The sequence below is a fragment of the Microbacterium sp. NPDC055521 genome (assembly GCF_053619695.1).
In genome coordinates this window covers 1-52363 of record NZ_JBSHJX010000015.1, presented here as the reverse complement: position 1 = coordinate 52363, position 52363 = coordinate 1, and the positions used below count along the sequence as shown (strand labels likewise).

Sequence of the window (52363 nt, the reverse complement as noted above, 5' to 3'; positions counted from 1 at the left end):
GGCGGATGCCATCGGCATCCGCCCGCTCTTTCGCGTACTGCGGTGTCAGCGGGGATCGTTCCACGACCAGATGTCATCGCCGCGCAGCATGGCATCCGCCCCGCCGTCGTCGTAGATGACCTGACCGGCCAGGTGGGTGTTCTCGACCCCGGTCAGCCAGATCAGCAGGTACGCGATCGACTCGGGCGACTGGTGGCTGTTCAGCGGCATCGGCACGGCGGCGTCGACCATCGCGCGCCCCTCATCGGTGGCGAGCAGCTGCTCGGTCATCGGGGTCAGCACGGTGCCGGGGGCGACCGCGTTGAGCGGGATGCCCGCACCCGCCCACTCGGGCGAGATGGAGCGGCGGCGCACCCAGCGCGACAGTGCGCGCTTCGACGCCGGGTACACCTGGTACGCCTCGGCCGGTCCCTTCGCGGTCAGCTGCTCGGCGATTGCGAGCGTCGCCGCTTCGTCGCCCGACAGCGCCGCCTCGACCAGCTCGGGCGGGCTCGGCTGCAGCGACGCCATCGACGAGACCACGACGGCGCGCGGTGCGTCGGAGCGTTCGAGAGCCGGACGCAACGCCTCGAGCAGCTCGGTCACGCCGAAGTAGTTGACCGAGAGCGTCTTCGCGATCGGCGCCGAGATGCCGGCGCACGCGATCACGGCGTCGACGGTTCCGCCGGCGAGGTCGATCGCCGCAGCGGCAGCCGACTGGCGGCCCTCCGCCGTGCTGAGGTCGGCCTCGATGTCGGCGTCGCGCAGATCGATGCCGATCACCCGCGCGCCGCGGTCGCGCAGCAGCCGCGCGGTGGTCTCGCCGATGCCGGACGCCGATCCGGTGACGACATAGGTGCGGGTCATGACTGATCCTCCTCAGATCTGCGCTCCGGGTGGGAGCGCGGCGGGTCCCCGGCGGAACCGCCGGGGGAGTCGGTGACGCCCAGTCGCGCGACGAGGTCGGCGACCTGAGTGGCCAGGGCGGTGGCGTCGGCGCGCGAGCGGTCGCGCAGCGCGTGTCGCATCATCCGGATGCCCTGCGCGAGCAGTCGCTGATGGGCGGCCGCGCCCTCGGCGGAGAGGGCGACGATGCTCGCCCGGCCGTCGCGCGGATCCGGCTCGCGGGTGATCATCCCGGCGCGCTCGAGGCGGGTCAGCTGCTTGCTCACGGTCGGCCGGCTGCTGTGCATCGCCTCGGCGAGATCGCCGGCGCGCAGCGGCCCGTGCAGGCCCAGGATGTACAGCGCCGAGACGTCGGCGGCGTCGACGGTGACGCCGGCGCTCTGCGCGACGGAGCGCTGCACGCTCGGTGACGACCATCGCGCGACGAGAAGCGTGAGCGCTTCCAGCAGCACGTTCTCCGGGAAGGGTGCGTCTGCGGGCATGCCTTCACTGTACATGTAGTTGCCTGAGGCAATCATCTGAACATCGCGACTCCCAGCAGTCATGCGGATTCGCGGCAGGGCGGTCACTCTAGGGTGGAGCCGTGACAGACTTCCTCGTCCGCCCAGCCCGCAGCACAGATGTGATCGCCATCCACGCCCTGCTCGAACCGCTCGTCGAGCAGCGCATCCTGCTCGGCAAGGACCTCGCCGTGCTCTACGGCGCCGTGCAGGAGTTCGTCGTCGCCGAGGTCGACGGTCAGCTGATCGGGTGCGGCGCCCTGCACGTCATGTGGGAGGACCTGGGCGAGGTGCGCACTCTGCTCGTGCGCGACGAGTACCTGCGCCACGGCGTCGGCCGCGCGATCGTCACGGACCTCGAGCACCGCGCCCGCCAGCTCGGACTCACCCGGCTGTTCTGCCTCACGTTCGAGACCGAGTTCTTCTCGCGCCGCGGCTTCGAGCCGATCGGCGAGCAGGTGGTCGACGCCGACGTGTACTCGCAGCTGCTGCGCAGCGGTGACGCCGGTGTGGAGGAGTTCCTCGATCTCGCCCACGTCAAGCCGAACACGCTCGGCAACACGAGGATGATCAAGCACCTGAATTAGCCTGGACTCATGCCCCGCCAGTCCGCCGCCGTCTACCGTCGCCGCCGGCTTGCGGTGCTGCTGCTTCTCGTTCTCGCGCTCGCCGCCGTCGGCGGCGGCGTGTGGCTCGCGATCGCGAAGCCGTGGTCGGCGTCCGCGCCGACCGACCGCACGCCCACTCCGGATGCCGAGACGCCGACTGCAGACGACAGCCCCAGCGCGTCGCCGGACGCGAGCCCTGAGCCCACCGAGACCCCCGGCATCGCCGCGTGCACCGCGGACGACGTCACGGTGACCGCGGTCACCGACGCCGACGCCTACCCGGCCGAGGCGCTGCCGCAGCTGTCGATCTCGCTGACGAACAAGGGCGCCGCCGACTGCACGCTGAACGTGGGCTCCAGCACGCAGACCTTCACCGTGAGCAGCGGAGACGATGTGTGGTGGCGCTCGACGGACTGCCAGTCCGAGTCGAGCGACATGATCGTGACCCTCGAAGCCGGCTCGTCCGTGACCAGCGCGACGCCGGTCGTCTGGGATCGCACGCGCTCCTCGCCGGAGACCTGCGAGGAGCAGAATCGCCCTCGTGCGCCGGGCGGCGGAGCCTCGTATCACGTCGCCGTATCCATCGGCGGCTTCAACAACGAGGCGCCCAAGCAGATCATGCTGCGCTGAGCGAAACCGCGTTTCGCAATCGACCGTGTTCTCAGACCATGGCTGACATGAACGATATTTTGGGATACCATGGGGGCAAGGTTCTCAGTTCTGTCGCGACAAGCCATCCCCAGTGGTGTCGACCTCAGCGTCCCCAGCGCTTCGACAATCGCCGCGACCGAGAACCGGAGGGCCCTCTCGAGTTCCCCAGTCCCCAATGGAGGACTCGAGAGGGCCCCACTCTTAAGCTGTTGTCATGGCGAAGAAGAAGTCAGGCAGCAAGCGCCCCGCACCCGAGGACTTCCGCTCTGAGGCTCTGGCCCAGGCTCTCGAGAAGCAGGACATGGCGGCCGTCGCCCTGGCGCTGCGCAACGGCAACACGGTCGTGCCGCTGATCAAGCCCGGCGCCCGCGACAACCCGCTCGACAGCGGCGAGGTCTGGACGTACCGCGACGCGAGCACCGGCGACGTCGCCCTGCTGCTGTTCAGCGATGCCAAGCACAAGCCGGCCAACCTGCCGCCCGGCGTCGGCATCTACTCGCCGACGTGGCTGAAGTCGTTCCTGACCACGCACCGCGACACGATCACCACGGTGTTCCTCGACATCGCAGGCCCCCACCCGATGCAGGCGCCGCCCGCAGAGCTGCTCAAAGCGCTCGACGCCTGAGCGTCCGTCAGAACGGCGGGATCGAGGCCTCCGACCGGCGGTCGGTCGCCCGCGAGCGGATGTCGGTCAAGGCCGTGCGCAGCGTCTTCGACCGGTCATCGACGACCTGCTGGTAGCCGAGTCGTGCGGCCTCGCCGCGGCGCTGCGTCGCCTGGGTGACCGGGCGGATCTCGCCTGCCAGCGACAGCTCGCCCACCGCCGCCACCGTGCGCGGCACCGACCAGTGCCGGATCGAACCCGCCACAGCGACGGCGATGGCCAGATCGGCGGCGGGCTCGGTGAAGCGCACGCCACCCACCGTCGACACGTACACGTCGAGCTTCGACGTCGCGATTCCCGCGCGCCGCTCGAGGATCGCCAGCACCATCGCCACCCGTGACGCGTCCAGACCGTGCACCACACGACGCGGGTTCGGGGCGTTCGACTCGATCGTCAGCGCCTGCACCTCGACCGGCATCGCGCGCCGCCCCTCCAGCGCGATCGCCACGCACGTGCCGGGCTCGGCTGCGCCCTGCGAGAGGAAGAGCCCGCTCGGATCGGGCACCTCGGCGATGCCCGCACCCGTCATCTCGAAGCACCCGACCTCGTCGGTCGGGCCGAAGCGGTTCTTCAGCGCGCGGATGAACCGCAGCGCCGTCTGCGGGTCGCCCTCGAAGTGGCACACCACGTCGACCAGGTGCTCGAGCACCCGGGGGCCGGCCACCTGCCCGTCTTTGGTCACGTGCCCGACGATGATCACCGGCAGCCCGCGGTCTTTCGCGACCCTGATGAGCGTCGCCGCGACCTCGCGCACCTGACTCGGCTGACCGGCGGCGCCGTCGATCAGGCCCGATGCCACCGTCTGCACCGAGTCGACGATCACCAGATCGGGCTCCACCTCGTCGATGTGCCCGAGGATGGTGGCGAGGTCGGTCTCGCTCGCGAGATACAGCTCGTCGTGCAGCGCATTCGTGCGCTCGGCGCGCAGCCGCACCTGGGCCGGAGACTCCTCGGCGCTCGCATACAGCACGCGGCGGCCGGTGCGGGCGGTGGATGCCGCCACCTCCAGCAGCAATGTCGACTTGCCGACGCCCGGCTCACCGCTCAGCAGGATCGCCGCGCCCGGCACGATGCCGCCGCCCAGCACGCGGTCGAACTCACCGACGCCACTGCTGCGCCGCGGCGCATCGGCGGTCGTGATCTGTGTGATCGGCCGCGCGGCCCGATTGGCGAGCGGCGCGACGGCCTCGGTCTGCCTCACCAGCCCGGTCTTGACGCCCTGCTCCTGCACGGTGCCCCACTGCTGACACTCGCCGCACCGGCCCACCCACTTCGCCGTCGTCCAGCCGCACTCCGAGCACACGAAAGCGGGAGGGGCGGGTCTGCGGGTGGCCATGCAGCAAGGCTATCCCCGGCATCCGACACGACGGCATCCGACCGCACCCGACCGGGATGCCCGTGATCAGGCGCCCTTGCGGCCCACATCCCGCAGCATGCCGGCGACGACCAGCGCGAACGCTCCGACCAGCACCAGCAGCCACAGGCCCAGGTGGTACGAGTTGGTCGACGCGTCGTAGGTCGCGCCCATCACGAGCGGCGGGAAGTATCCGCCGAGACCGCCGGCCGCTGCGACCACACCGCTCACCGCTCCCACCTTCTCCTTCGGGGTCGATGGGCCGATCCAGGCGAACACGGCGCCCATCCCCAGGCCCATCGCCGACGCCATCAGGATGAACGTGACACCGGTGACGATGCCCTCGGCCGGCTGCTGGCCGACGATGTACGCGAGGCTCACGATCCCGCCCAGAGACACGAGCGAGATCACCTTCGGTCCGAAGCGGTCGGCCAGCACGCCGCCGATCGGGCGGGCGACCACGGCGGCCGCGGCGAACAGCGCGGTGCGCATGCCGGCGCCGAGCGCGTCGACGTCGTCGGGGTAGATCGTCGTGAGGTACTTGGGCAGGAAGGTCGAGAACGCCACGAACCCGCCGAACACGATGCCGTACAGGAACGCCATCTCCCAGGTCACCGGCAGCTTGAGCGCGCCGATCACCTTCGGCACGAGCTTCTCGTGGTTGGGCTGCCACTGGGGGGATTCGCGCATGAAGAACCACACCAGCACCGCCATCACGACCAGCGCGGCGGCGATCAGCAGGTGGGTGGGCAGGTAGCCGATGTCCTGCGCGAGCCGCGGGGTGAACATCGCCGACACGGCGGTGCCGATCATGCCCATGCCGAACACGCCGGTGGCGAAGCCGCGCCTCTCGGGCGGGAACCAGGCGCCCGAGAACGGAACCCCGGCGGCGAAGATCGTGCCGGCCACGCCGAGGTAGAAACCTGCGAGCATCAGCAGCGGGAAGCTCCGGATGCTGCCCGCGAGAGCGACCAGCAGCACCGCCGGCGCCGAGAGCAGCAGCACGACCGTGAACATCTTGCGCCCACCGAAGCGGTCGGTCATCGCGCCGACGACGATGCGGCCCAGCGCGCCGACGAGCACGGGCGTCGCCAGCATGAGGGAGATCTGCCCCTCATCCAGCCCCATCTCGGTGGCGTAGGTCTTCTGCAGCGGCGAGATCGACATCCATGCCCAGAACGCGATGGTCGAGGCGAGTGTGGCGAGCAGCACCTGGCCGAGGCCGCCCCGGAGCTCGGTCGAGGTGCCTGCGGGGGAAGTGGTGGCGGCAGTCATCGTGCATCCCTTCGATACCGGCGACGGTAGCGCGCTTGGCGCGAGTTGGCTACGTCGCGGGCCGGAGAAAAGCGGCGCGGAAGATCGCGGGCGGAAATGAATAAAAACGGTGAACCCTTGTAACGGGTCGGGCATCCGGACAGGATGCTGGAGTACCAGCCGTCCTCCGGAAGGAACAGAGATGACCCCCGGAACCCGTACTCACCGCGACGCCGCGACCGATGGTCCGCTCGCCGACGCGCTTCTCAACATGGGCCGCTTCGTGCGGCCGGGCGAGACCTCCGACGACCTGCGCGCGGTGTTCCTGCAGGGCGGCAGATCGGGGGATTCGTTCTACCGGGACCGCTGGTCGCACGACAAGGTGGTGCGCTCCACGCACGGGGTGAACTGCACCGGATCGTGCTCGTGGAAGGTGTACGTCAAGGACGGCATCATCACCTGGGAGGCGCAGCAGACCGACTACCCGAGCGTCGGTCCGGACTCGCCGGAGTACGAGCCGCGCGGCTGCCCGCGTGGTGCCGCGTTCAGCTGGTACACCTACTCGCCGACCCGGGTGCGGTACCCGTACATCCGCGACACCCTCGCCCGCCTCTACCGTGAGGCCAAGGCGCAGCATCCGGATCCGGTCGACGCCTGGGCGTCGATCGTCGAAGACCCCGAGAAGGCCCGGTCGTACAAGCGCGTCCGCGGCAAGGGCGGACTGGTGCGCACGACCTGGGACGAGGTGATGGAGATCGCCGCGGCCGCCCACGTGCACACGGTGAAGGTCTACGGCCCCGACCGCGTCGCCGGTTTCTCGCCCATTCCGGCGATGTCGATGGTCTCGCACGGCGCCGGATCCCGCTTCATGAACCTCATCGGCGGCACCATGCTGTCGTTCTACGACTGGTACGCCGACCTTCCTGTCGCCAGCCCCCAGGTGTTCGGCGATCAGACCGACGTGCCCGAGTCGGCCGACTGGTTCAACGCCGGCTATCTGATCATGTGGGGCTCGAACGTGCCGGTCACCCGCACCCCCGACGCGCACTTCATGGCCGAGGCCCGCTACCGGGGTCAGAAGGTCATCACCGTCTCGCCCGACTACACCGACAACACGAAGTTCGCCGACGAGTGGGTCGCCCCGCACCCCGGCACAGATGGCGCACTCGCGTTCGCTATGGGGCACGTGATCCTGCGCGAGCACTTCGTCGAGAAGCGCACGGAGCGCTTCGAGGATTACATGCGTCGATACACCGACGCGCCGTTCCTCGTCGAGCTCGAGCAGCGCGACGGCGGCCTGGTGCCGGGCAAGTTCGTCACCGCCTCCGACCTCGACGGCGCCGACGCCGCGCAGCCACGCGCCGACTTCAAGCCCGTGCTGATGGACGCCGACGGCACTGCTGTCGTGCCGAACGGCTCGCTCGGGCACCGTTTCACCCCCGAGGACGAGGGGCGGTGGAACCTCGACCTCGGTGATGTCATCCCGCCGCTGTCGGTCGCCGACCTCGCCGACTGGACCGGCGAGGCGGCAGAGGTGCGCCTGCCCCGCTTCGACCTGAACCCGCAACCCGGTCAGGAGCACGCGGGCGGATCCGGCGCGGTCACCCGCGGCGTGCCGGTGCGCACCGTCGCCGGCAAGACGGTCACCACGGTCTTCGACCTCATGCTCGCGCAGTACGGCGTCGGCCGCGACGGTCTGCCAGGGCAATGGGCCGCCGGTTACGACGACGCGTCCAGCCCCGGAACTCCCGCCTGGCAGGAGGAGCACACCTCCGTCCCGGCCGCGCAGGCCGCCCGCATCGCGCGGGAGTTCGCCGACAACGCCGATCGCTCCGGCGGCCGCTCGATGATCATCATGGGCGCGGGGGCCAACCACTGGTTCCACTCCGACACCATCTACCGCACCTTCCTGGCCCTGACCACCATGACGGGATGCCAGGGCGTGAACGGCGGCGGCTGGGCGCACTACGTCGGGCAGGAGAAGGTGCGCCCGATCACCGGCTACCAGCAGTACGCGGCTGCCGCCGACTGGGGACGGCCACCGCGGCACACCATCGGCACGGCGTTCTTCTACCTCGCCACCGACCAGTGGCGCTACGACGGGCTGCCGGCCGATCAGCTGGCGTCGCCGCTCGGCCTCGGCAGGTTCCAGGGCCGGACCACCGCGGACTGCCTGGTCGAGTCGGTCCAGCGCGGATGGATGCCGAGCTACCCGACCTTCGACCGCAACCCGCTCGACCTGGCCGACGAGGCCGAGGCCGCCGGCAAGGACGCCGCGCAGCACATCGTCGACAGCCTCGACGAGGGCTCGCTGCGCTTCGCGGTGGAGGATCCCGATGCCCCCGAGAACTTCCCCCGGGTGATGAACATCTGGCGCGCGAACGTGCTCGGCTCGTCGGGCAAGGGCAACGAGTACTTCCTGAAGCACCTGCTCGGCACCGACTCATCCGTGCGCGCACACGAAGCTGCAGAGGGCTCCCGCCCGGTCTCCATGACCTGGCACGACAAGGCGCCCGAGGGCAAGCTCGACCTGCTCATGACGGCCGACTTCCGCATGACCAGCACCACGCTGTTCAGCGACATCGTGCTGCCCGCGGCGACCTGGTACGAGAAGCACGACCTGTCGTCGACCGATATGCATCCGTTCATCCACGCCTTCAACCCGGCGATCGCACCGCCCTGGCAGACGAAGACCGACTTCGACACATTCCGCATCCTCGCCGAGAAGTTCAGCGAGATGGCGCGCACCCACCTCGGCGTGCGCCGCGACGTGGTCGCCACACCGCTGCAGCACGACACCCCCGACGTCATGGCGACCCCGCACGGTCGCGTGCAGGATCTGCCCCGCGTGCCGGGGGTCACGATGCCGAAGCTGACCGTCGTCGAGCGCGACTATCCGAACCTCGCCGAGCGGTGGAAGTCGCTCGGCCCGCTGACCGCGAAGCTGGGGCTGACGACCAAGGGCATCACCTATCACGCTGAGCTGGAGATCGAGCGGCTCAAGCGACTCAACGGCACCGTCACCACCGGCCCGTACGCGGGAAGCGTGCGCCTCGACACCGACAAGCGCGCCTGCGAGATGATCCTCGCGATGTCGGGAACGAGCAACGGCCGGCTCGCGGTGCAGGGCTTCGAGAAGCTCGAGAAGCACACCGGGCAGAAGCTGGCCTTCCTCGCCGACGAGCACGAAGGCACGCACCTGAGCTTCCAGGACGTGTCGGTGCAGCCGCGCAGCGTCATCACCTCACCCGAATGGTCGGGATCCGAGCACGGCGGCCGCCGCTACACGGCCTTCGCGATCAACGTCGAGCACCTCAAGCCGTGGCACACCCTCACCGGACGTCAGCACTTCTATCTCGACCACGACTGGATGGACGAGCTGGGCGAGGCGCTGCCGATCTACCGGCCGCCACTGGACATGCACCGGCTGTTCGGCGACGTCATCCCCGGCAAGAGCACGCACACCGAGGTGCACGTGCGGTACCTGACGCCGCACTCGAAGTGGTCGATCCACTCCGAGTACCAAGACAACCTGTTCATGCTCTCGCTCTCGCGCGGCGGCCCCACGATCTGGATGAGTCCGAAGGACGCCGAGAAGATCGGGGTGCGCGACAACGACTGGATCGAGTCGTACAACCGCAACGGCGTCGTCGTCGCCCGCGCGAACGTCTCGCACCGGATGCCCGAGGGCACGGTGTACATGTACCACGCGAAGGACCGCACGGTCGATGTGCCGCTCAGCGAGATGAGCGGTCAGCGCGGCGGCATCCACAACTCCCTGACCCGCATCCTGCTCAAGCCCAGCCACCTCATCGGCGGCTACGCGCAGCTGGCCTGGGCGTTCAACTACCTCGGACCCACAGGCAACCAGCGCGACGAGGTAACCACGATCCGCCGCCGCAATCAGGAGGTGCAGTACCGATGAAGGTCATGGCCCAGATGTCGATGGTGATGAACCTCGACAAGTGCATCGGATGTCACACCTGCTCGGTGACGTGCAAGCAGGCGTGGACGAACCGCACCGGCGTGGAGTACGTCTGGTTCAACAACGTCGAGACCCGACCCGGCGTGGGCTACCCGCGCGGCTACGAGGACCAGGAGAAGTGGGGCGGGGGCTGGGTGCGCGACAAGCGGGGACGGCTGCGGCTGCGCTCGGGCGGGCGCTTGGCGAAGCTGGCGCGCATCTTCTCGAACCCGAAGCTGCCCGAGATCGACGACTACTACGAGCCGTGGACCTACGACTACGACATGCTCGTGAACGCGCCCAGCGGGTCACACACCCCGGTTGCCCGGCCGAAGAGCCTGATCACCGGCAAGGACATGAAGGTCGAGTGGTCGGCGAACTGGGATGACAATCTGGGCGGCTCGATCGAGACCATGCAGGATGACCCGATCCTGCAGAAGATGAGCGAAGAGGTGAAGGCCGAGTTCGAGAAGGCCTTCATGTTCTATCTGCCGCGCATCTGCGAGCACTGCCTGAACCCGTCGTGCGTGGCGTCGTGCCCCTCCGGCGCGATGTACAAGCGCGCCGAGGACGGCATCGTGCTCGTCGATCAGGACGCCTGCCGCGGCTGGCGGATGTGCGTTTCGGGATGCCCGTACAAGAAGGTCTATTTCAACCACAAGACCGGCAAGGCTGAGAAGTGCACCATGTGCTATCCGCGCATCGAGGTCGGCCTGCCGACCGTGTGCTCGGAGACCTGCGTGGGCCGGCTGCGCTACCTGGGCCTGGTGCTCTACGACGCCGACCGCGTCGCGGAGGCCGCCGCCGTCGAGGACGAGCATGAGCTGCTCGCCGCGCAGCGGTCGGTGCTGCTCGACCCGCACGACCCGGCTGTGATCGAGGCGGCGCGGCGCGACGGCATCCCCGAGGACTGGATCGAGGCGGCCCAGCGCAGCCCCGTCTGGCGCCTCATCCACGACTACGAGGTGGCGCTGCCGCTGCACCCCGAGTACCGCACAATGCCGATGGTCTGGTACATCCCGCCGCTCTCGCCGGTCGTCGACGTCGTCACAGGCTCGGGCAACGACGGAGAGGATGCCAGGACGCTTTTCGCCGCGATCGACAAGCTGCGCATCCCGATCGGCTACCTCGCCGAGCTGTTCACTGCGGGCGACATCGCGCCCGTGGACGCGTCACTGCGCAAGCTCGCCGCCATGCGCTCGTACATGCGCGGCGTGAGCATCGACGACGAGCGCGATGAGCGGATCGCGAACGCGGTCGGCATGACCGGCGCGGAGATCGAGGAGATGTACCGACTGCTCGCCATCGCCAAGTACGAGGAGCGCTACGTCATCCCCGCGGCGCACTCCGAACGCGCGCACGAGCTGGAGGAGATGGCCTGCTCGCTCGATTATGACGGCGGACCGGGCATGGGCGGCGCCGGCGGCCCGTTCGGCGCGGCCAGCGGCACATCCGTTCCCGTCGCGGTGGAGAACTTCCACGCGCTCGCCGACCGGCAGACCGCCGACCGGCCCTCGACCGGCGGGCGCATCAACCTGCTGAACTGGGACGGCAACGGTCGCCCGCACGGACTGTTCCCGCCATCGGATCGCGCCGAACCGCGCCAGTACGACGACGACTCGGCGGGCGCCCCGTGAGCACCGTCCTGCCTCCCCGCGTCACACCGCGCCGTCGGCTGCCCGACGCTCTGGCGCCGGCATCCCTTACCCGTGGGCAGCGGCAGACCGTGCACATGCTGGCGTCTCTGCTGCTGGACTACCCCGACGGGCAATGGTTCGACCGGCTCGACGTGTTCGAGGCGCACGTCGCCACGCTGCCCGCGGCCGTCGCCGAGCCGCTGCAGCAGTTCCTGCGTCGGGCGCGCGAAGCCGGGGCATCCGACTGGCAGCAGCGCTACGTGTCCACCTTCGATCTCAAGCGCAAGTGCTCGCTGTACCTCAGCTACTACGCCACCGGCGACACCCGCCGCCGCGGCACGGCGCTGGTGACCTTCCTCGACGCGTACCGGGCTGCCGGCTGGGAGTTCGACGCCGCCGAGCTGCCCGACTACCTGCCCGCCGTGCTGGAGTTCTCGGCACGGTCGCAGTCCGAGGTCGCCGACGCCGTGCTCGCCGCGCATCGTGAGGGCATCGAGGTGCTGCGTGCGGCGCTGGAGGGCATGGACAGCCCGTGGGCCGACGTCGTGCGGGCGATCACGCTGTCGCTGCCGAAGGTCGACCAGCGCACCCGCGACCGCGTGCTCGCGCTCGTCAACGAGGGGCCGCCGACCGAGACCGTCGGGTTGAGCCTGCCCATGCCCGCCTTCCGTCGAACCGGGGAGTGATCATGACCACCATGCCGTTCCTGCTCTGGGTGGCCCTGCCGTACGTGTGCGCGGCCGTGTTCATCCTGGGGCACATCTGGCGCTACCGGTACGACAAGTTCGGCTGGACGACGCGGTCGTCGCAGAGCTACGAGAACCGGATGCTGCGCTGGGGCTCGCCGATGTTCCACCTCGGCATCCTCATGGTCATCGCCGGCCACGTCGTCGGCCTGCTCATTCCACGCGAGTGGCTGTACGCGATCGGGATCAGTGAGCAGATCTACCACATCGGGGCCACAGTGCTCGGCTCGTTCGCCGCCGTGCTCACCCTCGCCGGGCTCGCCATCCTCGTCTTCCGCCGCCGCACCGTGCCCGCGGTGTTCCTCGCGACGACCGTGATGGACAAGATCATGTTCGTCTTCCTCGGCGCGACGCTGGCGTTCGGCACCCTGGCGACCTTCGTGTACCAGGTGTTCGGATCAGGCTTCCACTACCGCGAGACGATCTCGCCGTGGATGCGCGAGCTGATGATCTTCCGCCCCCGGCCCGAGCTGATGCTCGAGGTCCCGCTGCTGTTCCAGCTGCACGTGATCACCGCGTGCCTGCTGTTCGCGCTGTGGCCTTTCACGCGGCTCGTGCACGTGTTCTCGGCGCCGGTCGGGTACCTGTTCCGGCCGTACATCGTGTACCGCTCGCGCGACGATCACCGTGGCTCCCGCTCGCCGAAGCGGGGATGGGACCCCGTGTCGACGCCCGATCCGGCCCGCCTCCGGCGCCCCTGATCTTCTGGGCTCCGGGGCTAGTCCTGGGGAAGGGGCCGGCTCCGGAGTGCTCCGTGCGCTCGCAGAGCGGGTGCCCCTCCCGCTTCGCGGGTCCCTCCCCGATGCTCGCTCCCGGAGCACTCCTGCGCCTCCACGATTTCTCTGCACTCAGCGACGGGCGAGGTAGGGGAGGCTCCCTTCCGGCCTCATGCTGCAAGGAGGAGATCGCGGGGGGTGGGAGGAGAGATACGGGTGTGGCACCCACCGGTCGTTGAGCAACCGAAGCGCGTCGAAACGGCGCTACCGGCTGCTGGAGGTCACCGTGGCGGCGACCGCCTGGGTGAACGGGGTATTCGGCGTGGACAGCACCTCGTGGAGGGGGCCCTCCTGAGAGATGCGGCCGTGCTCGAGGATGAGGAGGCGGTCGGCGAGGGCATGGGCGTCGGCGACCGTGTGCGACACGACGATGGTCGTGGTGCCGTGCAGCTGGTCGCTCACGACCTCGCGCAGCTGCGCGGCGGCCAGCACGTCCAGCGAGCTGAACGGCTCATCGAGCAGCAGCAGCCGCGGCCGTGCGGCGAGGGCACGGGCGAGTGCGACACGCTGGCGCTGACCGCCGGAGAGCTGATCGGGGCGGCGACCGCCCAGGCCGGGCAGTCCGATGCGCGGCATCCATTCCTCGGCGATCGCGACCGCCTCGGCGCGCGACGAGCCGGCCGAACGAGCGGCGAACGCGATGTTCGCGGTCGCGGTCATGTGCGGGAACAGCAGCGGGTCCTGCCCGAGCAGGCCGATCGCGCGCCGCGACGGGGGAGTGTGCCGCGTGGCATCCGCCAGCCGATCGCCGTCGATGTCGACGTGCCCGTCGTCGAGCCGGGTGAGGCCGGCGACGGCGTCCAGCAGTGTCGTCTTGCCGGCGCCGCTCGGGCCCATCACGGCGAGCACCTCGCCGGGCTGCAGCGACAGGTGCACGTCGAGGCCGGCGTGCGCGACGACGACGTGCGCGTCGAGAGCGCCGATCACTTCAGGGCTCCCGGTCGCCAGGCGCGCACGAGCAGCAGCACCGCGATCGCCGTCGCGAGCAGCAGGAGCGACAGTGCGACCGCCGTCTCGCGCCCGGTGCCCGCGCCGTTGAACGCCGTGTAGATCGCCAGCGGCATCGTCTGCGTCACACCGGGGGCGTTCCCGGCGAACAGCGCGGTGGCACCGAACTCGCCGATCGCGCGCGCGAAGCAGAGGATCACGCCGACCACGATCCCCGGAGTCGCGAGGGGCAGCGTCACCTGCCACAGCACCCGCCACGGTCGGGCGCCCAGGGTCGCCGCCGTGCGCTCGTAGCGTCCGCCGACACTGCGGATGCTGCCCTCGACCGCGAGCACGAGGAACGGCAGAGCGACGAAGGCCTGTGCGAGCACGACCGCCGTCGGGGTGAACGGCAAAGTCAGGTCGAAGGCATCCGACAGCATCCGTCCGAGCGGGCTGGTCCTGCCGAACAGGAACAGCAGCGCCACGCCGCCGACCATCGGCGGCAGCACGAGCGGCACGGCGACCAGCGCGCGCAGCAGGGCCGACACGCGCGGTCCGGAACGTGCCATCAGCAGCGCCAGCGGAAGGCCGAGCACCAGGCACAGCCCCGTGGCGGCCAGGCCGCTGACGAGCGACAGCCGCAGCGCATCGAGAGCGACCGGAGCGGTGATGTCCTGCCACAGCGTCGCCCAGGATGCCCGGGTGATCAGCGCCAGCAGCGGCAGGATCAGCAGCGCCACACCGAGCACCGCGGGGGCGATCAGCGTGAACGGCGTGCCGGTGCCGGTGTCGCGGCTCCCGCCGCGACGCGAGGTCGGGCGAGGGGCGGCGGTCGGGGGACGGCCGGTGGTGGGGGCGGGGTCGCCCGTCACGGTGCGCCGAATCCGAGCCGCTTCAGGATCCGCTGTCCCTCGGGCCCTCGCACGAAGTCGGCGAAGAGAGCTCCGGTCTCGTCCGCATCCTTCAACGCGACGATCGGGTAGCGGTTGACGACCTCGTCAGCGCCTTCCGGCGCGAAGCTCTGCACGGCATCGTCGCCGATCACGTCGGTGGCGTAGACGAGTCCGGCATCCGCCTCCCCCGTGGCGACCTTCTGCAGCACTGCCGTGACGTTCTGCTCGAGGCTCGCCGGGGTCACGCGCACGTCAGCGGCCTCGAGCAGCGTCGCGGACGCGACGCCGCAGGGAACCTGGGGCGCGCACACCACGGTGACAGCATCGGCGAGGTCGGCGAGCGTCTCGACATCGCCCGGATTGCCGGTCGGCACCGCCACGACCAGCGTGTTCGTGGCGAACAGCTGCTGGTCGGCCGCGAGCCCGCTGTCGACCAGCGACTGCATGCTGCGCTCGTCGGCGGTGGCGAGCACGTCGGCCCGCGCGCCCTCGATCAGCTGAGTCACCAGCGTGCTGGATCCGTCGTACACGATCGGGTTCACGGTGATACCGGGGTACTGCGTCTCGAACGACTCCGCGATCTCATCGAACGCGGTCCGCAGCGATGCGGCCGCGAATACCGTCACCTCGCCGGTCGGGGCGGTCTGCTCCGTGCCGGATTCGGAGTTCTCCCCCTTCGGATCGAGGCGGTCGTCGCCGGGTGCCGCTGCCGTGCATCCGGTGAGCAGCAGCATGCCGAGCAGCGCGGCGATTGCGATTCCGCGCAGCCTCATCGCAGCGTCTCCTTCGGTGTCTCGACGATCACGTTCGTCGCCTTGATCACGGCAGACGCGAGCGACCCGGGCTGCAGATCGAGCTGGCGAGCAGCCTCGGACGACAGCAGCGACACCACGCGGTGCGGACCGGCTTGGATGTCGACCTGCGCCATCACCCCATCGATCTGCACCCGCGTGACAAGGCCGGTGAAACGGTTGCGTGCGCTGGAGAGCAGATCGGAATCGTCGCCGGGGGCGTCGGCCAGGCGCTGGGCGTGCTCGGCGAGAGCGGCTCCGGGGATGCGCGCGGGGGAGTCACCGGTCACGGGCAGAGCACCATGATCGATCCAGCGCCGCACGGTGTCGTCGCTGACGCCGAGCAGGCGAGCGGCATCGGCAATCCGATACGAGGTCATGGGCTGACTCTAGCCGGGTTTTCCGCATATCCAGACTATGCGGCGTGATAAACCCGCATCTGCGGCTCAGGCAGGGTGGTGTCAACGCGCTCGCGGGGCTGTTTTCGTCGCGATGCTCGCTCGGCGCGCGGCGGAACCGTACGCTCGCAGTATGCCTCTGCCGCCTCTCGTCGAGCCCGTGGACGCCCTGAGCGACGCCGAACGGCTGCGCACCGCTCGCCATCAGGTGCTCGCCGGCCTGGGCGAGATCGGACAGCGCCGCCTGCGCGCCGCCCACGTCGCGGTCGTCGGGGCGGGCGGGCTGGGCGCCCCCGTCGTGCTCGCGCTCGCGGCCGCAGGGATCGGAACCCTGACGATCATCGACGACGACGACGTCGAGCTGTCGAACCTGCAGCGTCAGGTCATGCACCGGCACGGCGATGTGGGCAGCCCGAAGGTCGACAGCGCCGTGCGCGTCGCCGCCGATCTCTCGCCCGAGACGATCGTCAGAGCGCTGCGCGTGCGACTGACATCCGACAACGCCGCAGACCTGCTCGCCGGCGCGGACCTGGTGATCGACGGCACTGACACGTTCGAGACGCGTCTGCTGGTCGCCGCCGCCGCCGAGCGGCTCGGCATCCCGCTGGTGTGGGGCGTGATCCAGGAGTTCGCCGCGCAGATCACCGTCTTCTGGTCGGCACCGCCGCCGGGGGCCGACGCCGTCGTGCTCGGCGACCTGTACCCCGAGGGGAGCGTGGGGGAGCTGCCCACGTGCGCGGCGGTCGGCGTCTTCGGAGCCCTCTGCCTGCAGGCGGGATCGATCCTCGCGATGGAGGCGATCAAGCTCATCACCGGCATCGGCGATCCGCTGCTGGGCCGTGTGCTCGTCATCGATGCGCTGCGGGCCAAGACCGGCGAGGTGCCGCTGCGCTCGTCCCGCGCGCAGGCAGCGCCGGCCGCGCCGGCACCCGCGCCCCGGCCACAGGCGCCGCACATCGCGGTCGCCGACCTCGGTGCCGAGTCAGACGCCGGCGCGCTGCTGCTCGACGTGCGGGAGGATGCCGAGGTCGCCACCGGCATGATCCCCGGTGCGACCCACGTGCCGCTGGCGCAGGTGCTCGCCGATCCGTCGGCGATCGATCCGGGTCGGATCGTCGTGATCTGCCAGGCGGGAGTGCGCGCGCGACGGGCGGCCGAGGCGCTGCGCGCGGTCGGCGCCGATGCCGTCGTGTTGGCAGGCGGAATGGATGCCTGGGACGCTGCGCCGCGCACCGGGGAGGAGAACTCCGGCACGGGAGGAGCGCTCCTCCAGCCGCCTCCTCCGCAAGCTGCGAAGTCCTCCCGATCGGAAGAGCGCGAGAGCGAGGCGACCGCATGAGAACCGTCGAAGAGCAGCTCGAGATCGTGCTCGCACAGGTGCGGCAGCGCCCACCCGTCACCGTCGCGCTCGATGACGCGCACGGACTCACCCTGGCATCCGACGCACGCGCGACCACCGCCGTGCCCGTCTTCGACAACTCCGCCATGGACGGCTTCGCCGTGCGCTGGGCCGATGTCGAAGGCGCGACACCCGAGCATCCGGTCACACTGCGCGTCGTCGCCGACATCCCCGCCGGCAGCGCGCTCGACCCGGCGATCGCGCCGGGAGAAGCCGCGCGCATCATGACCGGCGCGCCGACTCCGACCGCCGCCGACGCCATCGTGCCGTTCGAAGACACCGCCGGGGGGCTCGCCGACTCGCTCGACACGGTCCTCGTGCAGCGGGCACCCAAGGCCAGGAACGCCCACGTCCGTCGCGCGGGTGCCGACATCACGACAGGGGAGGTGGTGCTCACCGCCGGAACCGCGCTCGGCCCGCGGCAGCTGGCCGCACTGGCATCCGCCGGCGTCGCGCACGTCGAGATCGCACCCCGACCTCGGGTCGCCGTCGTCTCGACCGGCTCCGAGCTCGTCGCGCCGGGGGCGCCCCTGCAGCGCGGACAGATCCCCGAGTCGAACGGCATCCTGCTCGCCGGGCTCGCCGCAGAAGCAGGCGCTGAGATCGTGCTGCGCCGCGTCGTCGACGACGAGGGCGACGGGCCGGCCGACGCGGTCGCTGAGGCGAGAAGGCTCGGCGTCGATGCGATCATCTTCTCCGGCGGCGTCAGCGCCGGTGCCTACGAGGTCGTCAAGCAGAGCCTCGGCGACGCCATGGAGTTCACGGAGGTCGCCATGCAGCCCGGCAAGCCGCAGGGGTTCGGCGTGACCGACGACGGGATGCTGATGTTCGGCCTTCCCGGCAACCCTGTCAGCGCGGCCGTCTCGTTCGAGGTCTTCGTGAGGCCGGCGCTGCTGCGCATGCAGGGGCGGGCCAGCATCCACCGGCCCCGCCGGCACCTGCGCGCAGGAGCCGAATGGCGCACTCCGCCCGGGCGCCGGCAGTACCTCCCCGCGGTGATCGACCGCACCGATCCCGCTTGCCCGCTCGTGCGCCCCGCGACCGCCGGCGGATCGGGCTCGCACCTCAGCGTCGGTCTCGGTTCCGCCGAGGCGTACGCGATCGTCCCCGCCGAGGTGGAGCAGGTCTCCGCCGGCGACCTCATCGAAGTCATGGAGCTGTGATGACCTTCACCCACCTGGATTCCGCCGGCCACGCCCGCATGGTCGACGTCACCGAGAAGCAGCCGACCGTGCGCGCCGCCACCGCCCGCGGGTTCGTGCGCTGCGCAGCAGACACGGTCGCCCTGCTGCGCGACGGCTCGATGCCCAAGGGCGATGTGCTCGCGGTGTCGCGCATCGCCGGCATCCAGGCCGCCAAGCGCACTCCCGAGCTGCTGCCCCTCGCGCACGTCATCGGCGTGCACGGCGCCGTCGTCGACCTCGACATCGAAGACGAGGGCGTCGCGATCGAGGCGACCGTGCGCACCGCCGACCGCACCGGCGTCGAGATGGAGGCGCTCACCGCCGTCTCGGTCGCCGCGCTGTCGGTGATCGACATGATCAAGGGCGTCGACAAGTCGGCCTCGATCGAGCACCTGCGCATCACCGCGAAGGAGGGAGGCCGCAGCGGATCGTGGCGCCGGCCCGGCGAATGACCGTGGTGGACCTCGGCGCGATCCTGCTCGTCGGCGGCCGCGCCACCCGCCTGGGCGGCGGCATCAAGCCTCTGCTCGAGGTGGGCGGTGAGACGCTGCTCTCCCGCGCCGTGCGTGCGGTGACGGATGCCGGATGCGCGCCGATCATCGCCGTCGGGCCCGAGCTCGTTCACGACGTCCAGGTGCGCTGGGTGCGGGAGGATCCGCCGTTCTCGGGCCCTGCCGCGGGCATCGCCGCAGGGGTGTCCGCGCTCGACCGGGCCGACCACGCAGACCGCTCGGATCGTCGCGCTGACCGCGGCGAGGCCCCGGAATGGACGCTCGTGCTCGCCGGCGACCTGCCGCACGTCGACCGGATCGCCGCGCGCCTGACGAGGGCGGCGACCTCGGCACCCCGGAGCGCCGATGCGGTCGTGTTCGCCGCGGGCGGGCATCCTCAATGGCTCGCCGGCGTCTACCGCACCGCGGCCCTGCGTGCCGCCGTGCGCGCCGCCGGCGACGGCCTCGCCGGCGCTTCGTGCCGCGCCCTGCTCGGCGGGCTCGAGATAACGTGGCTGGCAGACGAAGATGGGACCACCGCCGACATCGACACCCCGGCGGATCTGACGCGCATGCGCGCCGCATTCGAGGAGGAACCTGTGAGCGATTCGCCCCGTACCCTGCCGCCTGAGGCACTCGACGACTGGGCTCTCGCCCTCCGCGAGCGGTTCGACCTGGATGCCGCAGACGTGCCCGTCAGCCTCATCCTCGACCTCGCGCGCGAAGTCGCCAACGGGGTCGCGAGGCCCGCAGCGCCGGTCAGCGCGTTCGTCGCCGGGCTCGTCGCCGGCCGTGCCGGCGGCACGCCCGACCAGGTGCGCGAGACGGTCGCCGCGGTGGTCGAGCTCGCAGGTGACGGGAAGGAGTCCTGAGATGACGACGACGCAGATCACCACGGTGCGATTCTTCGCCGCAGCGCAGGAGGCCGTCGGTCAGGATTCGCTGACGACGGATGCCGCGACGCTGGGCGCGCTCAAGCAGCACCTGCTCGCCGAGCATCCGGCGCTGGTCGGCATCCTGTCGCGCTGCGCGGTGCTGGTCGACGGCGGCAGGGTCGAAGACGACTTCGCGCTCGCCGGGGCGAGAACCATCGACGTGCTCCCGCCCTTCGCCGGCGGGTGAACGGGTAGCGGTCGCCGCGCTGAGCCGCACGACGGCGGGCTCAGATCAGCCGCCGATGCCCTTCCACGCGGTCGTGCCGTCGGCCTCGACCTGACGCTTCCACACCGGCAGCTCGCGCTTGATCGCTTCGATCACCTCACGGCAGACCGCGAACGCCTCATCGCGGTGCGACGACGCCACGGCGATGACGACGGCCGCCTCGCCCACATCGAGACGCCCGACCCGGTGGCTGACCGCGACGACGGCATCCGTGCCCGCGGCGGCGCCTTCGGCGATGCGGTGCAGCGTCGGCTCGGCATCCGGGTGGGAGGTGTACTCCAGCGCGACGACGGCATCCGCAGCATCCGGATCGTGGTCGCGCACCCGGCCCACGAAGGTCGTCACGGCGCCCGCGGTGGTGCTGTCGACGGCGGCGATGTGCTCATCGAGCGACAGCGCCTGCTCTGAGATGCGCGCGAGGCGGACGGTCATCGGTGGTCCTCTCCATCGAGTTGGCTGAGCACGTGACCGGCGACCGAGAGCACGACCGGCATGCCCTCGGCGACGGCCTTCGGCGAGCCGGGCAGGTTGACAATCAGGGTGTCGCCGACGACGCCTGCGAGGCCGCGGGTGAGCATCGACGCGGGGGTGGCGGCGAGACCGGCGCGGCGCAGCTCTTCGGCGATGCCGGGCAGCTGCTTCTGGATCACGCGGGCGGTTCCCTCGGGTGTCTCGTCGCGCGGACCGACGCCCGTGCCGCCGCTGGTGATGATCAGCCGGGTGCCCGCATCGCGCAGCTCTCGCAGGGCACGCTCGACGGCATCGGCCCCGTCGGGGATCACGGTCGCGTCGCCGCAGGGGAAACCTGCCTCGCGCAGCGCGAGCACGGCCACCGGGCCGGCCGAGTCGGGCCGCACTCCGGCCGCGGAGCGGTCGGAGACGGTGAGGACGGCGGCGGCAGTCATGGCTCCCACACTATCCGCGCGGCCGGTGCGCGCGGCCGGTGATTATTCACGGCCCGCGTCCACCTCCGCGCCGGCGGGTTCTGCGAGCATGGGAGCATGACCACCACTGCGGTCGCGTACGGGCCGATCTCCAGCTACTCGAGGGTGCGCATCCTGCATCTCGTGCAGACCCGGGCCGAGCGCACGATCGGCGAGCTGTGCGAGGCGACCGGCCTGCACGCGAACACCGTGCGCGAGCATCTGCAGCGGCTGATCGAGGGCGGCTACGTCATCCAGGCCCCTGAGCACCGCACCACCCGCGGGCGACCGCGCACCCTCTACAGTGCCGCGACCGGCGCTCCCGAGGCGTCGAGCCCGATCGCTCGCGACAAGGTCGCCGAGGCGGCACGGCGGGGCGACCTGATGCGCCGGATCCTGTCGGAGCCGGACTCCGAGCTGGGGCGCGACGCGACCTACCAGCTGGACGCGCTGGTCGAGCATCTCGAAGAGAGCGGCTTCGAGCCGATCGTCGACGAGAGCCGCATGACGGTCGACCTGACGCCGTGCCCGCATGCCGCGAGCACTCCCGAGCACCGGCCGATGCTGTGCCAGGTGCATCTCGGATTGATGCAGGGCGTGCTGACGCAGGCCGGCGGCCCCATCGCGGCCGAGTGCGTGCGGGCCGCGAGGGGTCCCGAGGAGTGCACGGTTCAGCTGCGCGTCGTCGCCTGATCCGGTCTTCGGATGCCTGCGCGCCCGGCGTGCACGGTCAGCCGTACAGCGACTCGGTCGGCTCCACCACGATCCCGAGGGCCTCGAACGACTGGCGGCGCTCTTCGATGCGCCGGTGCATCTCGGCCTGCGCGTCGGCGACGAGGGTGGCGGGAAGCGGGACGGATGCCGGACGCGGGTTCGCGTTGCCTGCGGCGAGGTACGCGTCGAGCTGGGGGCCCGACGTCCACGAGCAGATCAGCGCGTAGCGCGGCGCGTCGCCCTGGTGCCACACGGCGTGCCAGAAGCGCTGCGTATCGACGATGATGCGCGAGCCGGCATGCAGCGGCAGGCGGATCTCGGTCGCGGGGTCGAAGCGGTCGGAGCGCAGGATGAGCAGCGAGTCGGGGTCATCCGTCAGGTTGAGCCACGCCCGCACGACCCAGCCGGTGCCCTCGGTGTTGAGCCGGTTGTTGTCGTCCTGGTGCAGGTTGTAGATCGCATCGGCGTAGGTGTTCGGCTGCAGCTCGATGACCCGGCAGCGGCCGACATTGGCGCCGGGCTCGAGCGCGCGCGCCTGCAAGGTCGGCGCCTTCGCGACCTGTGAGGCGATCCACACGCCGTCTTTGTCGGTGCGCGGCGGGGTGTGGTTCCAGAACCCGTTGCACTCGACGTCGCCGGCGTGACTCGCCAGCGGGGCGAAGCGGGTAATGCCTGACGAGCGCCAGCCGACATACTCGAGATCGTGCCATTCGGCGGGGTCGTCCGACTGGTCGTGGCGGTCGAGCACGACGTAGCCCGTCTCGCTCAGTGCAGGGGAGGTGAGGAATCCCATCGCGCGTCTCCGTTCCGGCATCCGTTCTCAGCTCGATCCTATTCCGAACCCCGACCGGGCCCGCCGGGCCGGGCCGGGCAAAACGGGCTCGGCGTGGGGCACTCACGGGCGGGTAGGGTGTGGCCATGACGCTGCAGGATGCTCTGAGCGGCTTCGCCTCGCCGCTGGCCCCCGCTGAGAGCCTGCGCGAGCAGATCGAGGACCAGCTGTCGGCGCGGATCGTCGCCGGCGAGATCCCGCCGGGGCGGGTGCTGACTGTGCCGCGTCTGGCGGGTGACTTCGGTGTGAGCGCTACCCCCGTGCGCGAGGCGATGCTCAACCTCACGCGCCGTGGCTTCCTCGCCCCCATCCGCAATCGCGGCTTCGCGGTGACGGAGGTCTCGCGCGACGAGCTGAACGAGCTGTGCGAGGTGCGGATGCTGCTCGAGGCGCCGCCTATGCGCCACATCGCCGGCAGGCTCGACGAGGCAGCGGCCACCGAGCTGCGCGTGCTGGCCGACCGGATCGTGGCCGCGGGCCGGGCGGGACAGTTCGCGGAGTTCCTCGCCGCCGACACCGCCTTCCATCTGCGGGTGCTCGAGGTGTCGGGCAACCGCACCCTGCTCGGCGTCGTGCGCGAGCTGCGTCAGCAGACCCGCCTGGTGGGCCTTGCGCACCTGGTCGAGTCCGACGCGCTCATGCCGACCGCGCTCGAGCATGCACAGCTGGTCGACCTGCTGATCGCCGGCGACGGAGCGGGGGCCGAGGCGCTGATGCGGCGCCACATCGGCCACGTCGGCGGTATCTGGAGCGGGCGCGACGAGAGCTGATCGTCGCTCGTCACCGGATCGGTCACGGATTGGTCTCAAAGGATTCCGTTCCGGCCATGCGCCCAGTAATGTGTCACGTACTATCCGATGGCACATGCAATGAGGCATCCAGGAGGACCATCACATGCATACCCGCACTCCGCGTCTGCGACGCACTCTCTCCCTCGTCGCCGCTCTAGGCGCGATCATCATCACCGCCGGCTGCTCAGGTGGTCTCGGCGCCGGCGACGGTAAGGACGGCGGCGAGTCCGACGGCCCCATCAAGCTCGGTATGCTCGCGCCTTTCTCGGGCAGCGAGTCGGCCTTCGGCGACTACATGAAGAACGGCGCGCAGCTCGCGATCGATGAGATCAACGCCGACGGCGGGATCGACGACCGCAAGCTCGAGCTCGTCGTCGAAGACGACGCCTGCGACGCCACCGCCTCGGTCGCGGCAGCGAACAAGCTCGTCACCAACGGCGTGGTCGCCTCGGTGGGCGGCTACTGCTCGGGCGCGACACTGCCCACCCTGCCGATCTTCGACGAAGCCGGCATCCCGATGGTGATCCCCGCGGCGAACTCGAACGAGCTCGTCAAGCAGAAGCTGCCCGGCGTCTTCCTCATCAACGGCACCGGCACCCAGCAGGCCAAGGCCGCGGTGACGTACGCCGAGAAGATCGGCGCGAAGAACGTGGCGGCGATCGACGACGCCACGGCGTACTCGGCCGACCTCGCCGACTCGTTCGTGCAGCAGGCGAAAGACGCCGGCCTCACCATCTCGTTCGAGGCCACCGTCACGCCGGGCGAGAACGACTACTCGGCCGTGGCCACTCAGCTCGCGTCGGCGAAGCCCGACCTCGTCTACTGGACCGGGTACTACCAGGAGGGCGGCCTGATCGTGCGGCAGTCCACCGACGCCGGCTACGAGGGCGCGTTCCTGGTGGGCGACGGCTCGGTCGACGCGAAGTTCGCCGAGATCGCCGGCAAGGGCTACACCGAGAACGTGGTGGGGACCTTCACCCAGACGCCCGACATGATCCAGGGCGCCGACAAGTGGATCGCCGACTACGAGAAGCTGGCCGGCGGCAAGCCCGGCCCGTACTCCACGCAGTCGTACGATGCCGTGCGCGTGGTCGCGGAGGCGATCGACGAGGCCGACAGCACCGACTTCGACAAGGTCGTCGCGGCGCTGGAGGGGCTGAAGGACTTCAAGACCTTCGCCGGCCCGCTGACCTTCACCAAGGACCACACCCTCTCGGGCGGCGGCTTCGTGATCGTGGGCATCGACCCCGCGAGCGGCAGCTTCGTGCTCAAGGACGACCTGCAGGGCTGAGACCGACGCGGCGGGGCGGCGCGAGCCGCCCCGCCTGCCCGGTATCCGTCTGCCCGGTATCCGTCTGCCCGGTATCCGCCTGCCCGGCGTCCGCCTGCCCGGTATCCGCGCGGTTCGCGCCCGGGACGCTTCCTCCCGCCCCTGACGAGCAAGGACATCCGCAGTGATGCAACTCATCTGGAACGGCCTCATCGTCGGCTCGTTCTACGCCCTCGTCGCGCTCGGCTACAGCATGGTCTACGGGATCATCAAGCTGCTGAACTTCGCGCACGGCGACATCTACATGCTCGGCGCCTTCGCCGGCTTCGCCACCATGTCGGCGTTCGGGATCTCGAACGAGTCGTCGATCCCGCTGCTGCTGGTCATCATGCTGCTGTCGATGGTGACCACCGGTCTCATCGGCGTCGGCATCGAGCGCATCGCGTACCGCCCGCTGCGCAAGAGCCCGCGGCTGGCTGTGCTGATCACCGCCATCGGCGTCTCGTTCACCCTCGAGTACGCCGTGCGCCAGATCTTCGGCCCCAACCCCGAGGCGTTCCCGGTGCGGCTGGAGTCGTCGGGCTTCAACTTCGCCGGCATGCGCATCACCGCCGCGCAGATCGTGCTCGTCGTGATCGCGGCCGCGCTGATGCTCGTGCTCGCGCACATCGTCGAGCGCACACGTCAGGGACGGGCGATGCGCGCGATCGCTCTCGACCCGCAGGGTGCGCAGCTGATGGGCGTCAACGTCAACCGCGTGATCGCCACGGTGTTCTTCATCGGCTCCGCGCTCGCGGGAGCGGCCGGCGTGATGGCCGGCGCCTACTACGGCTCGATCGACTTCCTGATGGGATTCATCATCGGACTGAAGGCATTCACCGCAGCCGTCATCGGCGGCATCGGCAACCTCTACGGCGCCATGCTCGGCGGCCTGCTGCTCGGGCTGCTCGAGTCGTTCGGCTCGGCGTGGTTCGGCGGCGAATGGCGAGACGTCTTCTCGTTCGCCTTCCTCATCCTGTTCCTCACCTTCAAACCCACCGGGCTGCTCGGCGCCCGCGTCGTCGAGAGGATGTGACATGTCCCGCTCCGCATTCAGAGACAGCGCCGCCCTGCGCGCCCCGTCCCCGCTGTTCGATCGCCCGGCCGCGCCGGCGGGCATCCTCTCGTCCAACACCGGCTTCCTGCGCGCGCTCGGCGCGATCAGCATCGTGCTGCTGATCGTGCTGCCGTTCCTCGACGCGTCGCGGTACACCATGTCGATCGCGACGAGTGCGCTGATCTACATCATGCTGTGCATGGGGCTGAACGTCGTCGTCGGCTATGCCGGGCTGCTCGACCTGGGCTACATCGCGTTCTTCGCCGTGGGCGCCTATACCTCCGGGATCTTCACCACGGTTCTCGGCTGGCCGATGTGGGCGGCCCTTCCCGCCACGGTTCTGGCGTGCATCGTCGCCGGCATCATCATCGGCGCGCCCACCCTGCGCCTGCGCAGCGACTACCTCGCCATCGTCACGCTCGGCTTCGGTGAGATCATCCGCATCACCGCGAACAACCTCGACATCACCGGCGGGCCCTCCGGCATCCACGGCATCCCCACCTGGCACTTCGGCGACTGGAGCTTCGCCGACGGCTTCACCGTGTTCGGACTGGAGTTCCCGCAGCGTGTGGTGTTCTACTACTTCGTCGCCGCTGTCGTCGTGCTCGTGGGCGTGATCGGCGCCGGGCGCCTCGCCCGCGGTCGTCTCGGCCGGGCCTGGAAGGCCGTGCGTGACGACGAGGACGCCGCCGAGGCGATGGGCATCAACACGTACATCGCGAAGATCATGGCGTACATCATCGGCGCGGTCTGGGCCGGTCTCGCTGGGCAGCTCATGGCGACGCACCTGTCGGCGATCAGCCCGAACAGCTTCATGTTCCTGTACTCCGCGCTCATCCTCATGGCGGTCGTGCTCGGCGGCATGGGTTCGACTCCGGGTGTGATCATCGGCGCGCTGTTCGTCTCGCTCGCCCCCGAGCTGCTGCGCGACTTCGCCGAGTGGCGCTTCCTCATCTTCGGTGTGCTGCTCGTGGTGGTGATGCTGTTCCGTCCCTCAGGGCTCTGGCCGGCCACCGCCGTGCTGCCCTGGCTGAAGAAGCGCAGGCCGGTGCCGCCCGCGACGGCCGGGTTCATGGCGGTCCCGCCGTCGACGGCCAATGAGGACCTCGAGACCGTGGAAGGCGAGGAGAGCCGATGAGCGCGCTGCTGGAGGTGAAGGACCTGCGCCTGCAGTTCGGGGGCGTGAAGGCCGTCGACGGGCTGAGCTTCTCGGTCGAGGCGGGGGAGATCCTCGCGGTGATCGGGCCCAACGGTGCCGGCAAGACCAGTGCGTTCAACTGCATCTCGGCGTTCTACCTGCCCACATCCGGATCCGTGGTCTTCGACGGCAAGGACATCGTGCGCGAAGCGCCTGGGATCTTCCGCACCCTGCGCCTGGTCGACCTGCTGCAGAGTTTCGGCTTCTACCGCGTCCTGCCCTCGCGGGTGACGAAGTGGGGGATGGCGCGCACGTTCCAGAACCTGCGGCTGTTCCGCGAGCTCAGCGTGCTCGACAACGTCAAGACGGCCATGCACGCCAACCTGCGCGAAGGGTTCTGGGCGACGCTGCTGCACACGCCCGGGTACCGGCGTGCCGAGGCGGAGTGCGCCGAGCAGGCCCGAGGATGGCTGGACTTCGTCGGATTCACCGGCGACGAGAACCTCTACGTCACGCAGCTGCCCTACGGCGAGCAGCGCCGCGTCGAGATCGCTCGCGCCCTCGCCACCGGGCCGAAGCTGCTGCTGCTGGACGAACCGGCAGCCGGACTGAACTTCAACGAGAAGCAGGGCCTGATGCAGCTCATCCGCCGCATCCGCGACCTCGGCGTCGCCGTGGTGCTGATCGAGCACGACATGGGCCTGATCATGGAGCTCGCCGAGCGCATCGTGGTGCTCAACTACGGCAAGGAGATCGCGGTGGGCACGCCCGAGCAGATCAAGCACGATCCGGTGGTCATCGAGGCGTACCTCGGCGTCGAAGACGAGGCACTCGACGACACCAAGCTGCAGACCGGCACCGTGAACCTGTCATCGCTCGATCCTGCCCGACCGGGCCGCACCCGCAAGGGGGGCCGGTCGTGAGCACGCTGACAGTCGATGCGGCCGACGTCTACTACGGTCGCGTGCACGCTCTGCGGGGCCTGAGCTTCGAGGTCCAGGACGGCGAGATCGTGTGCCTGCTCGGCAACAACGGCGCCGGCAAGTCGACGACGATGAACATGCTCTCGGGGCTCGTGCGACCGAAGTCGGGCGCGGTGCGCTGGGGTGAGATGGATCTCACCACCGCCAAGCCCTGGGACATCGTCGCGGCCGGGCTTATCCACGTGCCGGAAGGCCGGCGAATCTTCTCGACCATGACCGTGCACGAGAACCTGCTGCTGGGTGGGTACACCGTGCGGGACGCGAAGCTCATCGCCCAGCGCGTCGAGCAGGTGTACGCGCTGATGCCCCGCCTGGCCGAGCGGCGCCGCCAGCAGGGCGGCACGCTCTCGGGCGGCGAGCAGCAGATGGTCGCGATCGGACGCGCGATCATCGGCGGACCGAAGCTGCTGCTGCTCGACGAGCCGTCGATGGGGCTCGCCCCGCTGGTGGTCAAGCAGGTCATGGAGACGATCCAGGCGGTCAACGCCCAGGGCACCACCGTGCTGCTGGTCGAGCAGAACGCCCGCGCGGCGCTGAAGATCGCCGACCGCGCGTACGTCGTCGAGAGCGGGCAGACCACCCTGTCGGGTCCGGCCGCGGAACTTGCGGCGGACGCCCGGGTGATCGACGCGTATCTCGGGGGCTGACCGACCGCAGTGTGCATGTGACATTGCACTAGACTGGGATCGAGGAGGTGTGATCGATGCGGATCATCGTTATCGGGGCGGGCGCGATCGGCGCCGCCTGCGCGCTCAGCCTCGCCGAAGCGGGAGCCGAGGTGGTCGTGGTCGATCGCACCGGGGTCGCCGGTGAGACGTCGAGCCGCTGCGAAGGCAACATCCTCGTCTCCGACAAGCAGCCGGGAGCCGAAGCGGTCATGGCCATCGAGGCGAACCGCGCGTGGCGTGAGCTCGCCGCCCGTCTCGACGCCGAGCGCGTGCCCGGGCAGCCGGCCACCGAGTTCGAGGCGAAGGGCGGTGTCGTGGTCGCCTTCGCCCAGGGCGCGGAGGCGCTGCAGGGCTTCGCCGCCGCGCAGCGCGAGATGGGCATCCGCGCCGAGGCGCTCGACGCACCGGCACTGCGTGCCGCCGAGCCGCATCTCGCCCCCGAGATCGCCGTCGGCGTGCACTACCCCGACGACGCCCAGGTGCAGCCCAGCCTGGCCACGCAGGCGATGCTCGCCCGCGCCCGTCACCTCGGCGCGCAGCTGCAGATCACCGAGGTCACCGGTGCCGTCGTCGAGGCGGGGCGGGTGCGGGGTGTCCGCACCCCGACCGGCCGCATCGACGCGGATGCCGTGGTGAACTGCGCGGGGCCGTGGGCCGGGGAGATCGCCGCGCTGTTCGGCGCCGTCCTCGACATCCGGCCGCGCCGCGGCACGATCCTGGTGACGACAGCGATGCCGCAGCGCATCTTCCACAAGGTGTACGACGCCGACTACGTGGGCGCGGTCGGATCGGCGGATGCCGCACTGCAGACCTCGACGGTGGTGGAGTCGACCCCCGCCGGCACCGTGCTGATCGGCTCGAGCCGCGAGCGCGTCGGATTCTCGGAGGACGGACTGCTCGCGCCGCTCGCCGAGATCGCCGCGAAGGCCGCCAGGCTGTTCCCCTTCCTGCGCGACACGATGCTGCTGCGCACCTACTTCGGCTTCCGCCCGTACGCGCCCGACCACCTGCCTGCCATCGGCGCGGACGCGCGGGTGCAGGGACTGTTCCATGCCGCCGGGCACGAAGGCGCCGGCATCGGCCTGGCACCCACGACCGGGGCGCTCATCGCGCACGCCGTGCTCGGCGCCTCCGCGCCGCTCGATCCGACGCCCTTCCTTCCCTCGCGCGCCACTCTGCAGGGAGCCGCGGCATGACCGTACAGATCCGATTCGACGGGGAGTCGCTCGAAGGACGCGACGGCCAGAGCATCGCCGGCGTGCTGCTCGCCCACGGGCACCGCACCTGGCGCACCGCCGAGGGCGGCGAACGCGGCATCTTCTGCGGCATCGGGGTCTGCCAGGACTGCGTGCTCACCGTCAACGGCGTCGAGGGCGTGCGCGCATGCCAGCGCACCGCCTGCGACGGCGACGTGATCGAGAAGGAGACCCGCGCATGAGCGATACGGCGCGCCGGGTGATGGTCATCGGCGCCGGCCCCGCCGGCCTCGCCGCCGCCGCAGCCGCCGCAGACGCCGGTGCCGAGGTAGTGCTCGTCGACGAGGGCGAGCGCGTCGGCGGGCAGTTCTGGCGCCACCATCCTGTGCTCACCGACGAGCGTCTGCAGCACCAGCGCCGCCGCTTCGCCGATCTGCGCGACCGGCTCCGTGGGGTGCGCGTGGTGTCGTCGGCGAGCGTGTGGCGCGTCGAGGCGGGCCCGCCCCTGCGCGCGCACGTGCTGATCGGTCCCGCCGACGCGGCGGACCGACGCGCGGAGACCATCGAGGCTGATGCGGTCATCGTCGCCACCGGCGCGCACGATCGCGTGCTGCCGGTGCCAGGGTGGACTCTTCCTGGAGTGACCTCCGCCGGCGCCGCACAGGCGCTGGCCAAGCGCGACGGGCTCGCACCCGGCGTGCGCACCGTGGTCGCCGGCGCCGGTCCGTTCCTGCTGCCGGTCGCGCAGAGCGTGGCACTGATGGGCGGGCAGGTCGCCGAGGTCGTCGAGGCGACCTCGACCGGCCGGATGCTGCGCGGCTGGGGCGCCCGCGCGTGGGAGCTCGCCGCCGCCGTCGGCAAGGCCGGAGAACTCGGCTCGTACCTGCTCTCGCTGGCGCGGCACCGCACCCCGTACCGCTTCGGCAGCGCGGTCACGCGCATCCACGGCGACGCCGGCGTGGAAGCGGTCACCGTGCAGCGGATCGATGCCGACTGGCGTCCGATCGCCGGAACCGAGCGGATCATCGAGTGCGACTCGGTCGCCCTCGGGCACGGATTCACGCCGCGGCTCGAGGCGGCCATCCAGTTCGGCTGCGAGATCGGCTCCGACCGCTTCGTGCAGGTCGGCGACGACCAGGGCACCAGCGTCGCCGGTGTGTACGCCGCGGGCGAGATCACCGGGATCGGCGGCGCGGATGCCGCGCTCGCCGAGGGGGAGATCGCCGGTCTGGCCGCCGCGGGAGTGCCCGAAACGGACCGCCGCTGGAGGGCTCCGCTGGCCGCCCGGCGACGGATGCGCGCGTTCGCCGCGCGCCTGGACGTGCACCGCATCGGCCGGGGGTGGCCGACATGGCTCGAGGACGACACGATCATCTGTCGCTGCGAGAGTGTGCCCAAGGCGCGGATCGACGAGTATTCGTCCGCCTCGTCGCGCGCCATGCGCCTGTCCACCCGCGCCGCGCTCGGCGCCTGTCAGGGCCGTACCTGCGGCCGCAGCGTGGAGGACGTGCTCGGCACGAGCTTCGGCGTCGACCGGCGCCCGGTGCTCTCGTCGGTGCGCATCGGCGAGCTCGCCGCACTCGCCGGCTCGGACGCCACGCGGTCTGGCACGGATGACGCGGCGTCGGCATCCGTGCCCCGCGGGTGAGTTCGAGCGACGACACGGTCTCGAGCGTTGTGTAGCGTGTAACATGTTACACGCCAGTACGCGACGAAGGAGACGCAATGAGCAGCACCGCAACAGAGAACCCGATCGACTCACCCGCTCCCGCCGACGCACGTCGAGTCCGCAAGGTGATGACGTCGTCGGCGATAGGACACTTCGTCGAATGGTTCGACTTCGCGGTGTACGCGTACGCGGCGCCCGTGATCGCCGTGCTCTTCTTTCCGAAGACCGATGCGGCCGCGGCGCTCATGGCGGTGTTCGCCATCTACGCGGTCGGATTCGTCGCGCGCCCCATCGGCGCGTTCCTTCTCGGCTACCTCGGCGACCGGCTCGGCCGCAAGCGCGTGCTGGCCGGGGTGATCCTCGTCATGGGCATCTCCACCACCTTGATCGGCCTGCTGCCGACGTATGCGGCGATCGGCGTCGCGGCACCGGTGCTGCTGGTCGTGCTCCGCATGGTGCAGGGACTCTCGGCCGCCGGCGAGACCATTGGCTCGAACTCGTTCGTCGCCGAGCACTCGCCGACGGCGCGTCGTGGCTTCAACGTCGGCATGGTCTACACGTGGTCGAACCTGCCGCCGGTCATCGCCGCCCTGCTCGTGCTGGCCCTCACCACCGTCCTCTCGCCCGATGCGTACCAGGCGTGGGGGTGGCGGGTGCCCTTCCTGCTGGGTGCGCCGCTGGCCGTCGTCGGTCTGTACATCCGCACGCGAGTCGACGAGTCGCCCGCATTCCTCGAGATGCGCGAGAACCGGCAGGTGGAGTCGGCGCCGATTCGCACCGTGTTCCGCGAGCAGTGGCGCAACATGCTCGTCTGCTTCAGCATCGCCGCCGTCGCCAGCCTGGGCTACTACTCGCTGACGGGCTACTTCTTCTCGTACATGACGGTGACGATCGGGCTCGAGTCGTCGGCCGCCCTGATCTCGAACAGCATCGCCCTGCTCATCACCTTCTTCACCGTGCCTGTCGCCGCTCTCGTGTCGGACCGCATCGGGCGCCGGCGCATGCTGCTGATCGCCGGACTGTTCGGTGCGATCGTCGCCCTGCCGGCGTACCTGCTCGTCGGCGTCGGCACGCTCGGCGCGGCGATCATCAGTCAGGGGCTGCTCGGCCTCGCCCTCGGACTGTTCTTCGGCCCCGCCGGCCCCGCGTTCGTCGAACTCTTCCCGGCCCGAGTGCGCTACACGGGTGCATCGATCAGCTACAACCTGGCTTTCACGATCTTCGGCGGCACGGCACCGCTGCTCGCGACCTGGCTGATCGGCGTGACCGGTTCCACCGTCGCGCCCGCCTGGTACGTCGTGATCATCACGGTGCTCGCGCTGCTTGTGGTCGTCACGATGCCCGAGACGCGACACCGTTCGATGCGCGACTGAGAAGATGCGCGACTGAGAAGATGAACCCGACCCACCCGCGTCCGACCACTGGTCTCACGCCGCCCGATCTCGCAGGAGGAATCTGATGCGCGCCCGTCGAACGATCCAGGCCGTCGACTCGCACACCGAGGGGATGCCGACACGCGTCGTCACCGGCGGGGTGGGACGCATCCCCGGCGCGACGATGAACGACCGCCGCCTGTACGCGATGGAGCACCTCGACGGGCTGCGCGGCTTCCTCATGAATGAGCCGCGCGGTCACGCCGCCATGTCCGGTGTGCTGCTGCAGCCGCCGGCGCGGGACGACGCCGACTGGGGCATCGTGTTCATCGAGGCATCCGGGTTCCTGCCGATGTGCGGCCACGGCACCATCGGGGCGGCGACGGTGCTCGTCGAGACGGGCATGGTCGAGGTCACCGAGCCGGTCACCGAGATCCGCCTCGACGTCCCCGCCGGCCTGGTCATCGCGCGAGTGCGCGTGGAGGACGGCCGGGCCGTCGACGTCACGATCGAGAACGTGCCGAGCTTCGTCGACCGCCTCGACGAGCGCATCGACGTGCCCGGCATCGGCGAGATCAGCTACTCGGTCGCCTTCGGCGGCAACTACTACGCGCTCGTCGAGCTCGAGCAGGTGGGGCTGCCCTTCGACCGCGCCCGGCAGGACGACATCCTCGCCGCGGGCCTCGCGATCATGGACGCGATCAACACTCAGGCCCCGCCCGTGCATCCGGTGCTGCGCGGCGCCGACCACGTGCACCACGTCGAGTTCATCGCCCCCGGCTCGAATGCCGTGCGATCCCGTCATGCGATGGCGATCCACCCGGGCTGGTTCGACCGCTCGCCGTGCGGCACGGGCACGAGCGCGCGGATGGCCGAGCTGCACGCCCGCGGCGAGCTCGCCCTGCACACTCCGTTCGTGAACGAGTCGTTCATCGGCACCGAGTTCACCGGCACGCTGGTGGCCGAGACGCGGGTGGGCGACCGCCCCGCCGTGGTGCCTACGATCACCGGACGCGCGTGGGTGACCGGACTCGGGCAGTACCTGCTCGACCCGGACGACCCGTTCCCCGAGGGATTCGTGTTCTGACCCGCACACCGAACCCCACTTCGACAGCACAGACAGACAGACATCGAAACGAGGAGAGAACAGTGACAGAGAAGCCCATCGACGCCGTCGCCGCCGCCGCGGCCGCCGCCGCCCGCCCGTTCGCCCGCACCAGCCCCCGCGAGCGCGGTGCGGCCCTGGTCGCGGTCGCCGAGGCGCTCGAGGCCGCAGCGCCCGAACTCATCGAGATCGCGATGCGCGAGACCGGCCTCACCGAGGCGCGGCTGGCCGGCGAGCTGCGACGCACGGCCTGGCAGCTGCGCCTGTTCGCCGACACCATCGTCGACGGCGGCTACCTCGACGTGCGCATCGACGCAGCCGACCCCGAGTACGTCATCGGTCCGCGACCGGACCTGCGCCGGATGCTGGAGCCGGTCGGCCCGGTGCTGAACTTCGCCGCATCGAACTTCCCGTTCGCGTTCTCGGTCGCGGGCGGCGACTCGGCCGCCGGACTCGCGGCGGGATGCCCCGTGGTGGTGAAGGCGCATTCCGGGCATCCGGAGCTGTCGCGGCGCACCGCCGAGATCGTCGCCGCGGCCCTCGAGGGCGCGGGGATGCCCGAGGGGACCTTCCAGCTGATCAGCGGGCAGGAGAACGGCCTCGCCCTGCTGAAAGACGAGCGCATCCGTGCCGGGGCGTTCACCGGTTCGACGCACGTCGGCCGGATGCTGGCCGACATCGCGGCATCCCGACCCGTGCCGATCCCGTTCTTCGGCGAGCTGGGCAGCGTGAACCCGGTCTATGCGACGTACGCCGACTCCGAGCTGCTCGAGGCGTTCGTGGCCTCGGCGTCGGGCTCGGCCGGCCAGCTGTGCACCAAGCCCGGGTTCCTGTTCGTCCCGGAGGGGGCCGACCTCAGCGCGGTGACCGACGCCGCGGGCTCCGTCGACGAGCACCGGCTGCTGAACCCCGGCATCGGCCGCGCCTTCTCGCAGCGTCGCGACGACGTGCTGGGCGCCGACGGGGTCACTGTGCTGGCACGGGGCGAGGTGCGCACGGACGACGCGGGGCAGGCCTACGCGACCCCGACCGTGGTGACCGTCGACGTCGACACCCTGATGGGCAACCGCGACGCGCTGCTCGAGGAGTCGTTCGGGCCGCTCTCGGTGATCGTGCAGTACCGCGACCGTGATGCGCTGCCGCAGCTGCACGTCGAGCTGTTCCCCGGCAACCTCACCTCGACCGTGCACGCCCGCCCGGACGAGCTCGCCGACGGATCCCTCGCCCCGCTCGTCGACGCGCTCGCGCAGACCAGCGGACGCGTGCTGTTCGGCGGCTGGCCCACCGGCGTCTCGGTCACTCCGGCGATGCAGCACGGCGGCCCGTACCCGGCGACCACGACGGATGCCACGAGCGTCGGCACCGCCGCGATCACCCGCTTCCTGCGCGGCGTGGCCTACCAGGGTGCCCCGCAGGAGCTGCTGCCCGCACCGCTGCGCGACGGCAACCCGTGGAACGTGCCGCAGCAGCGCAGCGAGGCCGGTCGCTCGCACGAGTGGGGATCGTTCGCCCGCTGACCCGCCGGCTGGTCTCGCCTCTCAGCTGAGACCCGCCTTACGCCGAGACCCCCACGTGTGCGCAGGCGCACGTGGGGGTCTCGGCCTTGGATGGGGGTGTCGCTGAACCGTGGCTGTCGTCGGCTGCGTGGTCAGACGCGGACGCCGGAGCGGATGACGCCGAGGCGTGCGTCCTCGCGCCACAGCGTCGAGGGGTCGGCGAGCGGGTCGGATGCCAGCAGCACGGCGTCCCCGTACGCGCCCGGTCGCAGGTGTCCCAGCGCGGTATCCCCGATCAGCTCGGCGTTCACGACGGTCATCGACTGCAGTGTCCTGGCGGCACCGCTGGCCTCGACCTGCAGACGCGCCCCGGCGAGCTGGTCGTCTTCGAGGTCACCCATCAGGTCGCTGCCGAAGCCGACCCGCACGCCGGCGGCGTGGGCGAGCCGCACGGCATCCTGCCCCTTCGTCAGCACTTCGGCGTTCTTCGCGAGGGAGACGGCGTTCAGCCCGATCTCGGCGCCGCGGCGGTCCATCGCGTCGTACGCGGCCAGGGTGGGCACGAGGAAAGCACCCGCCTCGGCCATCATCTCGGCCGTCGCCTCATCGATGAGGTTGCCGTGCTCGATCGATCGGATGCCGGCGCGCACAGCATGCTGCACGGCCTCGGACGAGTACGCGTGCGCGGCGACGTAGCTGCCGCGGCGGGTGGCCTCGTCGACCACGGCGCGCAGCTCGTCGGGGGAGTACTGCGGGACGCGGATCGGGTCGGTCAGCGAGAACACCCCGCCCGAGGCCATCACCTTGATCGCGTGGGCGCCGGTGCGCAGCCGCTCGCGCACGGCGACGCGCAGGGCGTCGACGCCGTCGATCACCTCGCACATGTGCCCGTGCGAGAAGCACACGTCGACGTGGGCCGCGCGCGGATCGCCGTGCCCGCCGGTCTGGCTGAGCGCCGGGCCAGTGAAGTGGTACCGAGGGGAAGGGAAGAGCCCGGCATCGATCGCCTGAGCCAGCCCGATGTCGCCGCCCGCGACGTCGCGCACGGTCGTGAAACCGCGCTGCAGCGCCCGGGTGAGCCGGCGCGCGCCGTTGAGTGCGGCGTAGCTGAGCGGGCCCCGCTCGTTCTCGAAGCCGTCCATGCTCGTGGCGTAGGCGTGGAAGTGCGCGTCGATGAGTCCGGGCACGACCCAGAGGTCGGCGCCGTCGACCACGTCGGCGTCGGGCTGCGGGCGCTCGCACACCCTTCCCTCGGCGAAGTGCAGGTCGCGGCGCTCGAAGCGCTCGCCGTCCCAGATCTGGGCGCCGGTGATCGTCAGGGGTGCTGCGGGTGCGGACATGCTCATGTCTCCTCGGTTCTCTCGGTCAGCGCAGGCTGAAGCCGTCGGCGACGGGGTCGTTCTCGTCGAGTTCGAACGTGCAGGTGCCGACTCGGTGCGCCATGCCGCGGACTTCGGGGATGACCCCCTCTGTCGTGCGCTCGGCGACGCGCGCGAGGAAGCGGGTGCCGATGATCGAGTCGTGGGTGAGCGTCTCGTCATCGGCCAGCTCTCCGGTCGCCGCGAGCAGCGCCACTCGCGCCGCAGTGCCCGAGCCGCACGGGCTGCGGTCGACCTCGCCGTCGGCGAACACGGTCACGTTGCGCTGGTGGGGACCCGCGTCGGTGCGGCCGAGATCGTCGAACAGGATGGTGCCGTACACCCCCGAGAGACGGTCATCCTCGAGCTGTGCGGTCGGATGCTCGTTGAGCGCCCACTTGATCTCGCGGCCGATCGCGATGAGATCGGTGGTGTGCTGCGGGGTGACCTCGAGCGCGACGGCCGAGGCGGGCAGCGTCGCGTAGACCGCGCCGCCGAAGACGAGGTCGACCTCGACGTCGCCGCGCGACGTGCGCAGCGGGATGCCGCGGGCGAGCACCCGGGATTCGACGTTGCGGAAGACGATCTCGTCGATGCGCCCTGCGCTCTGGCGCACCAGCGCCTGCACGCGTCCGCTCGGAACGTCGATCGTCACCGCCGTCTCGCCGTCGGGGTCGGACGGGACTCGGCCGGTGCGCACCGCCCAGGCGCCGAGGGCGATCGTGCCGTGACCGCACGCGGTCGAGAAGCCGTCCTTGTGCCAGAACAGCACGCCGAAGTCCGCGCCCGCGTCGTCGGGCGGGGTGATGAAGCCGCCGTACATGTCATCATGGCCGCGCGGTTCGAGGCAGAGGAACCTGCGGATGGCATCCGCCTCGCCGTTGATCGCCTCAACCCGGCGTTCTGCGACCGTGCTCCCGTGCGTGGGCACGTTCTCGACGATGCGGAACGGTTCGCCGGCGGTGTGCCAGTCTTCGGTGCTCCACTTCATGTGCTCTCCTTCGAGGTTCCGTGCTGCGGCGGCGCTCAGACGGCCAGCCGGGCGACGGCGAGATCCTGCCAGCCCATGCCGCAGGTCTTGACGATCCGCGGGCGGTCCGTCGCGGCGGTGATCGCACCGGCGAACAGCTCGTGCATGGTCACGACGTCGTCGAGGCGCAGCATCCCGGCCTCGACCGCGACGATCACGTCGCCGGCCTCGGATGCCGCGACCCGCCGGCTCTCCACGACGACCTGGGATCGCCCGACGAGAACCGGATCGAGCTCGGTGCGGTCGGGCTCGTGCGAGCCGATCGCGACGATCGTCGCGTCGTCGCGCACCGAGTCCGAGGGGAACAGGGGAGCGGATGCCGTGGTCGCGCAGACGATGAGGTCGGCGGCCGCGATGTCGTCGAGGGTGCCGATGCCCATGTCGGCGTCCGGCGCATAGGAACGCGACGCCTCCACCGCGGATGCCGCGCGCCCGGCATCCCGCCCGACGATGCGCACTGAGCGCAACGGGCGGATCGCCGCGAACGCCTCGACGTGACGGACCGACTGCGGGCCGGTGCCGACGACCACGAGATCAGCAGCGTCCGGCTCGGCGAGGACATCGGCGCAGGCGGCGGAGACCGCCGGGGTGCGCAGGCTCGTCAGCGCGGTGCCGTCGAGGATGGCCGTGGGTGCGAGAGTCTCGCCGTCGACGAGGATGTAGACGCCCTGGATGCGTTCGAGTCCGCGCGCGGGGTTGCCGGGGGCGACCGTGGCGAATTTCTGACCCACGGCTCCGCCTGCGGCCGCGGGCATGAGCAGCAGCTGCCCGTTGGGAACGTCGAGGATCTGCCGGGCGAGATCGTGCTCGGGGTCGAAGCCCTCTCGCAATGTGCTCTGCACGGCGGCGATGGCGGCGGACATGCTCACCCGCTCGGCGAGCAGCTGCGCGTTGACCAGGGCGAGATCGGCGATGACGTCGGGCATGCTCCCAATCTAGGGTCGATTCAGTAATATGTCACGCGCTATCGCTGCTCGTCGCAGGTGTCGCTGCCGATTCGCGCAGCGGCGACCGGATGTCGTAAGCTGGACGACGGTGACGTGTCCGAGCGGCCGAAGGTGCAACTCTCGAAAAGTTGTGTAGGGTAACCCCCTACCGTGGGTTCAAATCCCACCGTCACCGCCATGAAAACCCCCGAGAAATCGGGGGTTTTCGCGTATCCGACAGCGGCGTGCGACCAGACGGTGCGCTTATCGCCGACCGGTCACTTCCCCCGCGCGTCCGCGCGCTCCGCGTCGGAGTTCGGCGTCCAGCCGAACCAGCCGTCCTCTGCGGGGATCACGCTCCAGTCGCCGCAGGCGAAGACCGTTTTCGCCGCGTAAGGGTCCGGTGCGTCGTCGAGCGTCCACACCGGTGCCGAGCGTCGCTCAACATCCGCGCAGTCGCCGGCGAGAGGGGATTCACCGGTGAGCAGGATGACCACGTCATCGGACTTCTCCGACGTCGAGGTGCGCACGGTGATGTCGGTGGCATCCGCGGGGAGCCACGGCGCGTCGACCTCGGCCTCCGCACGGAACGCGGCGAGGTCGTCGAAGGTGTGCGTGGACTGCTGGTGGACGAGCTCCTCGTGCACCGCGCATCCGGTCAGGGAGAACCCCGCTGCGGCAATCAGGGCGGAAGCGGCGAGGGCTGTGCGTGCGTTCATGCTTCCAGCCTCGCCGCAGCGGATCCGCACCGCGTCGTGCATGCGAGGTATCCGTGTACCTCGCACGGATGATCCGCCACGCGGGCGAGCAGGCGTCAGCTGCCGGCTTCGGGCCGTCCCGCCCACCAGCCGATGACGTGGCCGATGTGCTGGTGCATGAGGCGCTCGGCGCGCTCACCCTCGCCCGCCGCGAGCAGGTCCAGCAGCTCGTGGTGCTCCGCGGCCGAGCGTGACAGCTCCTCCGTGGCCAGCAGATCGGCCAGGCCAGGCAGGCGGGTCTCCTTGCGCAGCTGCGAGATGAGCGTGGCCAGGCGCGGGTTGCCGCTGTGCACGTTGATCGCCTCGTGGAAGGCGCGGTCGGCCTCGAGGTAGGTGGTGAGGTCGCCGCTGGAGGCACCGTCGACGATGGCATCCGCCGTCGCGCGCAGCTTCTCGATGGCATCCGCGGGGATCTTCCCCGCCAGCTCGCGCATCACCGGCGGCTCGAGCAGCCGCCGCACCGCGACGATGTTCGCCACCTCGTCATCGCGCACCTCGGTGACGCGGAATCCCTTGTTGCGCACTGCTTCGACGAAGCCCAGCTTCTCGAGGTTCAGCATGGCCTCGCGCACCGGTGTGGCCGAGACGTTGAACCGGGCAGCGAGCGCGGGCGCCGAGAACAGCTCGCCGGGAGCCATCTCCCCGGCGCGGATCGCGGCCTCGAGCGCCACCTCCACGCGCTCCCGAAGATTCATCACCGGCTGCAGGGCAGTGACGACGGAGGGAAGAGCCATGAGCGACCACCGATCAAAAAGCGTAGGCAGTGCCATGCGGCATGGCACTGCCTACGAAACTACCGGATGCCGTGGGGCACGGAGGCAAGGCGCCGCCGTTCCCCACGGCACGGGTCACTTCCCGTAGCCCTTGGCGGCGGCCTCTTCGGTGTCGGCGACGATGCGGTCGGCGACGTCCTTCGGAAGGGGCAGGCGCGGCGGTCGGCTGGGACCGCCGTACAGGCCGAGCACGTCCATGGACAGCTTGATGGACTCGACGAACTCCGTCTTGGTGTCCCAGCGCAGCAGCTTGTGCAGGTCGCGGTAGATCACCTTGGCGCGCTCGAGGTCGCGCACGTCGCCCGAGGTCGACAGCCGGAACAGCTCGACGGTGGCCTGCGGGATGGCGTTGGGGTAGCCGGCCACCCAGCCGACGGCCCCGGCGATGCCGATCTCGAGAACGCTGTCGTCGGTGCCGATGAGGATGTCGATGTCGGGAGCGAGCTCCTTGATCTCGTAGATGCGGCGCGGGTCACCGGTGAACTCCTTCACGCCCACCATGTGACCGGCCGCGTGGATCTCGGCGATGAGGTCGGGCACGAGGTCGACCTTGGTGTCGATCGGGTTGTTGTATCCCACGATCGGCAGACCCACCTCGGCGACGGTCGCGTAGTGGTGCTTCACCTGCTCGCGGTTCGCGCGGTAGGTGTTCGGGGGCAGCAGCATGACGCAGTCCGCGCCGGCCTTCGCGGCCTGCTCGGCCCAGTGCGCCGACTGCAGCGCGCCGTACGCGCCGACACCCGCCATCACCGAGAAGCCCTCGGGGGCGGCATCCACCGCGACCTCGATCACCTTCGCGCGCTCCTGCTCGCTGAGGTTCTGGTATTCACCGAGGGAGCCGTTCGGCGCGATCCCGTCGCAGCCGTTCTCGGCGAGGAAGCGCACGTGATCGGCGAAACGGTCGTAGTCGACCGAGAGGTCGTCCTTGAACGGCAGGGCGGATGCGACGATCACGCCATGCCAGGGAGCCTTCTGAGACATCTTTGTTCCTTTCCAGCTTTCGCGGCGCTGAAGCCGTTGGTCATATGTAACATATTACAGTACGGAGGCCATCCAGTGCTCCAACCCTGCGGAATCGATCGGCAGCGCGTCGCTGAGCACCTCGATCCCGCTGTCGGTCACGACGACGTCGTCCTCGATGCGCACGCCGATGCCGCGCAACTCGGGCGGCACCGTCTCGTCCCACGCGTGGAAGTACAGGCCCGGCTCGACGGTGAGCGCCATGCCCGGCTGCATGGTGGCTTCGAAGTACTGCGCGTACGACGACGCGCCGCAGTCGTGCACGTCGAGCCCGAGGTGGTGCCCGACGCCGCACACGATGTACCGGCGGTGGTGCTGACCGTCCGCGGCGAGCGCCTCGTCGACCGAGACCGGCAGCAGCCCCCAGTCGGAGAGCCCCTGCGCGAGCACCTCCATGCAAGCCACGTGGAAATCGCGCCAGTCGCGACCCGGCCCCACCGCGGCGAGCCCGGCGCGGTGCGAGCGCTCGACCAGATCGTGCACCTCGCGCTGCGCAGTCGTGAAGCGCCCGCTCGCGGGGAGCGTGCGCGTCACATCCGCGGTGTACCCGCTGCGGTTCTCCACTCCCATGTCCAGCAGCAGCAGAGCCTCGGGATCGACCGGGCTGTCGGCGCGCACCCAGTGCAGGATCGGCGCATTCGCTCCCGAGCCCACGATGCTCGCGTACCCGGGTGCCTGGCCGACCGTGCGGGCGTGCCGGTCGAAGGTCCCCTGCAGCCAGCGCTCGCCGCCGTGCTGCACGGCGTGGGGGATCTCTCGGCGCACCTGGGCGAATCCCTCGACGGTGTGCTGCACGGCCGCGCGCAGCTCGGCGAGCTCCCACGCGTCCTTCTGCATTCGCAGCGCGGAGAGCATCTGGGCGAGCTCGGCTGAGCGCGCCCGGCCGCCCAGCTGCCGACCGGGCACGGCGCCCACGACCGCACTGCCCGCGATGAGTGCGTCGTCGGGCACAGTCAGCTCGTCCAGCTCGCGTGTGCGCAGGTCCAAGGCGTCGGCCAGTTCAGCGGTGCCGGCGAGCGGACCGACCCAGAGCTCGCCGTGGGTGGGGTCGGCGTGGAAGGCAGCGGCGCCGGGGCGCGCGGGCGGGATGATGTACAGCGTCGCGTCATGTCCCCCGGCACGGGGGGTGAGCACGAGCACCCCGTCCTCCACGCCGAAGCCCACCAGCCAGAGGAAGTCGCTGTGTGCGCGGAATTCGAAGAAGAAGTCGTTCAGCCGTGCGTGTGCGCGCCCCGCGGCGACGACGAGAGTGCGACCCGGAAGGGCGGTCGAGAGGCGCTCGCGGTGACGGGCGGCCGCCTGCGCGGCGCCAGGCTCCACCCGCGGCGTGCGGTCTGCATCACCCCAGCCGGTCCTGATCCAGTCGGTGAAGCCCGAGGCGGCCGCGAGTGACGGCATCCGCGGATCCTGCGAGTCGGAACGGGCGTTCGGGATGCCGCTCTCCCAGTCGACGACGTGCACCTCGGCGCCATAGCCGGCGGGCTGGTGGTTGTGACTGCTCATGCTGATCTCCAGAAGGTCGTCGGGCGGGGAAGAGGTGCGCGATGCCGCGCCGGCCCGCTCAGGGCCGGTCGCGGCCGCCGAGGCGCCATTCGAGCGCGGTGAACAGTCGCTCGGCGACGCCGTCCTTGACGATGCCGTCGTGTTCGTGCTCATTGGTGACCCACGCGTGCAGTCCGCCCACGCGGGCCGCCGTGTCGAGTGAGAGGCCGGCGTCGACGTACATGTCGTCGAAGTAGACCACCGCCTCGACGGGGACCTCGTTCGCGCCCAGCCGCGCGGTGTCGTACAGCTCGATCGGCCATTCCCGTCCGGCGAGCAGCTCGACGCCGGCGCGGAAGCCGCGCAGCGCACGGATCTCGTCGAACATCCAGGGGAACACCATCTCGCCGGTGAACAGCACCGGTCGCGCGTCCTCGGCGAACTCCGGATGCCGCTCCCGCTCGCGCTGCGCCGCCCAGCCGGTCGGGCCTGCGCCGTAGATGCTCTCCTGCAGGGCGATGAACAGCGGATTGGTGTCGAACGCGGTGGCCGCGCCGACCGAGGCGAGGAAGGTGTCGCTCAGGTGAGTCTCGGCGCGGTCGGCGAACGCCTCGTCGAACAGCCAGTGCACCCGGTCGAACCCCGGGCCCATGCCGAAGTCGAACCCCAGTGTCTGCAGGCGGCGCACGGTGAGGCGGTCGCCGTCGGCGAGGCGCACATTCTGCGCCTGCAGGATGTCGGCGACCCGCCCGATGCGATCGGCGAGGTGCGGGGCGCGTTCGCGGAAGAGCCGGTTCTTCGCCACGACGCGGGGGAATGTGCGTCGGTAGACCTCGCCGGGGTCGGGATCGAGCGACGGCAGTCCGCCGGCCACCGCCGAGGCCACGACCGCCTCCGGGAAGGCCGAGAGGTAGCGCAGCGTGAGGAAGCCGCCGTAGCTCTGCCCGATCGTCCACCAGCGGCGCCCCCCGTAGTGCGCGGCGCGCAGCGCCTCGAAGTCGCGCACGATCGAGTCGGCCCGGTGCAGCGACAGCCGTCGTGCAGCCTCCTCGGCCGGCATGTCGGCGAACTGTGACCCCGAGAGCGGAGTGGATCGGCCGGTGCCACGCTGGTCGGGGACGATGAGCCGGAAGCGCGACAGTGCCGCGGCGACCCAGTCGCCGCGGCCCACCGGGCGCACGCCCTTGCCGCCGGGGCCGCCCTGCAGGTGCAGCAGCAGGGGGAGGTCGTCGTGGCGGCGCTCGGCGGCGACGAACTCGCGGGCGAAGATCTCGATGGTCTCGCCGTCGGGGTCGTTCCAGTCCAGCGGCACGGTCGTCCACACGTCGCGGGCGACGATGTCCTTGCCGACGAAGTACGTGCTGTCAGAGGTCATGCAGGTCACCTTGCCTTCCGATGGGGGTGCCCGTGAGTCGCAGGCACGGATCCGGCCTGCCCACCGGCACCGGGGGCGCGCTCACTGCGCCCGGGTGCGCACCCGGGAATCGAGCAGCGCATAGAAGAGGTCGACGATGAGGTTCGAGAGCACGACGAACAGTCCGCCGAGCAGCACGATGGCGATCACGACCGGGCGATCCTGCATGGCGACGCTGGTCACCGCCAGCGCGCCGACGCCCTGCAGTCCGAAGACCTGCTCGATCACGATCACGCCGCCCAGCAGCAGGCCGATGTCGATGCCGAGCTGGGTGACCAGGGGCGGCATGGCGCTGCGGAACGCGTGCACGTAGATCACGCGCCGCTCGGTGAGACCCTTCGCCCGCGCCGTGCGCACGTAGTCCTCGCCGAGCACGTCGAGCATCTGCCCGCGGGTGAGCCGCGCGTACACGGCCGCGGTCACCATCGCGAGGGTCATCCACGGCAGCGCGAGATGCCACGCCCACTGCAGCGGGTCGGTCGCGAAGGGCACGTACCCCGACGGCGGGAACAGGTTCATCCCGAAGCGGGTCGGCAGGTAGTACAGCAGGTACAGCGCCAGCATGCCCAGCACGAAGGTGGGGAAGCTGATGCCCACCAGCGCGAAGCCCTGACCGAGGCGGTCGCGCACGCTGCCCGGGCGCTTGGCCGAGGCGATGCCGATCGGGATGCCGATCGCGAGCCACACGACGACTGCGCCGAAGACGAGCGACATGGTCGCCGGGATGCGGGCGAGCACGAGATCGGCGACGGGCAGGCTCGAGCGGTACGAGAAGCCGAGATCGCCCTGCAGGAGCTTGCCGATGAAGATGAGGTACTGCTCCCAGATCGGCTTGTCGAGGCCGAGGTTCGTCCGGATCTGCGCCATGAGCGCTTCGGTCGCCTTATCGCCGGCGATGATGCGCGCCGGGTCCGAGGGCGTGACGTAGAACAGCACGAAGATGAAGACGCTGAGCAGGAACAGCACCAGCAGGCCGAAGCCGATGCGCGACATCAGGAAGCGGATCATGCCCGCGCTCCCTTCGCAGAGGACGGATCGAGCGCATCGCGCAGACCGTCGCCGAGCAGGTTGAATGTGAGGGTCAGGGCCAGCAGCGCGAGGCCCGGCACGAGCACCATCCACGGCGCGACGATGTACATCGACCCGTTCGAGGCGTCCGCGAGCATGTTGCCCCAGCTGGGCGTGGGCGGCACGGTGCCCAGGCCCAGGAACGACAGGGTGGCCTCGAACACGATCGCGGCGGGGATCATCAGGGTCGTGTAGACCACGATCGGCACGACGAGGTTGGGCAGCACGTCACGGAACATCGTGGCGATGGGGGACTGACCGAGCGAGCGGGCCGTCTCGATGAACTCCCGCTCGCGCAGTGCGAGCACCTGGCCGCGGATCACGCGGGCGAGACCAGCCCAGCTGAAGAACACGATCACCGAGATCGACAGCTGCAGGCTGGGCCCGAGCACCGACACCGTGGCGATCGCGACGAGCAGGAACGGCACGCTCATCACGAGATCGATGACGCGGCTGAGAACGGTGTCGACCACGCCGCCGAAGAAACCGGCGGTCATGCCGATCAGGATGCCGATGGCGGACGCGGCGAGCGACGCGACGACGCCGACCAGCAGCGACACCTGCGCGCCGTAGGCCAGGCGCACCAGCACATCGCGGCCGAGCTGGTCGGTGCCGAGCAGGAACTCGCCGTTCGGCGGCACGGGCATGCCGACCGGTGACAGTCCGGTCTCGCGGAACTGCTCGGTGGGGCCGTGCCCGGTCCACTGCGCGATCAGGGGGGCGGCGAGCGCGAAAGCGACGATGAGTACGATCACCACCGCCGAGCCCACGCTGGCCGGGTCACGGCGCAGGCGGCGCAGGGTGAGCTGCCACGAGCTCTTCACCCCGGATGCCGCGTCGGCGGCGCCCTTGGATGGAATGAGCAGGGTCAGAGTCTCTTTCGAGAACGGAGTCATGAGTGCGCCTCCGACGCTGTGGTGTCACCGGCATCGCTCAGCGCGCCGAGGAAGGCGGCGGCGAGCAGCTTCTTCGTGAAGGGCTGCTGCGGGCTGCGATAGATGGTCTCCGCTTCGTCGAGCTCGACGATGCGGCCGTTCTCCATCACCGCGATGCGATCGCACATGTGCCGCACCACGGCGAGATCGTGCGAGATGAACAGATAGGTGAGCCCCAGCTCGCGCTGCAGCTCGTCCAGCAGCTGCAGCACCTGGGCCTGCACGGTGACGTCGAGCGCCGAGACCGGTTCGTCGAGGATGATGAGGTCGGGGTTGAGCGCGATGGCCCGCGCGATGCCGATGCGCTGGCGCTGGCCTCCCGAGAACTGCGCCGGAAAGCGGTTGTAGTGGTCGGGGTCGAGCCCGACCTGGTCGAGCAGCTCGAGCACGCGGCCCTCGCGCTCGCGTGGGCTGCCCACGCCGTGGATGCGCAGCGGGTCTCCGATGATCGACCCGACGCGGCGCTTGGGGTTCAGCGATGAGAACGGGTCTTGGAAGACCACCTGCACGCGCTGGCGCATCCGCCGCCATTCGGCGCCGCTGATGCTGCGCAGGTCGGTGCCGTCGAAGCGCACGGTGCCCTCGGACGGCGGCACGAGCCCGGCGATGGTGCGCGCGAGCGTGGTCTTGCCGCATCCGCTCTCACCCACCAGGCCCAGCGTCTCGCCGCGGCGCACCTCGAGACTGATCCCGTCCAGCACCTTCCGCTCGACGCCGCGGCGCGCGGAGAACGAGACGCTGACATCCGACACCTCCGCAATCGGTGCAACGGCGGACGGGCCCTGCGCGGCGGCGGTCTCGCCGGGGCCCACATCGGCGAGCTGACCGAGCGGAGCGCGGCGCTCGCTCTGCGTGAATGAGGACGATGCGATCAGCGCACGGGTGTACGGCTCACGCGGGTGGCGCAGCACCTCGTCGCTCGTGCCGACCTCGACCTGCTCGCCGCGGTACATCACCATCACGCGGTCGGCGACACTGGCCATCACGCTGAGGTCGTGGCTGATCATCAGCACCGTCGCCCCGAAGTCCTGCTTCATCTCGCCCAGCAGCTGCAGGATCTGCGCCTGCACCGTCGAGTCGAGCGCGGTGGTCGGCTCATCCGCGATGATCAGCGCCGGGTCGAGGGAGAGGCTCATGGCGATCATCACGCGCTGGCGCATGCCGCCGGAGAACTGGTGCGGGTAAGCGTCGAACCGCGACGCCGCATCGCTGATGTGCACCTTGTCGAGCAGCTGGATCGCGCGCGCCTTCGCCGCCTGACGCGAGACGTTCTCGTGGGCGCGGATCTGCTCGACGATCTGCCATCCCACCGTGTACTGGGGGTGCAGGCTCGACAGCGGATCCTGGAAGATCATGCTGATCTCGCGCCCGCGTTTGCGGCGCAGCCGCTCGGGTCCGAGCGTGAGCAGGTCCTCGCCCTGGAAGCGCACCGCGCCGGAGGTGCGCGCCTGGGGAATGAGGCCCATCACCGATTGCACGAGCACCGATTTGCCCGAGCCGGATTCACCGACGATGCCGAAGAACTCGCCCTCGGCCACATCGAACGAGACGTCCTTGACGGCGTGCACGTCGCCGCCCTCGGTGGGGATGTCGACTCGCAGGTGGGACACCTCGAGAATGGGCATTCGTTCTCTTCTCTTCCGAGGGCGAGCTGCTGCGGCGCGAGCGAGTCGCGCCGCAGCAGCAGGACGAGCAGCGGCTACTTCGTCAGCCAGACGTTGGCCCAGTCGCCGTTCTGCGCGAGCGCGTAGATCGAGAAGTTCTGCACGCGCGCGGAGTGGTAGTTCGCCTTCTTCTTGGCGGCGATGCTGACGATCGGGGAATCCTTCATGACCGTCTCATCGACCTTGTGCCACAGCTCGCCGGCCTCTTCGGGCGTGCTTGCGGCGAGGGCCTGATCGGCCAGGGCGTTCGCCTCGTCGTTGTTGTAGTCGACGTAGTTGTACGCCTGGGGCGTGCCGTCGAAGGTGAACTGCGGCTGGTACACGCTGCGCGCGGCACCGCCGACCCAGTCCGGCGACCAGCCGACCAGCGCGATGTCCCACTCGCCGTTGGACGCGTTCTCGGGGTTGGTCATGAAGTTCGCGTAGTAGTCGGTCGGCGGCACGGGGAAGAGCTCGACGGTGATGCCGGCCTTCTCGAGGCTCGCCTGCACGGTCTGGGCGATGTCGGGCTGCGAGCCGAGGTTGCGGTACGGGAACTTCAGGGTGAGGTTCTGCACGCCGGCCTGTGCGAGCAGCTCCTTCGCCTTCTCGGGATCCGCCTTGCCGCTCTTGTCGCCGTACGGGGAGTACTCCTCGTACCCGTTGATGCCGGGGCCGAAGATTCCGTGCGTGACGGTGGCGATCTCGGTGCCGCCCATGACCTGCACGACGGCGCTCTTGTCGATCGCGTACTGCAGCGCCTGGCGCACCTCGGGCTTCTGCAGCGCTCCGCCGTTGTTGTCGGTCTTGGTGTTGATCCACATGAACTGGTCGACGCCGCCGTTCTCCAGCGTCGAGAACTTCTCGTCGTTGGTGGCGGTCAGCTGCTGGATGTTCGCGGGGCCCGGCTGGATGTCGAAGAGCATGTCGGCGGAACCTGCCTGGAGCTGCTGCATGGCGGCATCCACCTCCACACCCATCGTCATCTCGATGCTGTCGACGTACGCCTTGCGCAGCGGATCGCTCTTCGCCTTCCACGACGGGTTGCGCGTGAGGGTGAGCTTCACGTCGGGCTTGTGCTCGTCGATCGTGTACGGGCCCGACGAGATGAAGTTGTTGCGGTACTCCGGGGAGTCGGGGAGGTAGTCCAGCACCTCGACCGGGGCCGGGTTGGCGGTCGTCAGGCTGAGCATGGACGTGAAGTCGGATGCCGGCTCGGTGAGGCGGAACACGACGGTCTTTTCGTCGGGCGTCTCGATTCCGGCGATGTCGTTGGCTTCGATGTACTCCTTCATGGCGCCGGCCTCGGGGGCGACGCCGGCGAAGCCGTCGCAGAACTGCGCCATGCCGTCGATGAGCGTGATGAAGTAGCTGCCCAGTGCGGCACCGATGTGCGGGTTGCAGATGCGCTTGATGCCGCGCTCGACGTCTTCCGAGACGATCGCTCGGGCGCCGTCGGGGGCGTCCCACGTCGCGCCGTCGCGCAGGGTGATGGTGTAAGTCAGCCCGTCATCGGTCGGCTTGGGCACCTCGGTGGCGAGGTCGCCGACGAGCTTCGAGCGCTTGTCGGCGTCGTTGGATGCCTCGTAGCTGAGCAGCGAGCGGGAGATGACGCGCGTGATGCTGTTCGACGGCACGTAGGCGATCAGCTGCGGGTCGATGCGATCGGTGTCGCCGTTGGAGAGCACCTTGAGGGTGCCGCCGGTCTGCGGTTCGCCGTCGGCAGCGCCGCCGCCGTCGCCGGCGGACGAGCAGCCGCTGAGCACCAGCGCGAACGCCGATGCGACGACCAGTGGAGCGAGAGGGGAGAGCTTGTAGCGAGCCATAGAGTCGTCCTTGATTCTCGGGTCGGGTGCGCCCGCAACTTCGACGGGCGAACGTCACGGGCGGGCCGTGCACGCATGTAACATAGCACATGTCAGATGCGCACCTTTGAGACGCGGTCGTCGCCTGACAGCCAGTCATGTCTGGATGCTGAAGCATCGCGACCCGGTGACGGATTGGTGGAGATGAGAGCCCTACCCGTCAGGAGGACGCTGCCACTGCGGGCATGGGCTGCGCTCAGCGTCGCAGCGCTGGGCCTCGGCATCCTGCTCTCGCCGATCTTCACGCCGACCGACGGCGGCACGGTGACCGACGACAGTGAGGCCGAGCCGGTCGCCTTCGTCGGGGAGGCGTCCACCGTCGCGGACACATCCCGTACCGACGGGGCGACAGCGCTCGAAGTGCTCGCCACGCTTCCCGTGAAGGGTCGCGCCGCGAAGACCGGCTACGACCGCGGCCTGTTCGGCCAGCGCTGGCTCGACGTCGATCGCAACGGCTGCGACACCCGGAACGACATCCTGTTCCGTGACCTGACCGCCAGCACGCGTGCCGGCTCATGCCGGGTACTCACAGGCACCCTCGACGACCCGTTCACCGGCCAGGTGATCGCGTTCACGCGCGGACAGGGCACGAGCGAGCTCGTCCAGATCGACCACGTGGTCGCGCTCTCCGACGCCTGGCAGAAGGGTGCGCAGCAGCTCACCGCGGATCAGCGAGCCACCCTCGCGAACGACCCGCTCAACCTTCTCGCCGTCGACGGGCCCGCGAACGCGCAGAAGGGTGACGGCGACGCCGCCACCTGGCTGCCCGGGAACAAGGGCTTCCGCTGCTCGTACGTCGCGCGTCAGGTGGCGGTGAAAGCCACGTACGGGCTGTGGGTCACGCAGCCGGAGCATGACGCGATCGCCGCCGTGCTCCGTGCGTGCCCGGACGAGCCGGCGCCGACCTCGACCTTCGCGAAGGTGGCGCCCGAGCCAGCGCCGGCACCCGTGGCTGAAGAGCCGGCACCTGCGCCCGCCCCCGCACCGCCCGCCCCGGCACCGGCTGCGCCCGCACCACCCGCTCCCGCGCCGGCAGCCCCCGCTCCGGTCGCGCCGAGCACGGTCTACTACGAGAACTGCACAGCTGTTCGGGCGGCAGGAGAATGATCGCGCTCGCCGTCGCGATGGTCGATGTGGGGACATCGACCATCATGACGCGCGGCCTCGGTCGGTCCGGCTGTGACCGGAGGGCGTCTGCCGCCATGGAGATCGACGCGTAAGCTCGAATCCATGGCGGCAGGCGCGACGATCCACACGTTCGATGTGCAGCTGGCGGACGTCGACCGCGGTGTCTACGACGAGTTGACCCTGCGCCTCGCGCGTCATCCGTCCGAGACCGACGCGTACATGCTCACGCGGCTGCTGGCGTACTGCCTCGAGTATGAAGAGGGCATCGCCTTCACCGAGGGCGTGGCGGCGACCGATGAGCCGGCGGTGCTCGTGCGCGACCTCACCGGCCGAGTCACCGCGTGGATCGAGGTCGGGGCGCCGGACGCCGGCCGCCTGCACTACGGCAGCAAGCTCGCCGACCGCACGGTCGTCTACACGTACCGCGACCCGGCGAGGGTGATCGCCAACTGGGCGGGCAAGACCATCCACGACGCGGATGCCATCGTGCTGCACAGCTTCGACGACGCTTTCCTCGCCGACGCGGCGACGGCGCTCACCCGCCGCAACGCCATGACCGTCTCGGTGACCGAGCGCCAGCTCTATCTCGAACTCAACGGCACGCGTCTGAGCACAGCCGTACACGAGCAGCCGATCCGCCCCAGCTGAGCCGCAGGCGGCGGTGCGCCCGGGGATAGGATCGGGGCGTGCTCGAGCATCCGCAGGACCCGTCGCGTAGCGGCTCGCGGGGGCGAGGCCTGACCCGCGAATCGATCGTCTCCGCAGCGCTCGCACAGATCGACGAGCTCGGCATGAGCGCGCTCTCGATGCGCTCGCTCGCCGAGCGCCTCGACGTCGAGGCGATGTCGCTCTACCGCTACATCCACGGCAGGGAAGACCTGCTCGAGGGAGTGGTCGACCTGCTCATCGGCGACCTGATGGACTCACTCGATGGCGAAGTCGCCGAGCACTGGCAGGGATTCCTGCAGGCGATGGCGCATCAGGTGCGTCAGATCGCCGTCGAGCATCCACGCGCCTTCCCGCTTCTCGCGTCGCCGAATCCCGCGGCGCCGTGGCTGCGTCCGCCGCTGCGCAGCGTCGAGCTGGTCGACGCCTTCCTCACTGCCCTTCTCGATCGAGGATTCAGTGACGCGCAGGCGGTTGTGACGTATCGCTCGTTCTCGAGCTTCCTGCTGGGCCAGCTCCTGCTGCAGGCCGCCGCGCACGACACGGTGACCGCGCCGCCGCCCGACAGCACGGCAGAGCAGGACGAACCGGATGCCGCAATCCGAGCTCCCCAGGTGTTCCGCCTGCGCCAGAAGCTGAGCGAGGACCACAGCCGGGAGGAGTTCGAGGCCGCACTCGAGACGCTCCTCGACCGTCTCGAGAACAGCCTCGCCCGCCACCACTGACAGCGAAGGGCGGGCGGGCTCCGGAATCGGAG

General features: G+C 70.2%; 51 protein-coding genes and 1 tRNA gene. 29 read left to right on the top strand and 23 right to left on the bottom strand.

Annotated elements, in window-relative coordinates; all coding sequences use genetic code 11:
- Positions 1–45: 45 nt before the first annotated feature.
- On the bottom strand, positions 46–846 hold the full coding sequence (locus ACWGSM_RS12870; RefSeq protein WP_452323311.1) for an SDR family oxidoreductase: 801 nt from the start codon (positions 844–846) through the stop codon (positions 46–48).
- Complete coding sequence (locus ACWGSM_RS12865; protein WP_452323310.1) at positions 843–1367, bottom strand: MarR family winged helix-turn-helix transcriptional regulator; 525 nt, start codon at positions 1365–1367, stop codon at positions 843–845. Before ACWGSM_RS12865 ends, ACWGSM_RS12870 begins: the two co-directional genes overlap by 4 nt.
- Positions 1368–1468: 101 nt before the next feature.
- Between ACWGSM_RS12865 and ACWGSM_RS12860 the strand changes: the two genes are divergently transcribed.
- From ACWGSM_RS12860 to ACWGSM_RS12850, 3 genes are all read left to right on the top strand, one after another.
- Positions 1469–1972, top strand: coding sequence for an amino-acid N-acetyltransferase (locus tag ACWGSM_RS12860; RefSeq protein WP_452323309.1), 504 nt, complete (start codon positions 1469–1471; stop codon positions 1970–1972).
- Positions 1973–1981: 9 nt separating this feature from the next.
- Complete coding sequence (locus ACWGSM_RS12855) at positions 1982–2623, top strand: hypothetical protein (protein WP_452323308.1); 642 nt, start codon at positions 1982–1984, stop codon at positions 2621–2623.
- A 235-nt stretch (positions 2624–2858) separates the two neighbouring features.
- Positions 2859–3269 (top strand): dehydrogenase, encoded by a 411-nt coding sequence (locus ACWGSM_RS12850; protein WP_452323307.1) that lies wholly within the window; start codon positions 2859–2861, stop codon positions 3267–3269.
- 7 nt (positions 3270–3276) lie between these two features.
- Here ACWGSM_RS12850 and radA read toward each other — a convergent pair whose 3' ends face one another.
- On the bottom strand, positions 3277–4644 hold the full coding sequence (gene radA / locus ACWGSM_RS12845; RefSeq protein ID WP_452323306.1) for a DNA repair protein RadA: 1368 nt from the start codon (positions 4642–4644) through the stop codon (positions 3277–3279).
- A 66-nt stretch (positions 4645–4710) separates the two neighbouring features.
- Positions 4711–5937 carry an MFS transporter gene (locus tag ACWGSM_RS12840; protein WP_452323305.1) on the bottom strand — a complete coding sequence of 409 codons (1227 nt, stop codon included), beginning with the start codon at positions 5935–5937 and terminating at the stop codon, positions 4711–4713.
- A 181-nt stretch (positions 5938–6118) separates the two neighbouring features.
- Here ACWGSM_RS12840 and ACWGSM_RS12835 point away from each other — a divergent pair, with 181 nt between their 5' ends.
- Genes ACWGSM_RS12835 through narI form a run of 4 tightly spaced genes read left to right on the top strand, consistent with a single transcriptional unit; the run spans position 6119 to position 12964 of the window.
- Entirely contained in the window at positions 6119–9841 is a 3723-nt protein-coding gene (locus ACWGSM_RS12835; protein WP_452323304.1) for a nitrate reductase subunit alpha, read from the top strand.
- A complete protein-coding gene (gene narH / locus ACWGSM_RS12830) occupies positions 9838–11517 on the top strand; it encodes a nitrate reductase subunit beta (RefSeq protein WP_452323303.1) in 1680 nt (559 codons plus the stop codon). Before ACWGSM_RS12835 ends, narH begins: the two co-directional genes overlap by 4 nt.
- A complete protein-coding gene (gene narJ / locus ACWGSM_RS12825) occupies positions 11514–12203 on the top strand; it encodes a nitrate reductase molybdenum cofactor assembly chaperone (protein ID WP_452323302.1) in 690 nt (229 codons plus the stop codon). The genes narH and narJ overlap by 4 nt, the downstream gene beginning before the upstream one ends.
- Before the next feature lie 2 nt (positions 12204–12205).
- On the top strand, positions 12206–12964 hold the full coding sequence (gene narI / locus ACWGSM_RS12820) for a respiratory nitrate reductase subunit gamma (protein WP_452323301.1): 759 nt from the start codon (positions 12206–12208) through the stop codon (positions 12962–12964).
- Positions 12965–13243: 279 nt separating this feature from the next.
- Here the strand turns inward: narI and ACWGSM_RS12815 are convergent, their stop codons facing one another.
- The 4 genes from ACWGSM_RS12815 to ACWGSM_RS12800 all read right to left on the bottom strand — a co-directional run bounded on the left by ACWGSM_RS12815 (position 13244) and on the right by ACWGSM_RS12800 (position 16033).
- A complete protein-coding gene (locus tag ACWGSM_RS12815) occupies positions 13244–13966 on the bottom strand; it encodes a sulfate/molybdate ABC transporter ATP-binding protein (RefSeq protein WP_452323300.1) in 723 nt (240 codons plus the stop codon).
- On the bottom strand, positions 13963–14733 hold the full coding sequence (locus ACWGSM_RS12810; RefSeq protein ID WP_452323312.1) for an ABC transporter permease: 771 nt from the start codon (positions 14731–14733) through the stop codon (positions 13963–13965). Before ACWGSM_RS12810 ends, ACWGSM_RS12815 begins: the two co-directional genes overlap by 4 nt.
- A gap of 104 nt (positions 14734–14837) precedes the next feature.
- Positions 14838–15635 (bottom strand): molybdate ABC transporter substrate-binding protein, encoded by a 798-nt coding sequence (modA, locus tag ACWGSM_RS12805; RefSeq protein WP_452323299.1) that lies wholly within the window; start codon positions 15633–15635, stop codon positions 14838–14840.
- Complete coding sequence (locus ACWGSM_RS12800; RefSeq protein ID WP_452323298.1) at positions 15632–16033, bottom strand: TOBE domain-containing protein; 402 nt, start codon at positions 16031–16033, stop codon at positions 15632–15634. Before ACWGSM_RS12800 ends, modA begins: the two co-directional genes overlap by 4 nt.
- Positions 16034–16184: 151 nt before the next feature.
- Here ACWGSM_RS12800 and ACWGSM_RS12795 point away from each other — a divergent pair, with 151 nt between their 5' ends.
- The 5 genes from ACWGSM_RS12795 to ACWGSM_RS12775 are packed head-to-tail and all read left to right on the top strand — an operon-like array spanning position 16185 to position 20247.
- Positions 16185–17390: a ThiF family adenylyltransferase gene (locus ACWGSM_RS12795; protein WP_452323297.1), complete on the top strand. Its 1206-nt coding sequence runs from the start codon at positions 16185–16187 to the stop codon at positions 17388–17390.
- Positions 17387–18613: a molybdopterin molybdotransferase MoeA gene (locus tag ACWGSM_RS12790; RefSeq protein WP_452323296.1), complete on the top strand. Its 1227-nt coding sequence runs from the start codon at positions 17387–17389 to the stop codon at positions 18611–18613. The genes ACWGSM_RS12795 and ACWGSM_RS12790 overlap by 4 nt, the downstream gene beginning before the upstream one ends.
- Positions 18613–19086, top strand: a complete 474-nt coding sequence (gene moaC / locus ACWGSM_RS12785) for a cyclic pyranopterin monophosphate synthase MoaC (protein ID WP_452323295.1) — start codon at positions 18613–18615, stop codon at positions 19084–19086. The genes ACWGSM_RS12790 and moaC overlap by 1 nt, the downstream gene beginning before the upstream one ends.
- On the top strand, positions 19083–19997 hold the full coding sequence (locus ACWGSM_RS12780; RefSeq protein ID WP_452323294.1) for an NTP transferase domain-containing protein: 915 nt from the start codon (positions 19083–19085) through the stop codon (positions 19995–19997). Before moaC ends, ACWGSM_RS12780 begins: the two co-directional genes overlap by 4 nt.
- 1 nt (position 19998) lies before the next feature.
- Entirely contained in the window at positions 19999–20247 is a 249-nt protein-coding gene (locus ACWGSM_RS12775) for a MoaD/ThiS family protein (RefSeq protein WP_452323293.1), read from the top strand.
- 45 nt (positions 20248–20292) lie between these two features.
- On the opposite strand, the gene ACWGSM_RS12770 is transcribed toward ACWGSM_RS12775, so the two are convergent.
- Together ACWGSM_RS12770 and ACWGSM_RS12765 are read right to left on the bottom strand one after the other, a co-directional pair.
- Positions 20293–20718: a molybdenum cofactor biosynthesis protein MoaE gene (locus tag ACWGSM_RS12770; protein WP_452323292.1), complete on the bottom strand. Its 426-nt coding sequence runs from the start codon at positions 20716–20718 to the stop codon at positions 20293–20295.
- Positions 20715–21191 carry a MogA/MoaB family molybdenum cofactor biosynthesis protein gene (locus ACWGSM_RS12765; RefSeq protein WP_452323291.1) on the bottom strand — a complete coding sequence of 159 codons (477 nt, stop codon included), beginning with the start codon at positions 21189–21191 and terminating at the stop codon, positions 20715–20717. Before ACWGSM_RS12765 ends, ACWGSM_RS12770 begins: the two co-directional genes overlap by 4 nt.
- 96 nt (positions 21192–21287) lie before the next feature.
- Between ACWGSM_RS12765 and ACWGSM_RS12760 the strand changes: the two genes are divergently transcribed.
- Entirely contained in the window at positions 21288–21902 is a 615-nt protein-coding gene (locus ACWGSM_RS12760; RefSeq protein ID WP_452323290.1) for a helix-turn-helix transcriptional regulator, read from the top strand.
- 37 nt (positions 21903–21939) lie between these two features.
- On the opposite strand, the gene ACWGSM_RS12755 is transcribed toward ACWGSM_RS12760, so the two are convergent.
- A complete protein-coding gene (locus ACWGSM_RS12755) occupies positions 21940–22716 on the bottom strand; it encodes a hypothetical protein (RefSeq protein WP_452323289.1) in 777 nt (258 codons plus the stop codon).
- Positions 22717–22841: 125 nt separating this feature from the next.
- Here ACWGSM_RS12755 and ACWGSM_RS12750 point away from each other — a divergent pair, with 125 nt between their 5' ends.
- The 12 genes from ACWGSM_RS12750 (at position 22842) to ACWGSM_RS12695 (ending at position 35561) form a co-directional block, all read left to right on the top strand.
- Positions 22842–23525: a GntR family transcriptional regulator gene (locus ACWGSM_RS12750; RefSeq protein ID WP_452323288.1), complete on the top strand. Its 684-nt coding sequence runs from the start codon at positions 22842–22844 to the stop codon at positions 23523–23525.
- Between the two features lie 124 nt (positions 23526–23649).
- The gene (locus tag ACWGSM_RS12745; protein ID WP_452323287.1) at positions 23650–24837 is read left to right on the top strand and encodes a branched-chain amino acid ABC transporter substrate-binding protein; all 1188 of its coding nucleotides are present in this window, start codon (positions 23650–23652) and stop codon (positions 24835–24837) included.
- Between the two features lie 166 nt (positions 24838–25003).
- Positions 25004–25891, top strand: a complete 888-nt coding sequence (locus ACWGSM_RS12740; protein ID WP_313357213.1) for a branched-chain amino acid ABC transporter permease — start codon at positions 25004–25006, stop codon at positions 25889–25891.
- 1 nt (position 25892) lies between these two features.
- A complete protein-coding gene (locus tag ACWGSM_RS12735; protein WP_452323286.1) occupies positions 25893–27050 on the top strand; it encodes a branched-chain amino acid ABC transporter permease in 1158 nt (385 codons plus the stop codon).
- The gene (locus tag ACWGSM_RS12730; protein WP_099195808.1) at positions 27047–27973 is read left to right on the top strand and encodes an ABC transporter ATP-binding protein; all 927 of its coding nucleotides are present in this window, start codon (positions 27047–27049) and stop codon (positions 27971–27973) included. The genes ACWGSM_RS12735 and ACWGSM_RS12730 overlap by 4 nt, the downstream gene beginning before the upstream one ends.
- Entirely contained in the window at positions 27970–28680 is a 711-nt protein-coding gene (locus ACWGSM_RS12725; protein ID WP_452323285.1) for an ABC transporter ATP-binding protein, read from the top strand. Before ACWGSM_RS12730 ends, ACWGSM_RS12725 begins: the two co-directional genes overlap by 4 nt.
- Positions 28681–28736: 56 nt before the next feature.
- The gene (locus ACWGSM_RS12720) at positions 28737–29897 is read left to right on the top strand and encodes an NAD(P)/FAD-dependent oxidoreductase (protein ID WP_452323284.1); all 1161 of its coding nucleotides are present in this window, start codon (positions 28737–28739) and stop codon (positions 29895–29897) included.
- Positions 29894–30139, top strand: a complete 246-nt coding sequence (locus ACWGSM_RS12715; RefSeq protein WP_071641689.1) for a (2Fe-2S)-binding protein — start codon at positions 29894–29896, stop codon at positions 30137–30139. Before ACWGSM_RS12720 ends, ACWGSM_RS12715 begins: the two co-directional genes overlap by 4 nt.
- The gene (locus tag ACWGSM_RS12710; RefSeq protein WP_452323283.1) at positions 30136–31545 is read left to right on the top strand and encodes an FAD-dependent oxidoreductase; all 1410 of its coding nucleotides are present in this window, start codon (positions 30136–30138) and stop codon (positions 31543–31545) included. Before ACWGSM_RS12715 ends, ACWGSM_RS12710 begins: the two co-directional genes overlap by 4 nt.
- Before the next feature lie 77 nt (positions 31546–31622).
- A complete protein-coding gene (locus tag ACWGSM_RS12705) occupies positions 31623–32939 on the top strand; it encodes an MFS transporter (RefSeq protein WP_452323282.1) in 1317 nt (438 codons plus the stop codon).
- An 85-nt stretch (positions 32940–33024) separates the two neighbouring features.
- Positions 33025–34026, top strand: coding sequence for a proline racemase family protein (locus tag ACWGSM_RS12700; RefSeq protein ID WP_452323281.1), 1002 nt, complete (start codon positions 33025–33027; stop codon positions 34024–34026).
- 62 nt (positions 34027–34088) lie between these two features.
- Positions 34089–35561 (top strand): aldehyde dehydrogenase (NADP(+)), encoded by a 1473-nt coding sequence (locus ACWGSM_RS12695; protein WP_452323280.1) that lies wholly within the window; start codon positions 34089–34091, stop codon positions 35559–35561.
- Positions 35562–35692: 131 nt separating this feature from the next.
- On the opposite strand, the gene ACWGSM_RS12690 is transcribed toward ACWGSM_RS12695, so the two are convergent.
- From ACWGSM_RS12690 to ACWGSM_RS12680, 3 genes are read right to left on the bottom strand one after another with little or no spacing between them, the layout of a single operon-like run.
- Positions 35693–36880, bottom strand: a complete 1188-nt coding sequence (locus ACWGSM_RS12690; RefSeq protein WP_452323279.1) for an amidohydrolase family protein — start codon at positions 36878–36880, stop codon at positions 35693–35695.
- Positions 36881–36905: 25 nt separating this feature from the next.
- Positions 36906–37889, bottom strand: coding sequence for a proline racemase family protein (locus ACWGSM_RS12685; protein ID WP_452323278.1), 984 nt, complete (start codon positions 37887–37889; stop codon positions 36906–36908).
- A 35-nt stretch (positions 37890–37924) separates the two neighbouring features.
- Complete coding sequence (locus ACWGSM_RS12680) at positions 37925–38854, bottom strand: ornithine cyclodeaminase family protein (RefSeq protein ID WP_452323277.1); 930 nt, start codon at positions 38852–38854, stop codon at positions 37925–37927.
- 108 nt (positions 38855–38962) lie between these two features.
- On the opposite strand from ACWGSM_RS12680, the gene ACWGSM_RS12675 reads away from it, so the two are divergent.
- Positions 38963–39053: transfer RNA gene (locus ACWGSM_RS12675), tRNA-Ser, on the top strand.
- A 79-nt stretch (positions 39054–39132) separates the two neighbouring features.
- Here the strand turns inward: ACWGSM_RS12675 and ACWGSM_RS12670 are convergent.
- From ACWGSM_RS12670 to ACWGSM_RS12630, 9 genes are all read right to left on the bottom strand, one after another.
- The gene (locus tag ACWGSM_RS12670) at positions 39133–39573 is read right to left on the bottom strand and encodes a hypothetical protein (protein ID WP_452323276.1); all 441 of its coding nucleotides are present in this window, start codon (positions 39571–39573) and stop codon (positions 39133–39135) included.
- Positions 39574–39668: 95 nt separating this feature from the next.
- The gene (locus ACWGSM_RS12665; protein WP_452323275.1) at positions 39669–40346 is read right to left on the bottom strand and encodes a GntR family transcriptional regulator; all 678 of its coding nucleotides are present in this window, start codon (positions 40344–40346) and stop codon (positions 39669–39671) included.
- A gap of 114 nt (positions 40347–40460) precedes the next feature.
- Positions 40461–41366: a dihydrodipicolinate synthase family protein gene (locus ACWGSM_RS12660; RefSeq protein WP_452323274.1), complete on the bottom strand. Its 906-nt coding sequence runs from the start codon at positions 41364–41366 to the stop codon at positions 40461–40463.
- 54 nt (positions 41367–41420) lie between these two features.
- Complete coding sequence (locus tag ACWGSM_RS12655; protein WP_452323273.1) at positions 41421–42908, bottom strand: aminopeptidase P family protein; 1488 nt, start codon at positions 42906–42908, stop codon at positions 41421–41423.
- 58 nt (positions 42909–42966) lie between these two features.
- The gene (locus ACWGSM_RS12650; RefSeq protein WP_452323272.1) at positions 42967–44262 is read right to left on the bottom strand and encodes an alpha/beta fold hydrolase; all 1296 of its coding nucleotides are present in this window, start codon (positions 44260–44262) and stop codon (positions 42967–42969) included.
- Between the two features lie 81 nt (positions 44263–44343).
- Complete coding sequence (locus tag ACWGSM_RS12645; protein ID WP_452323271.1) at positions 44344–45309, bottom strand: ABC transporter permease; 966 nt, start codon at positions 45307–45309, stop codon at positions 44344–44346.
- Positions 45306–46265, bottom strand: coding sequence for an ABC transporter permease (locus tag ACWGSM_RS12640; RefSeq protein WP_452323270.1), 960 nt, complete (start codon positions 46263–46265; stop codon positions 45306–45308). Before ACWGSM_RS12640 ends, ACWGSM_RS12645 begins: the two co-directional genes overlap by 4 nt.
- Positions 46262–47929: an ABC transporter ATP-binding protein gene (locus tag ACWGSM_RS12635; protein WP_452323269.1), complete on the bottom strand. Its 1668-nt coding sequence runs from the start codon at positions 47927–47929 to the stop codon at positions 46262–46264. The genes ACWGSM_RS12640 and ACWGSM_RS12635 overlap by 4 nt, the downstream gene beginning before the upstream one ends.
- 74 nt (positions 47930–48003) lie before the next feature.
- Positions 48004–49773, bottom strand: coding sequence for an ABC transporter substrate-binding protein (locus tag ACWGSM_RS12630; protein ID WP_452323268.1), 1770 nt, complete (start codon positions 49771–49773; stop codon positions 48004–48006).
- Between the two features lie 183 nt (positions 49774–49956).
- On the opposite strand from ACWGSM_RS12630, the gene ACWGSM_RS12625 reads away from it, so the two are divergent.
- From ACWGSM_RS12625 to ACWGSM_RS12615, 3 genes are all read left to right on the top strand, one after another.
- Positions 49957–50919, top strand: coding sequence for an HNH endonuclease family protein (locus ACWGSM_RS12625; RefSeq protein WP_452323267.1), 963 nt, complete (start codon positions 49957–49959; stop codon positions 50917–50919).
- A gap of 123 nt (positions 50920–51042) precedes the next feature.
- On the top strand, positions 51043–51588 hold the full coding sequence (locus ACWGSM_RS12620; protein ID WP_452323266.1) for a YaeQ family protein: 546 nt from the start codon (positions 51043–51045) through the stop codon (positions 51586–51588).
- 38 nt (positions 51589–51626) lie between these two features.
- A complete protein-coding gene (locus ACWGSM_RS12615) occupies positions 51627–52331 on the top strand; it encodes a TetR/AcrR family transcriptional regulator (RefSeq protein WP_452323265.1) in 705 nt (234 codons plus the stop codon).
- Positions 52332–52363: the final 32 nt, after the last annotated feature.

What these genes read in the sequence shown, in the direction of transcription:
- ACWGSM_RS12870 (WP_452323311.1), bottom strand. Translation starts at nt 846, where the DNA reads ATGACCCGCACCTATGTCGTCACCGGATCGGCGTCCGGCATCGGCGAG.
- ACWGSM_RS12865 (WP_452323310.1), bottom strand. Translation starts at nt 1,367, where the DNA reads ATGCCCGCAGACGCACCCTTCCCGGAGAACGTGCTGCTGGAAGCGCTC.
- ACWGSM_RS12855 (WP_452323308.1), top strand. Translation starts at nt 1,982, where the DNA reads ATGCCCCGCCAGTCCGCCGCCGTCTACCGTCGCCGCCGGCTTGCGGTG.
- ACWGSM_RS12850 (WP_452323307.1), top strand. Translation starts at nt 2,859, where the DNA reads ATGGCGAAGAAGAAGTCAGGCAGCAAGCGCCCCGCACCCGAGGACTTC.
- radA (WP_452323306.1), bottom strand. Translation starts at nt 4,644, where the DNA reads ATGGCCACCCGCAGACCCGCCCCTCCCGCTTTCGTGTGCTCGGAGTGC.
- ACWGSM_RS12840 (WP_452323305.1), bottom strand. Translation starts at nt 5,937, where the DNA reads ATGACTGCCGCCACCACTTCCCCCGCAGGCACCTCGACCGAGCTCCGG.
- ACWGSM_RS12835 (WP_452323304.1), top strand. Translation starts at nt 6,119, where the DNA reads ATGACCCCCGGAACCCGTACTCACCGCGACGCCGCGACCGATGGTCCG.
- narH (WP_452323303.1), top strand. Translation starts at nt 9,838, where the DNA reads ATGAAGGTCATGGCCCAGATGTCGATGGTGATGAACCTCGACAAGTGC.
- narI (WP_452323301.1), top strand. Translation starts at nt 12,206, where the DNA reads ATGACCACCATGCCGTTCCTGCTCTGGGTGGCCCTGCCGTACGTGTGC.
- modA (WP_452323299.1), bottom strand. Translation starts at nt 15,635, where the DNA reads ATGAGGCTGCGCGGAATCGCAATCGCCGCGCTGCTCGGCATGCTGCTG.
- ACWGSM_RS12800 (WP_452323298.1), bottom strand. Translation starts at nt 16,033, where the DNA reads ATGACCTCGTATCGGATTGCCGATGCCGCTCGCCTGCTCGGCGTCAGC.
- ACWGSM_RS12795 (WP_452323297.1), top strand. Translation starts at nt 16,185, where the DNA reads ATGCCTCTGCCGCCTCTCGTCGAGCCCGTGGACGCCCTGAGCGACGCC.
- ACWGSM_RS12790 (WP_452323296.1), top strand. Translation starts at nt 17,387, where the DNA reads ATGAGAACCGTCGAAGAGCAGCTCGAGATCGTGCTCGCACAGGTGCGG.
- moaC (WP_452323295.1), top strand. Translation starts at nt 18,613, where the DNA reads ATGACCTTCACCCACCTGGATTCCGCCGGCCACGCCCGCATGGTCGAC.
- ACWGSM_RS12780 (WP_452323294.1), top strand. Translation starts at nt 19,083, where the DNA reads ATGACCGTGGTGGACCTCGGCGCGATCCTGCTCGTCGGCGGCCGCGCC.
- ACWGSM_RS12775 (WP_452323293.1), top strand. Translation starts at nt 19,999, where the DNA reads ATGACGACGACGCAGATCACCACGGTGCGATTCTTCGCCGCAGCGCAG.
- ACWGSM_RS12770 (WP_452323292.1), bottom strand. Translation starts at nt 20,718, where the DNA reads ATGACCGTCCGCCTCGCGCGCATCTCAGAGCAGGCGCTGTCGCTCGAT.
- ACWGSM_RS12765 (WP_452323291.1), bottom strand. Translation starts at nt 21,191, where the DNA reads ATGACTGCCGCCGCCGTCCTCACCGTCTCCGACCGCTCCGCGGCCGGA.
- ACWGSM_RS12760 (WP_452323290.1), top strand. Translation starts at nt 21,288, where the DNA reads ATGACCACCACTGCGGTCGCGTACGGGCCGATCTCCAGCTACTCGAGG.
- ACWGSM_RS12755 (WP_452323289.1), bottom strand. Translation starts at nt 22,716, where the DNA reads ATGGGATTCCTCACCTCCCCTGCACTGAGCGAGACGGGCTACGTCGTG.
- ACWGSM_RS12750 (WP_452323288.1), top strand. Translation starts at nt 22,842, where the DNA reads ATGACGCTGCAGGATGCTCTGAGCGGCTTCGCCTCGCCGCTGGCCCCC.
- ACWGSM_RS12745 (WP_452323287.1), top strand. Translation starts at nt 23,650, where the DNA reads ATGCATACCCGCACTCCGCGTCTGCGACGCACTCTCTCCCTCGTCGCC.
- ACWGSM_RS12740 (WP_313357213.1), top strand. Translation starts at nt 25,004, where the DNA reads ATGCAACTCATCTGGAACGGCCTCATCGTCGGCTCGTTCTACGCCCTC.
- ACWGSM_RS12735 (WP_452323286.1), top strand. Translation starts at nt 25,893, where the DNA reads ATGTCCCGCTCCGCATTCAGAGACAGCGCCGCCCTGCGCGCCCCGTCC.
- ACWGSM_RS12730 (WP_099195808.1), top strand. Translation starts at nt 27,047, where the DNA reads ATGAGCGCGCTGCTGGAGGTGAAGGACCTGCGCCTGCAGTTCGGGGGC.
- ACWGSM_RS12720 (WP_452323284.1), top strand. Translation starts at nt 28,737, where the DNA reads ATGCGGATCATCGTTATCGGGGCGGGCGCGATCGGCGCCGCCTGCGCG.
- ACWGSM_RS12715 (WP_071641689.1), top strand. Translation starts at nt 29,894, where the DNA reads ATGACCGTACAGATCCGATTCGACGGGGAGTCGCTCGAAGGACGCGAC.
- ACWGSM_RS12710 (WP_452323283.1), top strand. Translation starts at nt 30,136, where the DNA reads ATGAGCGATACGGCGCGCCGGGTGATGGTCATCGGCGCCGGCCCCGCC.
- ACWGSM_RS12705 (WP_452323282.1), top strand. Translation starts at nt 31,623, where the DNA reads ATGAGCAGCACCGCAACAGAGAACCCGATCGACTCACCCGCTCCCGCC.
- ACWGSM_RS12700 (WP_452323281.1), top strand. Translation starts at nt 33,025, where the DNA reads ATGCGCGCCCGTCGAACGATCCAGGCCGTCGACTCGCACACCGAGGGG.
- ACWGSM_RS12690 (WP_452323279.1), bottom strand. Translation starts at nt 36,880, where the DNA reads ATGTCCGCACCCGCAGCACCCCTGACGATCACCGGCGCCCAGATCTGG.
- ACWGSM_RS12685 (WP_452323278.1), bottom strand. Translation starts at nt 37,889, where the DNA reads ATGAAGTGGAGCACCGAAGACTGGCACACCGCCGGCGAACCGTTCCGC.
- ACWGSM_RS12680 (WP_452323277.1), bottom strand. Translation starts at nt 38,854, where the DNA reads ATGCCCGACGTCATCGCCGATCTCGCCCTGGTCAACGCGCAGCTGCTC.
- ACWGSM_RS12670 (WP_452323276.1), bottom strand. Translation starts at nt 39,573, where the DNA reads ATGAACGCACGCACAGCCCTCGCCGCTTCCGCCCTGATTGCCGCAGCG.
- ACWGSM_RS12665 (WP_452323275.1), bottom strand. Translation starts at nt 40,346, where the DNA reads ATGGCTCTTCCCTCCGTCGTCACTGCCCTGCAGCCGGTGATGAATCTT.
- ACWGSM_RS12660 (WP_452323274.1), bottom strand. Translation starts at nt 41,366, where the DNA reads ATGTCTCAGAAGGCTCCCTGGCATGGCGTGATCGTCGCATCCGCCCTG.
- ACWGSM_RS12655 (WP_452323273.1), bottom strand. Translation starts at nt 42,908, where the DNA reads ATGAGCAGTCACAACCACCAGCCCGCCGGCTATGGCGCCGAGGTGCAC.
- ACWGSM_RS12650 (WP_452323272.1), bottom strand. Translation starts at nt 44,262, where the DNA reads ATGACCTCTGACAGCACGTACTTCGTCGGCAAGGACATCGTCGCCCGC.
- ACWGSM_RS12645 (WP_452323271.1), bottom strand. Translation starts at nt 45,309, where the DNA reads ATGATCCGCTTCCTGATGTCGCGCATCGGCTTCGGCCTGCTGGTGCTG.
- ACWGSM_RS12640 (WP_452323270.1), bottom strand. Translation starts at nt 46,265, where the DNA reads ATGACTCCGTTCTCGAAAGAGACTCTGACCCTGCTCATTCCATCCAAG.
- ACWGSM_RS12635 (WP_452323269.1), bottom strand. Translation starts at nt 47,929, where the DNA reads ATGCCCATTCTCGAGGTGTCCCACCTGCGAGTCGACATCCCCACCGAG.
- ACWGSM_RS12630 (WP_452323268.1), bottom strand. Translation starts at nt 49,773, where the DNA reads ATGGCTCGCTACAAGCTCTCCCCTCTCGCTCCACTGGTCGTCGCATCG.
- ACWGSM_RS12625 (WP_452323267.1), top strand. Translation starts at nt 49,957, where the DNA reads ATGAGAGCCCTACCCGTCAGGAGGACGCTGCCACTGCGGGCATGGGCT.
- ACWGSM_RS12620 (WP_452323266.1), top strand. Translation starts at nt 51,043, where the DNA reads ATGGCGGCAGGCGCGACGATCCACACGTTCGATGTGCAGCTGGCGGAC.